Here is a 57,671-nt window from a genome sequence, read left to right on the forward strand (position 1 = left end):
GAGCGGCGTGCCGATGATGCCACCCGGGATGTGATGGCCTGGCTGAAATGCGAATATATGCAGGACTGTGTCGGTGATGAGTTCAGCGGTGTTATCTCCGCGGTGACCGGCTTTGGTGTGTTTGTTGAGCTGGAAGAGGTCTATGTTGAAGGTCTGATCCATATCTCTGCGCTGCCGGGTGACTATTACCACTACGATGCCGCGCTGCAACGCCTGTATGGTGAACGTAGCGGTAAGTCTTTCCGACTGGGTGACCGGGTGCAGGTGCAGGTTGCCAGAGTTGATCTGGATGACCGCAAAATCGATTTCGAACTGGTGAAAAAGCTCGATGCGGCGGACAAGCAGGGCGCCGGGACCGGTGAGTCAGGCGATAATACAAAGCCTGAACCAAAGAAGCTGAGTAAGCGCGAGTTGCTACGTTCTGGAAAGATTGCGATGGCTGAGCTGGAAAGTCGCCAGGGGCGCAGACCTTCGGGTAGCCGTCACTCAGACAGGTCGGGTTCCGGCCGTTCTGAGCCTGAAAGGACGGGGTCCGCCCGTCCTAAACGCTCCTCTTCGCGGAAAGGGGCGGAGAGCGAAACACACTGGGGTGGTGCGGCGGATCGAAAAACCTCGGCTAAGCCTGCCCGTAAACGCGCAACTGAACCGAAAGCGGATCAAGGCTCGCGGCAACAAGGTTCACGGCAAAAGTTAGAGGCGAAGCCTGATAATCCAGGCGGTTCACGTTTGAGCGAGTCTGAACTGGAAGTGATCCGGCTGTCGAGAAAGCCCTCTAAAGGTCTGAGCAACCGGGCTAAGAAACGTAAACTGAAAAAACTACGGGGTAAGACCTCAAACAAGTCCTAGTATCGGGGTTCTGTCTCGTTTGGCCGATTCTGTTAAAGCGGGCGTCATTGATCATGCGCCCGCTTTTTTGTGTCTGATCATTTTGCTACCACCGCTTTCTGTGGAAAGGCTACCGCTGGTTAATAAACGATCTCCGGACGATTGTCATCAGATAAGAACAGTCGTGTCTGTGTATGATTCGATTGTTTGGATTCACTTGAGGTAAGTTAAAAGCGCTTAATATTAGTTTTTCTTAATATATTGTTTTTACTGGTTTTTCTGTTAATGCTCTGTTTTATATCGCTTTATTCTGTGCCACAGAAATAGTGCGTCATACATCTGTTTTATTGTTTGAATTCTGTATATTTGTTGACCATAATGGATTATCACTGGAACTATTCTATGCTGCTGTTCAGGATAAATATAAATTAATTATAGATAGGGATGCCAGCTCTCCGCATGGTTGATGGTGAGAGAAACCTCAGGAAGAGGTTGTAGGGGGGATGACATGGTTAATCATAAATTAACCCGTATTCTAGTGAGTACGGGTTTCTGTTCGGTGTTGCTTTGTTCAGCTCAGGCACAGGCTGAAGATTTGATGGATGTTTGGAAAGTCGCTGAAAAGAATGATACTAAATACCTTTCCGCATATCACAAATTTCGCGCTGATCAGGAAATCATCAACCTAAGTCGCGCTGATTTACTCCCCACCATATCGCTGCAGTATGAGCATAAAGAGACCAGTAAAACCATCAATGAGTCAGATAACGCGGTCTTTTATGGCAACTCTGCTGACTACCCCACCGATAGCTACGGCCTGACACTTACCCAATCAATTTTTGATTACTCCCGCTGGCAGCGCTACGACCAGTCAAAAATCAGCGCTAATCGGGCAGAGGTAGAATATAACCTGTCCAAACAGCAGTTGTTATTAAGACTGTCAGAAAGCTACTTTTTGGTTTTGGAGCGGAGTGATCAGCTTCAGGCGATTGCAGCCGAAAAGAAAGCGATGTTTAAGCATTTTGAAGTATCTGAAAAGAAGCATAAAACAGGTCTGGTACGAACAGTGGACTTGCAGGATGCCTCGGCACGTTATCTGAATGCTTTGAGTAAAGAGATCGAATTAAAGAGTCGCTTAATGGATAGTCGCTATGCGCTGCGAGAATCTTTAGGTTCTATGCCGGGTGCATTATCCCGATTGCGCAGCGATATCAGCCTTGAAATGCCTGTGCCATCTGACCCTGAAGAGTGGGTCAGTCTTGCTGCAAAAAACAACCCTGAATTACATGCGCTTAACCTCTCTTTAAACGAAGCGGATAAAGAGATTAAAGCCTTACGCGGCGGCCATTATCCAACGCTTGATCTGGTTCTGACTCACGGTAATGAAGCCATTGAGGGGTCACCATTCGGTGGTACCAGCGATATCGATACCACAGAAATCACCGTTCAGTTGAATGTGCCGCTGTATTCTGGTGGTAAAACGTCCGCCAAACTGCGTCAGGCAATAGCGAAGCGTGATAGTGTGCTTGAAGATCGCAATGATAAAAAGCGCGCAGTTGAGCGTTCCGCTCATGATGCTTACTCCCGTATTAATGAAGCGATTGTGCAAATCGGCGCGCTTGAAAAGTCTCTCCAGTCTCAGGAAAGTCGTCTGAAATCTAAGTCAGCTGGTTACCGTAGTGGTCAAAATAGCCTGGTGGAAGTTCTGGATGTTGAACAGGATCTTTCCGATGCAAGACAGGCTTTGATCAAGGCGCGATACGATTATGTGTTGAACGTATTGCGTCTGAAATTTGCGGTTGGTGCGCTGCAGGAAGAAGACCTGTCTGCAATAAATAACTGGCTTACAAGCGATCAGTCTTAAGCTCTACGTAGTCTCCGCGCATTGATTATTTTCGTTATCTTGCGCAGAGAAACTTGCTTATCCCCGGTATTAACTGAAAAAAGCGTATTGGTTAGCTGCTTTTTTCAAATGAAAAAATCATTGGATAAAAATTATGTCATATATATTTAATCGTCTATTCAGAATGCGTTATGACAAATTTCGTAATTTAAGACAATTCATATGGAGCAGTCAGGGGATAACTGCTCGACGACGTAATACTTATCTGATGGAACAGATGGAAAACCGCTATCTGCTATCGGCAGATGCTGCACCACTAGCGTTAAGTGCTGAACTGCTTAACGAAAAAGTCATCGTGGAACAGCTTATTGATGCGGGTTTGGCTGAAGCGAGTAACTCACAAGAGCTGCAGTTGGTCCGTCAGCATGATTATGATCAGGATAGCGCTGCTAGTCTGCTTGACAGTAATGCCGAGATTAAAAATCTTCAGTTAGCAGAGCTTCAGTCAGAACAGCTTCCGCCAGACCAGCTTGAGCCCTCTGCCGACGGCGCTGTAGAGCTTCAGTCTGTTCAGCCTGAAGACGCTGCAGGTGAAGGCGATGTCGCGACTGATGCTGAAACTCCGGCGGTAAAATCTGCCGCTGCAATCCAGCACATTCAGCAACTGTCGGGTCATCAGTTTGTTGTCATCGACCGCTCTGTTGAAGATTACCGGTCGCTATTAAGTACCTTTATGGGCGATGCTGCTGACGGGCTTGAATGGCATGCAGAAACCACTCCCGCCGGTAATGTGCTGGTCGCGGACTGGTACCCGACTGAGGCAAATGCGGAAGAGACTTTAGTTGTTGATAGCGAATTATCCGATGCGTTAACCGATGTGTCAGTCGAGCGTAAGCAGGCGGATCGGGTTACAGTTGTTTTGTTGGATGCTGCAGGTGATGGTGTTGAACAGCTTGCTGATATTCTATCCGCGTATGAAGATATTGCTGCGTTGCACGTATTGTCCCACGGGGCGACCGGTTTGCTCCGTCTCGGTACGGCTTCGCTGGGCAGTTCTTCGTTAGAGCGTTATCGCCAGCAGCTGGAAGCCTGGGGCAAGGCGTTAAAGTCAGACGGCGATATTCTTATCTATGGCTGTAATGTTGCGCAAGGTGAGGTGGGTATAGCATTCGTTGACCGACTGGCGGGTGCGACACAGGCAGATATTGCCGCGTCTGATGATCTGACGGGTAATCGCTTTATCGGTGGTGACTGGATACTGGAAACTGAATCAGGGTATGTCACGCATACGCTGGATATGATGTCGACTGAACAGTTCTCTTTTGCCTCGAATGATCCTCTCTATGCCGGGCTTTTGGCTGCAGATAAATCAGTTAGTTTAGGTGAGTTAAACGGCACAGTAACACCGGTAATTCTTGCCGCGGGTACCGATACTATCAACTTTACCAGTGTGAACAGTGATATTCGCATCACCGTGACCGGTAAAACCGCCACCACACCGTTCAAAATCACGGCGCAAGCATTAGATGTAACGGGCGCTCTGGTGGCGAATACGCTACGAACCTTTCAGTTTGCCGACGGTGATGACGCCACTATCAAGACTATTAAAGTGGGTCGGCTAGGTTATAAAACTGAGCTTGAGTTGCAGACCAAAATAGATGTTTTAGATGCATCAGCTCTATCGGCCGCCCACATCGCTATCAGCAAAAAGGGCACTGCGCTATCGAGTGATGATGCGTTTAAATGGGTGAAAGACTATGCGGTAATGGGGGTCGATCCAGCCGCTGCCAATGCCGCTGCACAACTGGATGCTAAAAACGCGGTTGCGGTGGTGACCACCGGAACGGGAGAGATCGGCAAGTTATCGATTGGTAAGGCCCTGGATGCCGGAAATACCCGACTTATTATCGACGATGCTGGCGCGCAAATAGATATTAATAAAGCCAATACCAATTACGCTGGAAAAATTGATCTGCTGTATAACTCTGGCGGCTCAGGTACTGTGCTGACCAATTACGTCAACCTGTCAGCGGGTAATATCATCAAAGGTGTGGGCACCTTAACAGGCTTTACTACTGCATCCTTCGCATCATTCACCGCGGATAAGGGTGATCAGAAGTTTGATGTCACCGGTTTAACTGATGTTACTGTATCCGCAGGGGCTGGCGAAGATTATCTTGCGGGTGGCACGGGCACTCAAACCTTAGTGGGCGGTTCCGGAACCGACACTTATGTCTTTAAAGACAATTGGGGTGCTGATCAGGTTATCGAGAAAGCCGATACCAAAGATGGTTTAACGGTGATTAAGGGCGGCGATGCTGATGCGTTGGACTTCTCCGCGCTTACCCAGGCGATTACGGTTGAGTTTCATTCATCGGTTAAATCGACCAAACCGCTGTCAACTGCAACGGTACCGGGCGTTCCTGTGGTCTCTGAAGTGTCGGATACTGACCGGACATCCGCCGATAAATATGGTGTTCAGGTTTTCCAGGGCCAGAATGTAACCACCAGTACTCACTCAGTAAAAAATGCCATCAATGTTGAAAAAGTGATCGGTGGCCTGGGTGATAATACCTATAAATTCAATAATGACTGGGGGCAGTTTTATCAGGGCACGACGCCTGCGCTGGCAGAAACCGTTAACTTTTTTATTGACGACACTAAGTCAACCAGCAAAAAAGGCACGCTTGATTTCCGTGAGGTCACTCACGATCTGATCTTTGAATTGGATAGTGTCAGTACGACCTCTACCGGGACTCCGGCGGTCACGACGATAACGTCAAAAGTGAAAGTGACAGCGGTCGTAGAGAAACAGATCAATATTGGTACGACTGCGGCACCTATATTAAAAACAGTCACTTACACCTATGTTGTTAACGCGGATAACATTGCCAACATCATTGGTGGTCAGGGTAAGAATACCTACATCATCAAAGACCAGGACGCCTTGCAGGGCAAGATTCTGACCGCTAATACAACCGGCACCCTTGCTCAAGGTTTGGTGACCGGTAACGTCTATGTGGCTGGCGCTAATATTGCCAAAACCGATGGCGTTAATATTCTGGATTACTCGCAATATAAGTCTACTAACACGAACGATGTGATTGTGGATCTGGGTAAAGACTTAACTGGCGTGGTTAATAAAGCCGCCACCGGTATTCTTAATACAGCGGATGGTGTAGTAGCCCCCACCGCGACTAACGAAGTACAAAAGCTGACTGTTCCAAAAATTAAGGCCTCTCCCACGGTTGCTCAGGAGCTGAGTAACATCAAGAGCTTTAGATTATCTCTGGGTGGTGCAGAAACCATAGAGATTAGTAATTCGGGCACTGCCTCTGCTATTGCCGCAGAAATGGCGAAAGCCCTTAATGGTTTATTGTTGAAAGCGACCCCGGTTGTGTCGACGAATACGGCTCCGGCGACGCCTGCCGTCACGCCTGCTGCGATGGTCAGTGTGACCGGTACGGGCACTGCGACGGGTACCAGTCCTTACGTTTTCACTATCACATTCCAATCGTTAGCGGCTGGAATGGATATTCCAGAAATTAAACTGATAGCGGAAGCTCGTCAGGAGAAAAAAACCGCGGGGGGGACTACTCAGACAAACATTGTTTTAAGTGCTGAGACTGAAACGAACCCTGACCCTCTCACTATTATTAAAAAGTACACATCCAGCGGCCCAGCCCCTGAAGATCGTTACACGCTGACAACGACCATTAAGACCATCATCATTGATGCGGTAGAATTTACGGCCGCCAGTACGGGCCTAAAAGCGGGTGCTATCGATCGTATAGATGGTTTGCGAGGCACCAGTGATGCAGGTGCGGGTACGGTTAAGCGTATGACCGTATTAGGTGACTTTGGCTTGCTGGTTAATGGCACGGGTAGTGGTGACGACCTTATCTTCTCTGACAACTACACCCAGGCGGTCAGTGTTAAAACCGGGCGTGTCTGGGATGGTGGTGCTGGCCAGGATATTATTACCGGTACGGAACAGGGCGATATCCTGTATGGCGGTCTGGGTAATGATGCCATCGGTGGTGGCGAAGGCGATGATAACCTCAGTGGCGGTGCTGGCAATGACCGAATCAGTGGCGGCCTGGGTGATGATGTTATCAACGGTGGCGCTGGCAATGACCATCTCAGTGGTGGGTTGGGCGATGACAGTATTGTCGGTGGTACCGGTCATGATGTTCTCTATGGAGGCATCGGTGACGATATCCTTATTGGCGGCAAAGGTTACGATCATTATGTATTCATCAATGATTGGGGCCAGGACCAGGTTATCGAAAGCCAGAAAGGTAAAGATGACAAGACCACCGATGAGGGCCTCAAGGCCCGTGGTGATGTGCTTGATTTCTCCAACGTCACCCAGGAGATGACCTACCTGTTCAACAGTTCCAATTTATTGGCGGGTACCGGTACTTTCATTAAAGATAAAACCAGCTGGACTAAAACGCTCTCTGGATTTGGCGATGTGTCTGGCCATTTTGCGCTGACAGCCAATACTGTTCGTGTTAACAGTGAAGGTAACGCCAATGAAGTGCAGCGCATATTCCTGGGTGGCGCTACGTCAGGCACCTTCACGGTAAAATTGAATAAGTTTCCTAAACCGGATGGCACTGTTGAGCTGGAAAAAACGGTCTCGATAACGGTAGGGGCCACCTCTTCGGCAACAGTGACCAATATAAAAACGGCACTGGAAACAGAGCTGAGAACACTGCTAACAGATAACGGGGTAGCGCCAGTCGGTGATCTGGTATCGGTTAAATCTGCAGGCTCAGGGACCGGTGCTTTTGATGTTGAGTTCAAAAAACCGATCTATACCAACATTCCTTTAATGACGATTGGCAGTACGACCGGGTTAACCTATGCAGCGCCGGTGGTGGGTACAGTGGTTCCCGGTGTTAACACCCTTGATGCTACGACGGGTCTGATTACTAAACACACCAACGGCTCAATTAATATCGACCTTGGCCTGGCCGAGTCCGGCAGCTTCACCTTAGGTTTCAAATATACTAAAACGGTTGCTGGGGTAGACACGCCTAACCAGTCTGTATCGGTTACTGTGCCTATTGCATCCGGCTCTACCCCTAACGATATTGCTGCCCAGATTCAGCAAAAATTAAACGCACATAGTCCACAAATATTTGCCAATGTGGTCGTTTCCGGTGCAGGCAATAAATTTGAGATTACCGTCTTAAATCCTGAAATCAGTGGTCTTAATACGGCCACCATCACTAACGCTACAACGCTTAAAGGTAAGCCCGATATCTGGTCTACTGTTGAGGGTTCTTCGGTTCGTGAGATTAAACAACTGACACTCAATAATGTCACCGAAGGCAGCTTTGTTTTAACCATTGGTAAGTATTCCACCGGCCCTATAATGATTGATACAACGGCCACCACAGCTGAACTGAAAAAAGAAAATACGCGCTTAGCGATTCAGACGGAATTAAATAAACTTAACCGTAACTTTGTCCAGAAATACACGGTAGAAGTGCGCGCCGATAGTTTTACTGATGCATTGAAAGAGTGGCAAATTACCTTTAAAGCACCGGGTGAAAATGATGTGACAGATATGTCTGTCGACGTGACAGGCTTAAAAGGAACTAATAATTTACAGGGACGTGTTACAACCCTGGCCGATGGTAGTCTGCCTGGCAATATTCACGCGTTTGAGACTATTCTGGCTCCTAATGCGGACGCGACCTTTATCTTTGGTTCTGCATCAGCAGCAGACATGCTAGCGGCTATTGCGGTTCCTGAAGCCTTACGTAAAGCAAATACCGTTACCATAGACACCAGTACATTGACGGCTAATAACCATGTCCTGGATATCGATTTTAGTCAGGTTTCGGACGAACTGAACTTTAACTTTGAGCAGGTTGGGGCGGTTAAAGAGGTTCAGCCGCTCATTATCGATACCAATACAGCGGGTGAGTTTGCCCTTGATTATAAAGTTGAAGAGATTCAGCGGCTGGCGTTCACGGGTGCCGAGTTGCCCAGTGGAACCTTTAAGTTAAGTTTTACCGATCCTGGTGGTTCTAATGCCGTTAAAACCACCGCAACACCGATTGAAATTATTACCGATGCAGCGACCGGTAAAGTAGACGTTAAAGCCACCGCTTTAAAAATTCAAACAGAATTGAATAAGCTGAAATTCACATCTGCCACTGGTACTCAGGTGAGCCTCAATGTGAAGGTGACAGGTGTGACTGTTGATGGATCACCCATAACCGCTGAAACAACCAATGAAGGCTTTAAGGCCAATAGCTGGGATATCACCTTTACCAACAAAGAGTTGGTCAATGTCGATCTATTACAGGTTACGTCTGCATCGGTGACACCTACGGTTACCACGGTGAAAGACGGCGAGCACAAAATAACCGATAAGATTACCTTTGTGGCGGGCAATAAAGCGGCAAACATCACCGAACTGAAGAATAAACTTAACGAATTACTGGGCGCAGGCTCGGTTACCGTTAAGGAACCGCGTTTTGGCAGTACGGCGACTAACACTAAGCTGAACATTACCTTTAATGATCCGGGCAATGTGGTCTTAACCAAAGCGTTGAAGAACCTGGATGGTTCTGCTTTGGGTTACACCACGCCGGTGACTGGCAAGTTTGAGTTGGCGACAACCGCTGCTGCAGGCAAAGTAGAGGGTAACACAGGCCAGCTGTCACTGACCGTAGAACGTGTTGCGCCCAGACCTACTTCGCTGAGTACGGATGCTCAGGCATCCGGCTTTGTTGACACGTTACTGGGCGAGAGTGTTTTTGAGACGTTTGTCTTTACAGATGTCGGTGAAAATACCATTGTCCGTGGTGGCGTTAATGCTAATACGTTCTCTATCGCGGGTAAGACTACCTTTAATGGGACTATTATTGGCGGCACCGGTATCAAACCCTTATCGGCACAGCTGCTCAATGTTGACGGTCTGGTCGGTATGTTGTCGTTAACGCCCCCTGATTTTGCAGTCAAAAATACTGTAGATGTATCGGGTGGTAATTTTGCAGACCTGACTAAAATTTCGTTCGTAAATCTGGCGGAAACCTCTAAGTCATCAGTCGCTGTTGATACGGTGGTTGATGGCCATCGAGGCTCTGAAATCCAGCGTTTATCTATCCCCGAAGCTCAGCGTGGCAGCTTTACATTAACGGTGCAGGGTGACACTACATCAGTCACCACCGCCCCCATCTATCTGACCTCTCCGGTGCAGCAACAGCTGCTGGTCACCGATTCGACTGACTTCGATCTGACCTATGTCACCACCGCAGGCGTTCAAACCATTACCGGTTTAAGCACGGGCGCTGCAACGGACGATATATCGACAACCATTGCCAATACAATAAACACCAAACTGGCCACAGAATTTGGTCTGGCTTCGGGAACAAAGGTCGTCTCGGTGACGAAGAATGAGGCCGGATACCTCATCACTTATACCAACCAGAACAACATGGTTGAGTTTACCGGTGTCGTGACTTCTGCGTCTGGCAGTGCGGCGGTCTTTACTAAAGAAACGACGGCACCTCTTAACTATGCTGCCGTAGCGCAACGTATTGAAAACGCGATATACACCGCGATGGCACTGCCTGCCGGGACACCAAAAACCGTTTTAGTCACAGCAGGTGAAACCGCGGGAACCTTTGATCTGCGCTGGCGTGTAGTGGGCGATAAAGCCGTTACCACGCTGACTGATATTTCACTTTCTGCACCAGCAGTTGATCTGGTTTTAACGCCTTCAACTGCAACTGCGCCGCAGGTTCATACCTTAACTATTGATTATGGAGCTAATACTAACCCTGATCCTTATAACTTATATGTTGGTACCCATAAGACAGCAGATATAGCAAGAGATGCTGATAAAGACGCTATTGCGGCCGCCTTACAACAGCTTATTAATCAGCAACCGACCTTAACGGGTACCGTGACGGTTACGGGTACTGGCCCTTTCACTATTAGCATAGCGGGTGGCTCGGTTGAGTCCATCGTGGCTAAGAACAGTCTTTTTGCAAGCGTAGTATTGGGTACATCGACTATCACCAGCCAGTTAAAAAATGGTCAGGAGGTTCAAAGTCTCAATATTAACGGTGCTTCGCAGGGCATCGTGGGTTTGAAATATAACCTGAAGACTCTGGCGGATAACAGCGAAGTAACCAGTGCTGTCTATGTGGATGTTGCGCTGCAAACAGGCGAGACCGCCGATACTCTTCGCGGGCGTATAGAAACAGCACTCAATACTCAATTAGCCGGTAATGCGACGGCGACGGTTACCCTGGTTGGCAATAATTTCAGCATTGCACTGACATCTCTCACCCATATTGTCGAATCTATAGTGGGTACCGGTTACGGGTTATCATCGGCCACGACCGACCAATCCTTAACGCCGGTTAAGGTGGGGCGAATTGATGCCTACCTGGATCGCACCGATAGCAGTAATGCCACGCTGGTTGAGACTAACCGGATCTATAAATTTGCAATGCCTCCGGTGGTTGCCGGTGAAACGATTAGTGGCACATTTACACTCAGCTTTGGTGGTGTGACCACCGGCCCTATTGATTATGACGCTGACAGTAATACGCTGCTGGCAAGCATTAATACGGCCCTTACCACATCAACTATAAACACCTTGCCCGTCACTCTGGTTGGTAGTGAGTTTATGGTCGAAGTTGTGGTTGATCTCAGCGCGGCTGAGCAGGCGCTAATCGTTGATGGATCAAGCTTAGAAATTGTTAAAGATGCAGCGGTTGCTGCACCCGGTGTCGCAGCTAATATTGTCACCATTGCCAATGGTAGTGCAGTGAGTGTGGCTGAAAAACAACGTGTTACTCTGGTGGATCAGTCACTGCCCTCTTTCCGTCTGTCCGTTAATGGTGTCAGCACCCTGGATATTCCGGTAAATCAGAATGATGCGACTACCAGGGGCGCTATTCAGAGCGCCCTTGATGCGGCATTAGGTGCAAATAAAATTACAGTTACGGTCAATCCGGATAGCAGTAAAACCAAGTCCTGGATACTGGAAGTTACCGGTGCAACTCGCCTTAGCGATACCGATAATCTTGTAATTGGGGACAATGCGAATGCCATTACTGGCTACGCGAAAGACGATTTTACTCAAACGGTTTTAACCAGCTTATTGGGTAAAAAGGCTGGTTTTACCGGTCGCATCCAGAATATCGATAATGTTACTTACGGTGCTGGTTTAAACATCGTATTGAATACGACACTCAACCCTGTGGCTGCATTGGGCAATGCCTCTTTGGGCAGTAATGTGTTTGAGGTGGGCGGTAACTTAATTGAAAACTCAATCACTAACCCTGCCGCGCAATTTATTGCAAACGCGGTGGTTGCAACGGCGATTAACGGTGAGCCTTCACTGTTTTCAGATAATGTTGTCGCACCCGGTATTCATGTACTTGCGGGTGGCTGGGGCGCAGATACCTATAAATTTAGTGGCCTGTGGGGGGCCGCTGCGGTTATTGAGGCGCCTGACATCAAGATTGCAGGTGTCAGTGACTTCTTTGATACATTAGACCTTTCCGACGCAGGCTATGGTCTTAAAGGCCAGCTGGGTAGCGGTGAAGTTAAAAATACGCTGCACTACGATATTTGGGAAATCACCACCGATAATATCAGTGAGTTCACCGACCTTATCAGTGTTGGACGAGATGATGCTGAAGTGCCTCTGCTATCGATTGGTGCTAATTTTATTATGGTCCGTGATGAAATATTCGGATCAGCACTGAAGCGCTTTGGCATCCCGCTGTCGGACGATGTTTTATTAGGCAACTACGTTTTTGCCACCGGTATTGAGAATATCGTTGGCGGCGGTGGTGATAATATCTTCACCTTCCACGGTAATGCACGCTTGCGGGGGGTGATCTCTTCTGAGGGTGATATTACTCTCAATTATCAACACTACGACAATAACCTTGATGCTTCAGATACGGTTACCGGTGTAACCGTCGACGGCACAGCGGGTATCGCTTATACCTTATGGGAAGCTGTTGAGGTGCCTGTTTGGGGTGAGATTGCCGAGTCTAAAGTGTTATTTGGCAGTGCGACCTCGGTATTGGGCGAGCGCTGGAACTCGCTTTCCGGAGCCATTAATGCAGCGGTTGCTGCGGACTCACAGTACAACCTGTCGAATAACGCCGTGGCAGGCTTCACCAAAGTGATTGGCTCCGTGGGCGATGACACCTTTGTTGGTAACAGTAACGATAATATCTTTGTTATTGGTCAGGGGGGTGTCGATACGATTGATGGTGGCGAAACCGACAAAAATGGCAATACCCTTAGTTTGGAAGGTCAAAGCGCTGACTATTCTATCAATTTAACACTGGGCACAGCGTTGCGGGCTCAGGGAGACGAACATCAGTCTTTAGTGCTTAATGCTGTTGAGGGCGATCAGTTTACCCTTGAATTACCTTCAAGTATTTACTCTGCGATTGGCGGCTTTACCACAGCCGATATTGTTGTTGGAGCAAGCGCCATTGCGACCGCTGCGAATATTAAAACTGAGCTTGAGTTATTTCTTGGGGCTAATAATGTCGACGTGAGCCCCGATGGTGTTACGGCTGGTAACTTTAGAATCACTTTTTTCAATCTGGACCGGTTTGATAATCCAGAACAGCTGATTTTCACCCCGACCCATTTAACGGCTTCAGGTGATACTTCGGTTCAATCTGCGGTTGCCGCGCTGCCCATACCTGATGGTACTGAGAAAAATTATATCCATCAGATAACCCTGGGTAATCAGATAAGCGGCGGTGAGTTTGCGTTTACGTTTGATCACCCTGATGGCACGACGGGTGCCGTCACTGTTGGTATTCCGGCACTTGCTGATTATCAGGATATGATGCAGCAGATCGAAGATAAACTGAATGAGGTTGCTGGCCTGGCGGTAAACGTGACTCAGCCTGGTCCTGCAGCTGCAGAAGATCAGCGTAACTTTACCTTCAATATTGAATTTACTACCCCGGCTTATACCGCTGTAACAGGTATTAGCCTGGATACAGGGAATCTGGCAAGGGGCTCGAGCATTACCACGGTTCTCGATGGCTCTGTTATTGTCGCCAATTATAAAAATATTCAAAATCTGGAGAGCGGTGAAGGCAATGATGTTTTCAGAAGCGATAGCCGCGGCATCGTTGTTACCGATCTGGTGGATCGGGCAACAAACCCCACCGATCCTGCTTCGTTTGAACTGGATTTGACCAGCGGTTCATTTGATGAAGGTGAATTAATTACGCTGTCTTTTGCTAATTTTGAAGAGACTGCGGGTGTCACTCCTGATCCTGCGCGGTTGGAGGCTGCTTTTGCCATTGGTGCAAACAATGCTGAAACACTCACCAATATAGAAACGGCGCTGAATGAACTGGCGGGTATCACGGTATCGGTTAGCAGTGCGGTGGATGGTAAGTTTACCATTCTGTTTTCAACCTCGCCTGATCCTGTGGTTAACGACTTTAAGGTGGACATCGCGAAAAGCATTTTCACTTTTGGTCAAAATTTTGGTCATGATGAGGTCTTCTCGTCGGGGGCTGCAGATGTTCTCGACTTTTCATCTATCACGGAAGAAGTAACTCAGTCTGCTCCGCAAACAGATGCCCAAAACCGCATATATACTGAATATTCATACGGTGATAATAAGGTTAAAGCTTATGGGACCTTCGTCACCAAAGGTTTAGGTGAGGTTGCATCGGGAGAGGGGCTGTGGACGGCCTTTAAAACATCTCAGGGCTTCGGCGATTTTGTTACGACGGCGGCAGTGGGTACTGGCGCGACGATTGATGCGACAACGGATGCCGCAGCGGTAGATAAATTAAAAGCTGAAGCGATTGCCCGGTGGACGGCTGTGTTGCCTGCTGCAGCGGTGACCGACTTACAAAATATTACGGTTACCATCGGCGATATTGGTGGGACTGATGGTGTTGTCGGTAGAACCACAAGCACGGTTGGCACGAATGGTCTGGAGTACACCATCACGCTAGATGATAATGCCGCGGGTGCAACCTGGTATGTAGACGCCACAGAAACTGATGACACCGATGATGGTGTTTATGACAGTATCGATCTGCTGACCGTGTTGATTCACGAAATGGGTCATGTGCTGGGCATGAGTCACCCTGATTTCCCCACCACTGATTTGATGATGGAAGAGGTAGTTAAAGGTCAGCGCTTGCTGCCAACCTCAGATCATTTCAACAGTTTGTCAGATCAGACTAAGTTAAGTATCGGTTTGGCTGAACTGGCCAACTGGTCTTCCCATCTTGGCACCAAAATTGATAACTATCTGGACGACTCAACGGCTATTCCGTTTACCGATTTATCGTTGTCTGATCTGTTGGGTGACAAAGTTACTAATCTGGACGGAACCATTCAAACCAAAGTCCAGGCCTTTGTCGACGCGATCGATGCCTATCTTGATCTCAATAGTTCTGCCACCACCAAAGATCTGCTGGAGCATCTGCAAACCACCGGCTTGAATGATGGCTTTGCTATCAATGTCGCTTCATCTTCGAATTTAAAAGAGTACAGCGTTGCCCTGACCCTCGAGAGCTTCAGCGAACTGGTCAATCTGGATCTGAATGAACTGATCTCGTTTGGTGATTTTAACTTTGACCTGCCGATTGATATTACCCAGTCTCAGCCACTGGTGATCAGTGGTGGCATCGACTTCATGTTTAACTTTGGTGTTGACGATGACGGCGCCTTTTATGTGCGGGATCCAGGCCTGGATGCGCACTTCAATTTCGGCGAAGAATATATTGATATTACCGCTATTACTGCTGGCTCTGCTGATACCACACCTGCCACGATTACCATTGCCGGTAATCACATAGGTGCGATTAAAAGCACCAGTGCTGGTATGTTTATGGTCGGTGATGCTTTCTACCTGCAGGGGTCTGGCAATACCGATGAGCTCTACACGGTTGCGGCTATCGAATTAAGCGCAGATGGCTTCTCGACGATCATTACAGTGGCCGAGGAAATTTTAGCCTCCGATCTGGCTGATGATGTTGCCGGTAACCTTATAAAAGCCTTCGATTTCGGTGTCAATTTAGGGCCTGTTGGTTTTGAAGTGAACGATGCAGCCTTATCGCTGGGCGCCTCTATCGGTATGGGCTTCGATGGTGTGCTGAACTACCAGGATATGCTTAGCGACAGCACTGCATCTCTGATGGGCTTGCCTGACTTAGAGGGTGATGCTCACTTTGAAGTGTTATTGCCCGTGTCACTCTCCGGTGCGCTGGATGGCTTTAGTAATGAAGTTGGCTTTATCACCGCCAGTAGCAGTAGCTTGCCAGATAATGCTTCATTGACACAGTTCCTTGCCAGCATCCCAAGTTCTGTGCAGTTTGATAACTTAGAAGAGGTCTTCTCTCTGGGTGGTCTGTCTCTCGATATGATTATCGGTGGGGTCGATGAGCTTCTCAAAGACATTGTCGGTACCGATCGTGAAGTATTGGGTCAACAGAGCGGCAATATTGTCAATTTTTATGAAGAGCGTTGGGGCGCTGGCGCTGTTCTGGCGACGGACAGCTATGAAATTGCTCCGGTCGGCGGGCCTCAGGCAAGTCGTTATGAAATCCTTGAAGATGGTAAAGGCATCACGCTTTACGAGTGGAAAGATACAGCCACTAATGACACCTTCTGGGGCGTTGAACTGTTTAAAGACAACGTGCGGGTTGTGCAAACTTACGCTCATACCTCATGGGAGTTAATGGGTAGCTACGATGCTAACGATGTATTGATTGAACCCATTACCGACAATGAGATAACCGGCGCTACCTTTGTTGATACAACGGGTGTTAATCCGTCTACGACAGGAGAGACTCTGTCACGCTTCAATATCAAAGATGGCGTGCTGTATGACAAGATAGCCTTAATCGATGCCAGCCTGGCCGATATTCTCGGTGATGGCGGTGTCAGTTTTGCTGCAGGCCTGAGTAATGCGGTCAGCACCGTACGCGATGCCGCGCGTAACGTTCAGCAACTGGAAGATATGCTCAACGAAGAGCTGCGAATTTTGTTGGCACCACTGGGCATTGCCGCAGACGCCGATATGGTTGATATGAGCTATATCAATTCGGCGTTTGACTTCGATCTGAACCTCGATCTGATTGCTGAAAAACAGTTTGATCTGGCGCTGGATATTGATGCCCTGGGGATAGACACCTGGTTAGGCCTGCCAGATGGTGCATTAGACGCCATCAACGTTGAAGCGAATGGGAAAATAGATCTGCGAGCTGAGGCTGGCTTAGACCTCGGTTTCGGTTTTGATCTGAGTGACGTGCGCACCCCTGTTTTCTACATTGATGAAATGACAGGCATTCATGCCTCATTGCACGGCGGGGTGGACGATCTCGATATTGAGTTAGGCTTTGATGCTGGCCCATTGGGCACCATTGGGCTGCTGGGCAAACATGGTAGCGCTAATATTGATTTAGGCTTTTACGCCAATATGGGCAACCCGGGTGCCGATGCGAATAGCAACGGTTATTTAGATTTAACCGAAGTGAAGGACGGTTTCCAGGCCGCAGCGTTTGGTTCTGCCGGTCTGAACTTGCCGATGTTCTTCCCCATTGAAGCACTGCCCCTGGGCGGCACAGATAAAGACCTCAATGCGGATGGTGTTGCGGATAACGTTCTGTTCGCCAAAGCGGCGTTCAGTGTCGATCAAAGCCAGAACTTTGTCAGTACCTTCGATTACAACCTGCCGAAATTCAACATGAATTTCGACGTCATCGTGCTATTGCTAGACCTGTTGAATGATCCTAAGACGGTTCGGGAAGGTCTGGAGGGCGCATTCTCAGCTATCAACGAAGTGGCCAATGGTATCGATAATATCGAGCTGCCGCTGGTGGGTGGTGAACCGTTTGATGATCTGGCCAATAGCCTGCGTAGCATTGAAACCAGTGTGCTGGGTGAAAAGGATGCCAGCGGTTATATCAATGGACTGGGTAAAAAATTACAGGATCTCGAAGCCGTCGGTGGCAAGGTGTTTGAAGCGCTGCTGAACGAAATCCGTCAGGGACTTTATGACGGACTGAAAACGATCAATAGTCCACTGTTCTCCTTTGTGGTGCCATTATTAGATGCTTCTGGTGCAGTTCAATACGATGAAAACGGCAAGATAAAAACACGTCTGCCGACCAGTGCTGATGATATTGAATTAACTTTCTCGGCTAATGGCTTATTAAGTTTTGATATCAAGTTTGGCGGTGTGTTGGTCGATGGTGAGCTGCCGGTTGATTTTGCGGTGGGCATGCCCGGATTAGGTTTGGATGTTGATGCCTCCCTGATTGCTGAAATTGATTACCTGATGGGGTTAGGCATTGGGCTGGGCAATATGGCTCCGTTAGGTAGCGGCCCTGATTTTGGTTTGTTCCTCAATACCTCAGGTATCAACGCTAAGGGCGAAGAGATCGCTCTGGATGTCGACGCTCGTCTGAAAAACGGTTCCACCGCGCAGGGTACCCTGGGCTTCTTAAAGGTCGATGTGACTGATGAAACCGCCGGTAAGGTGCTACAATACGATGGTGCTGGTAATCTCATCAATGACAAAGGGGCGGGCATCAGCGGCCACTTTGGTTTTGATATTAAAGACATCGGTGGAAAAACCGGCACCGTTGCCGCTGATGGGCGTTTAGAGCTCGGCGAAAAAGTTGAGCTGGTCATCAATGCCAACGCTTACGCCGAGGCGAAGTTGTTTACCAAGGTCTCTACCTCGGCGGCAGATGTGTTGCCGTCTATCGATACCACCATCATTTATTATCAGGATTTAGCCAGCGGCTCCCTCTCGACAAAGAGTGGTGCGAGCATTTCGTTTGGCGACCCGAATATCATTTTACAAAATGTCCGCTTAGACGCAGGCTCGGTGTTTGAAAGCTTCCTGGGCGATACCTTCGACACCATTGCTGATATTATCCTGCCACTTAAGCCGGTTATTGATCTGCTTAATACTGATATTGATATGGGCGTTGCCAAGCTCAAAATCCTCGACATTGCCTATCTTCGTTTGCCTGCCACAACGGTTGATACTGCGAAGAAAGTTATCGCTGCTCTGGCGGCCACTATCGATTTCTTAGAGAAGGCACAGACGCTTAAGTCTGCTGGCTATATAGACTTTGGTGACTTTAATTTAACCGGTGGCTATGCCACGGATACGTCATCGGCGGTTACCTCTAAAAACACCGCCGGTGCAAAATCAGAGTCTGATCGTAATGCTCAGTTGGGCACTCACGCAACAACCATTGCCGGTCCGTCACAAGATGGCGTAGAAGGCGGTAAGTCCAGTGCGAATAAGCCGACCAATAATCGGGCAACCTTTGGTAACCCAGCCGGACAGAAAAACTTCAGAATTCCGATTCTGGAAGATCCGGCCAGCTTGCTGCAATTTATCACTGGCCGGGGTGAAGTTGATCTGTTCTGGTATGACCTGCCTGACCTTGATCTGTTCTTTGAATATCAGAAAACCTTCCCGGTCTATCCTGGTTTTAACGTCGGCTTCTTCGGTGAAATCGGGGCCAGTACCAACTTTGATTTTGGTTTTGATACCCGCGGCTTCCGTGAGTGGATGGAAACCGATTTTGACGTAGCTGAATCCTGGCGCCTGATTAATGGCTTCTATCTGGACGATCACGGTCTGGAAAATACCGTTGATGATAAAGCTGAAGTCACACTGCGCGCTGCGGTAGGTGTGATAGCCAGTCTGGGCCTTGGTGGCCTGGTTGAAGCGGGCGTTAAAGGCGGCATTGAAGCGATTATTGGCTTCGACCTCAACGATAAGGAAACGAACTTCCTCGATGATTTACCTGTGGGTGATGGCAAGCTGTACGGCTCAGAGCTGATTGAGCGGATTACCCATGGTCCTCAGTGTTTGTTCGATATGACGGGCTCACTGAATCTGTTCTTAGAAGCGTTCTTGTGGGTGGGTATTGATGCTGGCATCAGTAAGATCACCCTGTTTGAAGCGCGTAACCGTTTCGTCAATGAAGTGTTGGCAACGTTTGAGCTTGAGTGTATTCACCACGCGCCTGACCACATCGCTTCCTGGGAAAGTGATGACCCGAATACCGGGAACCTGATATTAAGTTATGACAAGGGGGCGGATGCCGATCCGCATAGCTACACCGTTGATGTCATTACGCCCGATATCGACTTAACACTGCAAAAATTGGCAGAAGAGGGTTATCTCGATACCGAGTATTACACTAAAGCGGAAGAAATCGCTCTGCGTGATCGTATCCGCGACCTGAGAAGCAACAACCCGGGTGAAGATATTATCGTTGTCAGTACCGGGCTTGTCGCTGAAGTCTACCTGGCTAAAAATGTAAACACTTTAACGATTTCGGGCACTTCAGGTAACGATCGCTACAGCTTGAAGCGGTTAAACGGTCGTGTTGATCACATTGATGTGCAGCTCGGCGGTGGCAGTGACTTTATTGAAATGATTGCCGACGCTGAAAATACTGAGATTCTGGCGGGGCTGTACATTAGTGGTGGTGCGAACACCGGAGCGTCACTGGTCGAAGGTATCGAGGATGATGTCATCTCCATAGATACGGCCTACCTCGGCGCAGGTAATGCGAACGACACCTATCTGATTGAAACCGGTGACGGCAACGACCAGGTGGTGGTAAAAGGTGAGAACTTCGCTTATGACGGTCTGACTGTTCATGGTAACGCGGGTGACGACATCATATTCACCGGTGACGGCCATGACCGCGTCTTTGGCGGCGAAGGTTTCGATACCATCGCGACTTACGGTGGTAACGACTACGTTGAAGGTGGTGATGAGGACATAACCACTGATATCGCGACCTTTATCGACCCGGATGGCAATCTACGGTTAACTCCAATTTACCAATTAGATGGCACCCCTTACGCGCATTACAACAATCAGGGTATGCCCACCAATGGTGCGGGTGGTCCTGCGTTAACCATTACCAAAGAAAACTCACAGTTCCGAACTCAGTTTGGTGATTACATCGACGGTGGTTTAGGCGATAACACCATCAGAGGTGGTGCCGGTAACGATGAGATATCTGTTGGTGGTGTGGACGAAGATGGCAACCCTATCCTGGGGGGCGTGAATGATATTCAGGGTAATGCCGGAGACGATATCATTAATGCCGGTACCGGCTCAGTCAATGTTGATGCCGGTGATGGTGATGATACCGTGGTCTGGCAGTACGCCCCGCTCGCCGCGGGAGCTAATCTGGTGATGTTGGGTGGCCTGGGTGCCGATACCTTTGATATCACCGTGAATGACGATGCCAGTCATGTTGATCTGCGCAAGCTCAATGCAGCGCTTTTCTTAGCCGATGGCGTGACAAAAGATACCCGGGCTAAATTAACCATCGATTTCGCGTCTGATTATATTGTCATGGACGATATCGAGTCTCTGAAACTCGATACGCAAAAAGAGAGTGACGATATCACTATCGGTGATTTGATGGACACTTCCCTGGTGAGTGTCGATATCACGTTAGGCCGGGACAAAGCCCGTGAATGGCAACCCGACCGTGATGTTGATGGTAATTATCAGGTGTATCCAGCTGATTACTCCGCCTTCCTGGCGCAAGCACCCAAGCTGGATGAAAACGGTGATGTGGTTAAAGATTCTAATGGCAACGTCATTTATGAACTGAAACAACCTCAGAGCTATATCACCAATGTGCGCCAGGGCGAGTACTTCTATCGTTATGACTTGCAGGAGGGTGGCAAGTATCTGACCACCGCTAACGGAGCTCCGATACTCGAGTCCATCGTTAATGTGGCAGATTATCAGGCGTCGTCACCGCAAAATAACCAGCAGGAACTGTGGTTAGCAGACGGACTGGATAACGTCACGGTATTTTACGGTTACGATGACACGAAAACCGATGATGGCCGCACAGCGGGTAACTCAGCAACCATTACTGCCGGTATGAGTGCGGCTGAGGTGCAGGCAGCGCTGGAGTCTATTACCGCTATTGGTGTGGGTAACGTCACTGTTACACCTGCTGCAGCGGCAACGCTGAGTACTCATGGTACTCAAGCTAATCCATGGGTAATTACCTTTGACGGCGCGACCACTGATCTGAACAGCAACTACCTGGTGCTGGCGCATCAGTATTATGTGCAGAAACATAGCGGCCCGATGACTGAGCGCAGCGATACCCGTGCTCAGCAGTATCTGTACCATCTGGATGTGTTGGGGGCTGACTATCTGTCTAACCCTGATCACACCCCGAATGTCACCACTATTACCGATACCATGAGCGAAGTCCCGCGCAATGGTGCTCAGTTGCTGGCGTTTGACGTACTGGATTACAACGAAGCCGAACCTGTCGAAGTGAATGGCATTGTCTGGTACAACAATGAAGGTGTTGCACTATCGTCACTGATGACAACCGCAGAGGTGCAGGCGGCACTTGAAAGCCTGACCGGTATTCCCGCCGGAAGTGTGGGAGTGAGTGGTCAGGGAACGACGAATAACCCATGGTTGATTCGCTTCTCTGATAACCCGTCCGGCCCTGCTGCTAATGAAGCCACAAAAGGTACCGATGGTAATTTCCATACCCTCGAGTTTGTTATCGGTGGAAGCGCCCTAGGTGCTGGAATCATCACCAAAGCAACGGTGCTGGGTGATGATATCAATCTTCCGACCAATCTGGAGCAGTCGTTTACCATTCCTGCCAATACTGAAATAGCCGCTATTGAGTACGCTGGCGGTACTGTAATCGTGGATGTGGACGGCACGCAAGCGTCGATTGAACAAGCACTGTTAGCGCATTTCGGTATTGATGATGTGGTTGTGACGGCGGGTGATACGGCGGGTAGCTGGGTTATCCAAATAGTGGATGCCATTACCGATGCCGACGGCAACTTCAGTGTCTTAAGCTTTGGCTTTGTCGATAGCGCCGCTACCCCTGTAGCCGTTCCTTCGCCGCCGTTTAGTGATGCGAACGGACAAACGAATGCTAACAATAATCCTCAGATAGAGTTTGCCAGCACATCCGCTATTTTGTCCTACGGTAATGCTGACGTCTTTATAGATAAGAGCATGTCCAGTGCAGACCTGAGTCTCGCGATTCAATCTTTGGGCTTAAGCTCAGCATTGGTAGTCGTTGTGGGTGGTGATGGAAATATAGGTACTCCCTGGGATATTACCCTCACACCTAAAGATGGCCAGTCGATCGATTACAGTCAGTTCAGCGTAGCGGAACTGACGATGCAAGCAGCCACCTCTTCGACGGTGACTGATCATGTGGTTTTCCCGGCGAATGACCGTCAGGCGCTTACCATTCCGGCGAATGCGTTTGCTGCTGAGTTCTCCTATAACGGTCAGACGGTTGACGTTTCGCTGGACCTGGCCGCGTATAGCTTTGTAAATGCCTCTGGTCAGACCGTGCAGGTGTCGCTGGCGCAGGCAACAGCTGCGGCTATAGAAGCGGCGCTGCTGAACCACCCGGATATCAATGCAGTAAAAGCCACCTGGGGCACTGAGCCAGGCCAGTGGATCATTCAGTTGCTGGATGCCACGACGAACGCCAGTGATGACTTCTTTGACGTGAACCTTACGGTTTTAGAAAGCATTTCAGATGCGCAGCTTATTCCTGCCAGCACTATTACGCTGGCTAACCCTGACTATGTTGACGGCGTTAGTGATCCTGCAGAGGCAGTGTTCATCTTTACTAATGGCGAGCAGAGTATCAACTTCAGTACCGACACCGCCATGGTTTGGTACGGTACTGAGAAAGTGCTACTGAACAGCACGATGAGCGAGGCCGATATCCTGGCCGCGTTTAATACCATTGATGCTTTGAGAGCCTCGGCTGTTGATGTTGTTGTCAATGGAGCGGGTGACTGGACCATCAGCTTCTCTCCACTTGATATGGCTGATACTTCCTATGAAGTGATGAAGTTGGCGGAGATTTCTGCGGTCGCTGCTACAGATCAGCAGGCTATTGAATCTCAGGTGATGGTTAATAACGGGCGGGTGCAAAACTTAACGCTCGCAGCGGGTCCTGTGTCACTCTGGTATGGCGATAAAGCGATTGATATCAGTGTTTTGAGTGCTGCATCGATAGCAGCAACCCTCGAAAAATTTGATGCTATTGATGATGTGTATGTCACCGGAACGGGCTCTGCCGCTGATCCTTGGCAGGTCACCTTCCTGCAAGCAGAGCAATCAGAGGATGGCGCTTATCTGCAGTTGCGCTCAGAGCAATACACACTGAACGGCACCGTCGTGCAGGCTTCTACAGCGTTCTCGCGCGACCTGAGTCATGGCGTTGTTGCCACGCAAGCGTTGTATCTGGAAGATTGGCAGGATCACGCTTACTTCTCTTACAACGGCGAATCGGTTGTCTTACAGCGAGATATGAGCGCGCTTGAAGTGGAACTGTATCTTGAAACGCTGGATACCATTACCGATGTTTGGGTGGGCGGTACGGGTATTGAAAATGATCCATGGACCGTCGCCATTCTTGACGCGGATCTTAACAACGATGCACCTTATGTGATGGACCGCTTCATCAACATCCAGAATATGGAAGTGAAAGCGGATGTTAATACGTCAGATAACAAACAGCAGCAATACATTAACAAGGCTGATGTTGTCGCAGGCACCTATCTTTATTACGGCGATTACAGTGTTGAGCTGACGGCTGCCGATCTGACGGCGGCGGGCTTACAGACTGCATTGATCAGCGGTGGCGTGAATGTCGCTGTGTATGATGAGACCGGTGTCTACCGAATTGAGTTCGTCAATACTGCCAGCCAGGCTATCGTGGTGAACCCTGCGGGTGGCGGCTCACTTGAGAGTTTAACCGTGGGTCTGGATATTAATGTCGATATGACACTGCCTTTAGGGGTTTCCAGTACAACATTCAGCCACCCGGATTATGCTTCAATAACGGTTGACTTAACCGCTTTGAATGCCGCTAAGATTGTTGCCGATGAAGCCGCGGATGCGGCAGCACTTTCTCCCAGCGATGTGGCTCTGGAGAATGCCGCTATTGCCGCAGCTACGGCCGCGAGTAATGCTGCCCTTGCCGTTGTGACTGAACTGCAAACAAAGTTTACCGCCTGGAGCGCTGTTGACTCACTGGGTAATGCGACTGTGGTAACGGTCGATGGTGATGGTTTAAGCCGCAATACGAACTTTACGATTGCTTTAGCCGGATTCTCATCTCAGGTACCGATTACCCAGACCTATGATTTCAGTGGTGCAGGCGTACAGGCGCTGATCGATAATATTTCATCCAGTTACAAGGTGATTGAGCGGGTAGACGCTGCGGGTAACTGGCATATCGAGCTCAACGGCGCAGGTGATTATGCGGTACTGCCGCTGAATTCACCGACAGGCACCGCTGAGGGCTATTTGTCATCGTTCCAGACCATTGAACAAAATGTGCCGCGCATGATTGAGAAGCCTACCTGGTCGATTCCTGACGGGGGCGGTGAAGCGGTACTTGATGGTGGCACCGATTGGTTTGAAGACCCTACCTACAATACCGATAATGCTAACGATAGCGTGTTAATTGAAGGGGGTGACGATGCCAGTATCCGGGATTACTTTACCGTAGGCCACGAGCTGCGGGAGACCGGCCTTGTTGATGCCAGCCTTAATCCTATCTTCTCGAAAGATACTGAAACGGTACAAGTTGTTCATCGACGTGTTGATTTAGCCGAAGCCGATAACTTAAGTGAACGTCAGGTGACGATCATTGTTCGTGGTATTGATCGTAAACCAAACGAGTCAGACACTACTGATAAGTTTGACACCATTAATATCAATGCCCTGGGCGGTGATGATTTCATCATTGCGGGCTTCAGCCCGAATGACGAACCTATTCTGGGCAACACCATTAATTCTGATGCGGTCATACTGTCACGGGCTGTGGATAACCTGGGTCTTAGCGGTGGAGATGGTGACGATCGTCTGATTGGTAGTAACTATAACGACCGCATCAATGGTGGTGAGGGTAATGATGTTATCACCGGTGGTCGTGGTACCGATATATTTGAAGATATTGATGTCGATAATAATGATATCGATACGTTGATAGAACAGCGTGATCTGAACTTCAGCTTGGCGGATGATTCATTCAAGGTGACAGGCCAGCAGCAATCATTGCTGGATCCTACAAAAGATGTCGCCATTAATGAAGATGAGACAACGGTTGGGGTGTTTGAGCAGTTTGAAATATACGGTGGCGCAAGCGGCAATGACTATGGTGTGAGAGATTTCACCAAAGGCGCTTATTTTGACGGCGGCTTTGGTTCTGATAATTACGTGATGACCCTCAGCGGCAATGTCGATGATCAGTCCAATATCCATATCATGGATAGCGGTACCGGCGCGACAGAGAGCGATGTGCTGGAAGTTTGGGGGGCTGATGATGCGGATGATCTGCTTCATCTGGATGTCGATACTCAGTATCAGCTGTTAGAAAGGCAGAGAAATTCAGTCACCCATGCGTTAAGTGACTTTGTCCTGAGCTATTACGATATCAACATCAATGTATCTGCATCTGATAACGCCGGTGATATACAGTCCAAACTGGCAGGTGCTGGTATTGTCGCCCGGGTCGCTTCTGTCGGTGGCGATGCGCTGATGATTGAACTGGTTGATGCCCCTCTAACCTCTGAAGATAAATTCATGCGCTTTGAGGTTGCTGATGCGACGGCGGCTTCGGTGTCTGTTATTCGCTCCTTTGTGGAACGTCTGGCTGAAGATGGTACCGGTGCGGCCCTGCTGGCGGGCAAACCTGATATCGACGCGATGTTTGAGCGTAAAGATAACGAGATTCAGGTTTACAGTATTTTGCCTGGCCAGACCGGTAGCTACACCTTAAGTTACGATGGGGTAGCGACCAGTCTGTTAAACAGCAGCGATGATGCGGCCACGATTAAAGCGGCGCTATTAGCGCTGACTGATCCAGTTACCGGCGAGAAGAAAATCACTGATGTTAACGTCAGGGGAACAGGAACTAACCGCGACCCCTGGTATGTAACGTTTAAGGGTGCAGTACAGGATGTCCAGGGCAACTTCCATCTATTACAGTCGAGCAACGCTGCACTGATCAATAAGCCGGTTGATATTGCCGATGCGATCGCCAGCACTACCCCGTCAATCTCAATGGCAGACCCTGAGTTCTATCAACGGGTTTATTACAACGAAGGCCTTGGCACTGTGTCTGTTCATGGTGGCGGTGGCAACGATACCTTCGTTGTCGATGGCAGCATGGCTTCGCTGAATGTCTCTGGTGATGCCGGTGATGATAACTTCCTGATCGGCCGTGTTATCGAAACCCACTTCGTGGATGATGGCCATGGTGAGCTGATCGAAGTGGTCAAAGGCCGCAACGGTATTACCGATGGTGTAAATAATAATAGTTTCTTCTATGGCGGAATCGGTGACGACTATTTTGAGGTCAACCATAACATTGGCCAGTTGTCTTTATATGGTGAGGCCGATGACGATACCTTCTTCCTGAAATCTCACTTACAAAGTGGAATAGCGTCTACCAGTACCGCCAGTGACACCGGTGGTGGCGGTATTGTGGCTGGCGCTGGCGATGAGAATAATCTTACCGCCGAAGATGAAAAAGACACCATGATTAACTACGTGCAAAATAATCGCGTATCTATTTTTGGTGGCTCAGGTTTCGATACCCTGATTCTGTCAGGCACCCGTCTTGGCGATGAGTTTAATATCTTCACCGATGAAAATGATAAACAGTACATTTACGGTGCAGGCCTTAAAGTCGAAGGTGTTAAGGGGATCGAACGTCTGGCCCTGCTGACCGGCGCAGGTGAAGATGTCATCAACCTGTATGGTTTGAATGCCGATATCACCCTGTTGCTGAGTCTGGGGTCCGGCAATGACCACATCAATTATGGAGGTGCAGCTGGAACGTTTAACGTTACTTATCCTGAATCCAATGCCACCTATACGGTTGAGCAGAATATCCTTGATGACGTGCTTGATGCGCAAAATATCACTAATAATAAGGTTGTCTTCACGAAGCTGGAAAACAGTTTTGACGCCGCCGCCTGGGAAGCCTTCTTCCAGAAATGGGTGAAGGCAGATGCCAATCCGGTGATTGACGAGGCCCACTGGCGTCTGTTTGAGGCGAACTTAACGGTTGCCTTAAAACTCTTCGCTCAGGGCGTTGAACGGGCACGCTACAACCCCGTGAATGGTGTCAGCCTGTCCAGTCTCGAAAGGAAAAACTACGGCAACTGGACGTTCAATGTTCGCCAGGACAATACCGCCGCAGTTGATGCTTACGTTCAAAATACCAACTTGCTGGAAGAGGCTTTGAACTTCGCAGGTCAGGAGTGGGGACAAAACTATCCTGATGGCGATTGGGAGGACTATTTCGCCACCGACGTTGCCCTGGAGGGTAAACCCGGTGGTCGCACTATCGTCGCGCCTAAATTGCCCGATGAGATTGATTTTGATCTGTTCAATAGTCTCGCTGATAGCGGATCTATCAATGCGGGCAAAATTGCGCTTGATGATGTTTTCTTCGGCACTTATTTAAACTGGGTAATAGGCCAGACGGTTACCGGCAGTATTATCCAAAGTGATGGGGTTCGTCTGGGCTCGTCTAATAGCGACCCTGAGATTGATAATTGGGGTTACGACCCGGATCTGTATTTGCTTGATGTCTATGTGCGCAGTGTGCCTGTTTATCATCAGGCGAGTTACTGGTTCTTTGGCACGCATCACTACACCTATACCACTCCCTGGGGGGGCGTGACTGGTGTAGGCGATGAAAAATACGCTTCATATGACCGCGTTGGTGTTGCCGGATCAACACCCGGTAAAGATATGTTCTGGGATATGATCTCGCTGTTCTACGATGTTGAGGCGAAGAAGGAAAGCGATACAACGATTAACGTCGTTCAGAATTATAGCGCCGATGAAATTACCGGCACTGCAGCGTATAAGTTTGACAATCTGCCTGAGCGTAGCGTGCTTAAAGTACTGCCCGAGAACTACGATATGTCGCGGATTGCCGGTTTAGTCCGTGTCGTGGGCGGAGCGGATACCGATACGGTTACCGTGAATGCCAGAGATACTTCAGGCCTGGACATTACTTTAGAGAAACAAGAACTAGAAACAGTTGATTTTGACTTTAATCTCACCAAATTAGCCGAGCTGACCGACGGCACCGGCTTTACGCCGGATGATTTGAAGAGCGCTTTAGTCCGGGCGCATAAAGATACCCAGGTGGGTGTTCTCGATGATCTGCTGAACGGTGATGTCGCTGAGGCCAGCGTAACGTTGTCTAAAGACCTGCTGGTCGAGGAATTTACAGCACTCCAGTACCTCAACCCATTGCAAACCGCTGTCACTGCGTTGGCTAATTCAAACCCAGTTGTCTCGGATACTACTTTTATCGAGCGCCTCGATGGTTTTGTGAAGCGTGGTTTGCAGTTGATGGGCGAAAACCTGATCAGCACCTATGATTTCGCTCTCGATGTATTGGATGCCTTGCTGATTGACCCCATGCTGGATGAAATACCTTCTTCTGGCCTGAAGACTGATGTTATTGCTCGACTTGAAGGTTTGAGAAGCTATCTGGATCTGTCCGGCGTACGTGAACAGCTTAAAGATGGCAGTTTGCCGGGCGGCAGAGTCTACGACATTGCCTCTGACTCCGCTCTTAGAGTGTATAAGCAGACGCAGCTGGATACATCGATTCGCTCAACGAGCTATGAGTACTCTCAGAACATCTGGGATGACGCTACCTGGGATGCGGCGTATGACTGGAATGCGTCTCTGGGCGACTATGTGGGTCGTTTAGACCCTGACGCCGATGATGTTCAGGCACTCACCCGTAATGACAATGGCTGGGGTGATGGCCCGCAGGCTGATAGTACGGCGGGTAAAACCAACTACAACGTTGTGCGTGAGATTGATACCCGTGAGATTCTGGCGATCAATTACACCGTGGGTGATACCTCGGGTGTACAGGGTGTTAATTGGGTCAGCGGTACTGTTGGTAATACCGATGCCACCCGTGGTAAAGAGATTCTTCTTAATAATATGTATTCAGAGATCGTTGATAACCTGGATCACTCTTACTACAGCTATTCCTACTATGGTGTCGGTGCCAGTCACGAAGTCATTCTGGAAGCGGTCGCGCTGCGTCGTTTTAATCAGGATAGCGGGGCCAATGATGTTGCGGCCAGTAATACCTTAGATGACGGTGTTTATCTGACGGCTGATAACTGGAAAGCTTATGCTGTTGCGGTGGGTCAGAGTGCCATAGGCGATCTTGAATTTAATGATGCTAACGTCACTCTCCTGATCGAAACCCTGGATGGTGGCCAGGCGCTGCGCACCGATGTCGAAGCCCCCTTGCTTGACGGCTTAATTATTACCCGTGATATCAATGGCCAGGCCGTGGATCACGAGATTAATATTAATGGCGTGCAGGACGACTATGGCTTCTATTTAGCTGAGTCGGTAGAAATTATCATGACGATCAACGAAACGTTGGTGGTCACCGATGAGTTCGTGACCGGTAAAGGCGTGGTAGAGAACGTTGTATCGTTCGATACGCTGCAAGGTTTAGGGCAATACGCTGTGCGTATGGTCGGTGTTGAAGATGTCGTTCTCAACCTGAATGCCAATGACTCTAATGACAACACTCAGGTTGTCGTTGATAACGTCGCGATCGAAAGCCTGCACCACGCAACCGACATTACGGTTAACACCGGTGCTGGTGGCGATAAACTCTTTGTTTCAGCCGCAGGCGCGGCGAACATTGAGTTAAATACGGGAGCGGGTAATGATTTCATCACTCTGTCGGATACCGGGGCCTACGCTGAAGTTAATGCGGGGGCTGACGATGACACGATTCGGGTTAATTACAACGCCCGCGATCTGCAAACCAACCTCGATGGAATAGGTGGTGAGCTGGTATTGCGTGGCGAAGCGGGTTCTGACTGGTATTACATTGGCCTGGCCAGTGAAGGTGAATCCGTTATCAGTATCGATGACGATGCCACTGATACCGGTTTTGACCGGGTTGCGATTCAGGGTACTGATCAGGCGGATAGCTTCCTGTTCCGTCCGGATAGTATTTTCGCCCTGCAGGTCGATGCCGAGGGGAATACCGTGGTCGGTGCGCCTGTCCAGCGTGTTAATTACAACATTGATAGCAATGACGAAATCAACGTCTATGGCCGTGCTGGGAATGACAGCTTCACTTTCGATGACACTACCGCGAAGATGTCAGTTTATGGTGATGCCGGTGACGATACTTTCCAGGTAGGGCAGGTATTCAATTCAGCCAGAAACAATGTTGAGTCTGGCCTGAAGCCGGAAGACTATTTTGATACGACCCTGGTGACGCAGGGATATATCAGTAACGGTATTAGCTACGATGCGTCGCTTAACGGTGGCATCGGTGAGGATAGTTTTGTTGTCTATCGCAACGTTGCGTCTGTTGATCTGAACGGTGATGAAGATAACGATACTTTCCTGGTTCGCAGTTTCGTTCTGGTAGATCCTGACGATGAAAACGCCCCGGTTACCAACATCAATGGTGGTCAGGGGGCTGACTTCATCAACTACGCGATGAATGCTCCGGTGAATATACGGGGTGGTGATGGCCTGGATACCGTGACGATTCTGGGTACCGAGTTCGGCGATGATTATGTGATTACCGAGGAGGGGGTTTACGGTGCCGGTCGCTTCATCGGCTTTGAAGGGATTGAACGATTAATTATTAATGGCATGGAAGGCAACGATAACTTCTATGTTTACAGTACCAGTGAAAACCTGGATCTGAACCTGATCGGTGGCTTAGGCAGTGACACCTTTAATACCGCGGGTGGTAATGATGGCAAACCGGTTACCGTGGTTGCGGATGATCTGCAGGGCCACAGTGGCTTGCTGGAGCACACCTTAACCACCGGTGATGCGCGCTTCCAGGCACTGACTAAAACCATCTCTGCCAATGTGATGGATGATGATGAAGCTGGCGTTATTGTTCGCCCGGTTGGTTCATCGATACGCACCTATGAAAAGGGCGCGGGCGTTGTCTTAGCCGATCGCAATAAAACCAATAATACCTATGAAGTGGTTTTAACCAGGGCACCGCAGGATGTTGTGCGGGTAACCGCGAGTGCGGTGCTGGCCACTGAACTGGAATTGAAACAGGGCGGCAAAGGTGTTGCGCTGAATGGCAGCGAAGACACCACCACGTTGCTATTTGATCGCACCAACTGGTTTATTCCGCAGTTGGTCACCGTTACCGCTCCGGATGATGATCTGGCTGAAGGTGTGCGTAATGTGGTGATCCGCCATGCGGTTCAGGAGGGTGATACCGATCAGGATGGCGATGGATATGATCGTATTCTGGTAAGCCAGGTTTCAGCAGAAGTCGTGGATGATGATCTGACGTCCCATAAAGTGATTGATGATAATCCTGATGTTACCGTGACCCTGATGAGCAATAATCGCTACCAGGTAGCGTTATCCCAGGCGCCAACGGCGGACGTTAAAATTGAAATTGATGCGCCTGATTCGATGGTGACGGATAAAACCGTTTTAACCTTCACTGCAGCGGACTGGGGGCCACAAATCGTCTCCTACAGTGACGCGAATGGTGGTGAGCCGGATGGTTTGATCTCCCACTTAGTGATCACCAATGATGCCTTCTATAGCGGGCAGGTGATGGGTAGCATTGATGTGCGTTCAGTGTCCCCGACGGTCCTGATTGCTAAGAGCAGCAGTGAGCCGCTGGTGGCTGAAGCGGTCGCCTCTCTGCGTAGTGATAGCTATGAACTGATGTTAAGTCATCAACCATCGGCTAACGTGACCATCACCATAGCGAGTGACGGGCAGTTATCAACGGGCGGTGTAACAGAGCTGACTTTCACGCCGAGCGATTGGTACAAAGCTCAGACTGTTACCTTCACCGCTATCGATGATACAGATGTTGAAGGTATTCATTATGGTCGTTTAAGCCATACAGTAACCAGTGCTGACCCGTATTACGATGGTCTGGCTATGGGTGTGGTCGACGTCACCATTGCCGATGATGAATCTCCAACCTTGCTAATACTTCAACAGGATGGTCGCGCACAGGTGACTGAAACCGGTGCTGAGGCGGTGTTAGGCGAAGGCATGGTGCTGGTGAACAGTACCGGCGGTTCGGCCCGGGCGAGCTTTGGGTTGGCTGAGGTGGAAGAGTTGCAAGGCAACGACACCGTTAAGTCGGCTCAGGATCTGAGTGCCGCGCGCTGGACTACTGCCACTGATCCAACTATTTCAAACTCTAAAGCCGCACCGCACATCACCGTTAATGGTCGTGGCGATGGCTCGAAAGATTACTTCAAATTCACTGTTACCCAGCCGATGATTGATGCTGCGGGGGCTGCCGGGATTGATTTCTGGGCGGATGTGGATTCGGATTATGCCTATGGTGACAGCGTCTATTGGCAGAGCAAAACCAATCTGTTGAAACTGGATCAGGGGAAAACGTCGGTTCTGCCCGCTACCTATTACAACAACAGCTACATTAATTACAAAATCACCGAAGCGGGCACCTACTTTGTTGAGGTTGAAGGCAATACCAATCGCGTCAGCCCGGTATGGGAAGGTGTGCCTGAAGGTACCGATTATAAGTTGCATCTCAGTTTGCCGCAGCAGGTTACCACGGAGTTTGATTTCACTCAGTCACCGCTGCTTGAAGTTGAAGATGAAACCGGCTTCGCTAACGGCACCGGTGGCCAGGTCATCAGTGACACTGATGGCGTCCTCGGTACGGGTGGTGACAATAAGGGCTGGTATTCGGAGCCTAACATCCTGATCGGCAACACCGAAGTGGGAGGGGCAATTAACGATTCTATGTCGCATATTACCATTGAAGGCGGTGGCTCAGATAAAACCGATAGCTACCTCTTTGAAGTTACCGATGAGATGCTGTTCAGCCCTGCCGGGTCTGTTAATACCGGTGACTCTGACGCCGGCAGTACAGGCGGTTGGTACACCTCCGCGGGTATTAATTTCCCTGCTGCCGTTACTGTGGGTGATCGCTGGCATGTCACTGTCTCCGGTGAAATCTATGACGTGGAGGCTGCGAGCACCAGTGGTGCTGATGTTGCTACGGCACTACTGAATAAGCTGAAAGCTGCCAATACCGGGCTGGATAGCTTCTTTAGTGCCGCTAAAGGTAGTTCACCCGACGATGTCGTGATCACCAATGCCGAGAACGGCTTTAAGTTGTCGATCACCCATGAAACGGCTTACTCTGCGGTGCAAACATCCACCGCGCTGAAGCAAACCAATCTGGTTCTGAAGGCACCTTCATTTGGCATTGCTAATGGGCAGGACTGGGTCGTCACCATCGATGGTCAGGATTACACCTTTGATAAGTCTTCCGGTGCTAATAACCTCAACACGGTGGGTGCTGGTATGGTTGGCGCTGTGAAAGCAGTGTTGGGACAGGACTATCGGATCAAGTATGACAATGCCAGTGAAACCCTGACCATTACTGACGATGCCAGTAAGGTGATCAGCGTTAGCGTGGTCGATGATCGTGCTGTTGATGCAGGTTCTACCCAGTTAATTGAGCGTGAGTTCACCATCAATACAGGCGTTGCAAACAATCGCACCTGGTCTGTGACGGTCGATGGTCAAACGGCTGAGTACACTAGTAGTTATACCGGTACCGATACTCCGCCAACATTGGCTGAGATCACTAATACCATCCAGGCTCAACTGGACACTAAGTTAAATGGTGACTACACCATTATCTATGCCGGTGGTACGAGTACTTCGTTTGTCGTGCAACGTACAGACGGCAACGGTATGACTACTTCGGACGCTCGTTTCTCAGATTCAAATGACGTCGTTCAGCAAAAACTGGTTCTGGATAGTTCGCTTACGGCTGAAAACTGGCGTGTTCTGGCAGGCTCAACAACCGTGGCCAGCAACGCCACTGCCCCAACGACCGATGCTGAACTGGATGTTGTTGGCGCAGATCTGGCCGCGCAGCTGACATCTGGCGCTTATACCGCTGATTATGTGGCAGCAGACAATACCCTGAGGATAACCCGTGATAGCGGTACCACCAGTCCGGGTCTGACCTTGAATGCCGTGGTGACTGAAAACACTGAAGCTTCTCGCAGCAGTGCCAATGTGACGGTTTACTCTCAGACTTTAACCATTGATGCCGGATACAGCCACAGCAGCAGCGATGTCTGGACCATAGCGGTTAAGGACTCTAATGATAATGACGTGGCCTACACCGGCAGTTCATTGTCGACGATTTATGGTACCGCCGGAGCAACCGGTGGATTAGCGGGTGTTGCCACAGCACTGACCAATGGACTGGCGGGCATTACGGTGACCGTCGATGCGGGCGCCTTAGTGTTTGTCGCTGATGACGAGACTAGTGTCTCAGCCAGCCTGACGATTGAAAACAATGAAGCTGTCAATCTGCCACAGGCAGATAGCCGGGATCGTTGGGATCTGTACGCACTGGATATTGATTCTGATGCCTCACCTGCCGTGGGGGATACGTGGTCGATTACAGTCAACGGCATCACTTACACCCATATCGTGAGTCAGAACGATATCGATGCCGCTGATCCGATCAATGACATCGTTGCCGACGGTTTGATGAGCCAGCTTTATGCGGCGGGGCTGAGTGACAGTGCTACCGCAACCGGTCATCAGGTGTTGGTTAATAACAACATCGATGATGCGCTTATTTCCAATGGGCGTAAGACTCAGGTCCAGGGCCTGTTCGATATCGATTATGGTCATGCCTATAGTGATGTCACTACGAACATCACCAGCAGTAAATCGTTGTCATCTTCAGGTAATATCCTGACGGGGGCCACCACGACCCTGCGTGTGGTGGAAACACAAGTGACTTCCACAGAGTCTTATGTGCCGTACATGAAAGTGTTTGACATGACATCCGGGGCCGTTAACGGCACCGAGATGACCTATGACAAAGACTTTAGCTGGTTGGCGGATAACGGCAGCAGCAGTAAGCAGGACCCTATGCTGGAATTCCTGTTTGCCAATAAAGGCACCTATCGTGTCGAAGTGGGCTATTCGGTTACCTACACCACCGATACTAACGTGCGCACGGAAGTGTCGACCTTAAAGCAATCTTTGTTTAGTAGCTCTACCAGCACGACGGTCACCTACGACAGTAAGACCTCTTCAATAAACTCTCTGGAGGGGATGACAGAGAACTATAAGCTGAATATCTCACTCGATGGCCATGCGACGGACAGCAACTATGTGAAAATGGATGGCATGTTACTGAAGGTAACCAGCGGAGCCAATGCCGGGAAAGTCGCGATTATTGAGAGTTATGATGCGCTGACCGATACCTATCGGTTTAAGGATGCTGCCGGTGTACTGGCTGATGCGAACTACGCTGAATATGCCCAGCGTCACGGGGCAAACCTGGTGTCGAGTCTGAGCCTGAGTGCAGGTGATCGGTTCGAGGTCAGTTATCTGATGACTGACGTGGATGGTTATGTCGATCAAACCTGGCAGGATGACTCCTATCAGGTGGTTCTGTCCGGTGCGCCAATGGTTCTTGACCCGGTCACCGGTTTGCTGGTGCCCGATCTGCTTACCGTTGATTTTGCCGGAATTGAAACCCGTACGTATCACAGTAACTTCGCTTTCGAGGACGGTAAAACCGCCGAGCACAACCTGGTTCAGGTTAATCCGGGTACCTCGAGCATCACCTTTGTGGCGGGTACGCCTGGTGCGGGGCAGGTGGCCTGGGATGACATTCAGACCATTACCCTGTCAGCCGTTGATGACAACATTATCGATGGTGGCGATGCGCAGGTATTTGCCCCCTTAGGTGAACGTCTCAATAGCATTCGCGGGCCGATCTCTATCGATGGTGGTTTGGTTGATAGTGCCGGGCAGACCCTTAATAACCCACTTTTATTACCAGAGGAGCATAACTGGTATAAAACCGAAGGAACGCTCACGTCGATTGCGAATGTGGGCGGCAAAATTGAGGTAACAGACAGCGCCGCTGAGTACTGGGATAAAGACACCTTTACCCACAAACCAGGTTTCAATCTGGACCTTGAGAACGGTCTGTTTGAACTGGTAGTGGTTGATAACGCCACCGGCGAAACCGTCACCATGGAGATTGAATCTCAAAATGGTCAGACGTTCACCTTAGTGGGGGATTGGCCAAGTGGTACTGTGCCAACGGCACGGGACTATTATATAAACCCGGTCAACATGAACACCCGGGTGACAGAAGAGACTCAGGTGGATGTGCTCAACCTGTATAACGGTGCCAGCCCTGCTGCTGAAAGCGGTACCTCAACGGCTGACAGTATTACCGGCTTTGGTATGGGTGACAGCATTAAGTTGGGTGATGAAGAGATCCCCGGTGGTATTCGTTATGCCAATATTGAAGCGCTTTCAATCGAGTTGGGTGAAGGTGTTGATGATCTGACAATAAAGTCTACTCATACAGGCAGTACGACGATTGATACCCATGGGGGAGATGACCTGATTGCCGTTGAAACCGTCGCGGGCGCTCTGACCCTGAAAACCGGTGATGACGACGATATTATTACCGTGGGAAGCGAGCAACAGTTAGCCGATGAGATCGCAGCATTGCTGGTGGTTGATGGTGGCGCTGGCAATAATCAGTTGATTGTGAATGATTCTGGTGATGCCGATAGTAATGAAATGTTCGTTACCTACGACAGTATTACGGGATTGGATATGCCGTCACTGGCAGAGGTGCAATCGCTCTACATTCGTGCAGTTTCGGGTAATTACATGCTCGATATCGATGGTGTGGCGATCGCCATTGCTGATCTTGAAGAAGCGACTCTGCTGACTGCACTGAAGGCTCACTTCAATGCGGGGCCTGGTCTGGTGGTGGAACGCCAGGAGATCGTTAATGGCTATACCTTCATCATCACCTTTGGTGGTGAATTGGCTGGCGAGTCTGTCCCACAGTTGCAAATTACCGATATAATGGGGCTCAACGCAGCTGTTGACGCCACCGTTGAGGTTAAAACCAGTACCCTCAGAGAGGGGGCTCTGACCGCGCAAACCGGCCGGATTCAAACACTGACTCCGGCATCAACCGGCGCTTATCAGTTAGAAATTCTGGGCCAGTTAACCGCGTCAATTCCGGTAACCGCAACCCGGGCGGAAATCATTGAAGCGTTGCGCCCAATATTGAACCCGAATAACAAGCCTGCTGCGTTTGTAAACGACGACTTGTCAGACCAGCAGGACTACCTGCCTTACACCGACAATATTTCGGTAACCCGGGTGGGTGATGAGTGGCTGATTCAGTTCCAGGGGGCATATGCTGATGTTGAAATTACCAATGTGATCGGTGATGCGGCCTTTGAAACCCGAATGGACGGTATCAACTATTACAACATTGGTCAGCTTGATATTAATCTGGGCAGCGGTAGCGATACCGTCAATGTGCTGTCGACGCATCAGGACACTGAAACCAGTATCAATACCTTTGCGGGTGAAGATTCAATCTACATCACCAGTGATGCTAACGGCGATTTGACCAACCAGGATACTGCTCACGGGACATTGGATGGTATTAACGGCCGATTGAATATCGATGCCGGCAGCGATGCTAACGCACTCTACATCAGTGACTTCGATGACACCGATGCGGATAACGCCACGTTAAGTGATGGCACTATCGTCGGTATGGCTGCAGGGGATATTACCTACACGGCCACTAACGGTAACTTCAATAACGATTTGGTTGTCTGGGCCGGTAAAGGTGCAGACCAGATAGCGATTGATAGTCTCTACCTTGAAGGCGTTAGCGTCACCACGCTGTATGCTAACGAAGGTAGCGACAGCATTACGGTAACGGCAACGGATGATCTGTTGAACCCGGCTCACGCGATATTGGCGCCACTGGGTGACAGTGAGGCCCGGCGTCTGGATATCTTCGGTAACACGGGTGAGGATGAGATTTATGCCGGCGCTGCGACGATGGCCATCCGCGTTCACGGAAATGAGGATAATGACCTTATCTTCGGTAGCCAGGGCGATGACATACTCTATGGTAATGAAGGCGATGACCGTATCTACGCCAACGAAGGCAATGACATTGTCTACGGTAATGTCGGTCGCGATACTTTAGAAGGTAACGAGGGTAGCGATACGTTAAGAGGCGGGTCTGAAGACGATATTATCAGAGGTAATGCCGGTGATGACTTTATCTTCGGTGAAACCGGTAATGACATCCTCTTCGGTGACGAAGGCTCGGCTCAGGACGCCGCAGGTAATGGCTTACTGGCCAGTGAGTTGGCTAACCTTGTATTGATCACCAGCACTGACATCTCTGCTGATGGCATTGACACCATTGAGGGTGGTGAAGGCAATGATCGCATTATTGCTGGTTTAGGCGGTGACTTTGTGATTGATATGAGGGGTGACAATGTTGTGCTGGGTGACCTGGGTTCAATCACTTATACCGGGGTTAGTGCAATAAGTGCGGGTGTGGTTACCCTGGTTAGCTCCAGCAACACGAATGGCGGCGATGACGATATTCAGGTCGGTAATACGTCGGGTAACAATATTGTGATAGGCGGCCAGGGTGGTGATGATATCACCAGCTATGGTGGCTCAGATGTTGTGCTTGGCGATAACGGTGAGCTGGTGTATACCAACAGCATCCTGACCCGCGCGAGCAGTACTGAAACCAGCTTAGGTGGATCTGACCTTATTAATGTTGGCGAAGGCGATAACACCGTCATCGCCGGACAGGGTTATGACACCGTTATAAGCGGAAGCGGTAATGACCGGGTTGTTGGGGATAACGGCGAGATAGTCATTGGTAACGATGGCGTGATTCAGACTATCCAGACGACTGACATTAGCAACGGTGGTGGCGACATTATTAGCATTACCGATGGTCATAATACTGTGCTGGCGGGTCAGGGCGATGACCAGGTTACGGTAGGTGCTGGTGATGATGATATCTTTGGTGATAATGGCCTGATTGAATACAGTAACGGCCTTGCGGTACGTCTGGTGTCTACCGATGTAGACGAAACCAGTACAGGGCTGGATATTATTAATGCAGGAGAGGGTGTCAACCGGGTAATCGCAGGCTTTAACCGAGACATAGTGACCTCAGGTAGTGGCGTTGATGTGATCCTGGGCGATACCGGTGAGCTGATCTATCAAAATAATGTTATCCAGAGTGCAACCACTGCTCAAACGCCTTTTGGTGGCGTTGACACGATCAGGAGCGGCGATGGCGATAATGTTATTCTGGCTGGCGCAGGATCGGATGTGGTGGAGACTGGAAGCGGTAAAGATGTCGTTCTGGGTGATACCGGTGAAGTCTTATTCGAATCAGGCTCACTGCAAAGTGTTATAACCAGTAATGAGGGCGCAGGTGATGACAACATCAGCACAGGCGCGGGTGATGATGTTGTCTTTGCAGGTTTGGGCAGCGATGTCATCAACTCCGGTGCAGATAATGACGTCGTCATTGCTGATACGGGTATCCTCAATTATAACTTCACCTCTGAGCCAGCAATATTCATCAGAAATGATGTTGATCCGAGTCTGGGTGGAGATGATATTGTAAATCTGGGTGCGGGCAACGATATTGGATTGGGTGGTGCAGGTTCCGACACGATTCGCGGGGAAGCAGGCGAGGATGCGATCTTTGGTGACTTTGTTGAAATTACGATTTCTGCTGCAGGACTGAGGGATTTCCAGTCTACCTTGCCTACCTTTGGTGCCAGTGATCTGCTGTCAGGCGGAGACGGGTTTGACATTATGGTCGGTGGTAGTGGCTTTGACTATTACGACGGCAGTTTAATAACCGATGTTATTCTTGGGAACTATGCCCGAATTCAGGATTCAGCTGACTTTACTTCTCTATTGATTGTGTCTGATCCGACTGGCCGGGAAGTTATCTCTTCAAGCCTGTTTGATATCTACGGTAATGGTTCGGGTTCAATAGGCGAACAGATGAATGGATTGTTTACGGATATAGAGCGTTCTGGCGTATCTCCGCTCCGTACCGATACCGCTTTGCGCTTAATGCCGCTTCTGAATGGCGAAGAACTTTCCCGCATGACAGACAGTGAACTGCAGGAATTTTTGCGCAATCTGCCATTACTGGGTGTTGAGCAAAGAAGAGGTTCGGCTCATCTGTCCGGCTCTTCACCTGCGGCAGAAGAATCTCAGGAGCCTGCTGTACCTGAGGCGGCAGAAGATGCCATAATCCCAGAGACTGCGGTTAATAATCCTGCAGGGCAGAATGGAGTATGGGGGCCAACGGACAACCATTCCGAAAGCGGGTATGTGGGCGATGCTGCTGATGTAGAGAGTGAATACACGCTACCTTCAGATGCATCCCTATCGGATTCGCTGGCTGTTGGACTGTTGTTAGCTGCCAATGTGGCAGGTCAGCGAGGCTGGAGACTGGGGCGCCTGAGTGATGAAGAGAGTGTCATCCAGGGCGACCTGCAAGACTTGCGAAAAACTCAGTCCAGCCGGAAGTACTCTATCTGGCAGAAATAGGACTTTTGATAAGATTTTTCAAACGGAAAACATTGGGGAATATAGATGTCTGGCGATACTGTAGAAAAGAAAAAAACAAGCGGACCGACTATTCGTTGGGACGACAGCAAAATGCGCAGCACTTACGCTAATGTATGCAATGTTTCTAGCACACGCGAGGAGGTGACTCTATTGTTTGGTACTAACCAGGCTTGGCGTGCAGGTCAAAAAGAAGTCGGTATTGAACTGACCGATCGCATGATCGTCAGCCCATTTGCCGCTAAGCGTTTATCTCTCCTGTTAAACAGCGTTGTGGCCGAATATGAGAATCGTTTTGGCACCCTCGATGATGCAGGCATCAATAAAGGTTAAATAGCCGAGAGTTGGCTGATTTCTAAAGGCTTCGGTATGTTTGACATACCGGGGCATTTTTATATTTGTACAGATAAAAAAAGAATTTATTTATGGGTGTGATAACTGCTTCGTTGCCGGATTCTGTTCAGCAGCTGAATGGGTTGCTGGATACCCATCATGAGAACTGGCACTTTACCTGGCTGGAATGGTTGTGCGGTCAGCTGCCGCAGGTACGTGTAGCATTAGTCGTCGCCGATGAATCGCACAGTGGACAGTTTCACTCCGTTGCTGTGTGGCCGGAAGAGGGTGTTCAGGATAAGTTATTACTGGACGCTACAGAAGAGACCCTGAAGAAAAAACAACCGCTTATCATGCCTTTAAATGATGGTAAACATCATATTGGCAGTTACCCTGTCTTTGTGGATGGCACCTTGCGAGCGGTTGTTACATTGATGCTCAGTGCCGTAGACGAAGCGGAACTGCACAAGTCATTGGCGGTTATTGAATATTGTGCAGGATGGCTTGAGTTACGCCTTTCGCGAAACCTGTTAAGTGTAGTTGCCAGGGATAATCAGCGTCAGCATATTGTTATCGATAGTATTGCTCATGTTCTCGGCGAGCGTGATTTTGAACATGCGGCGCTGCGTTTTGTTAACCTGATGGGGCAATATTTAGATGCGGAGCGCGTCGTACTGGGGTTCGTCAAAAATGCTGAGCTAGAGGTTCATTCTGAGTCAGATAGTAGCGGTCACAGTAAAAAGCATGAGTTGGTCAAATTAACCACCCAGGCTATGCAGGAAGCAACCGATCAGCAAGAATCCATTTTATGGCCCGCGTTGGACGACCATAATCGCGTTACACATGCCCACAGTATATTAGCGAGCGAAAAAGGCCAGCGAGCACTCATGAGTATTCCGCTGGTGGATAAGGAGTCTTGCTATGGCGCGGTGCTTTTCGACCGTCCGGCAGATCAGCCCTTCACGAAGGACGAACAACTGACGGCAGAAGCGCTGACTAATTTTGTCGGTGTTGTGCTTGAAGAAAAACGCCAGTCCTGTTTGCCTTTGTATGCCTATATTTTCCGTAGTTTTAAAAATCAACTGAGTCTCCTGGTCGGGCCCGGGCATTTAACCCGAAAGGTGACTCTGTTTTGCCTGCTCATCTTATCCCTCTTTTTGAGCCTGATGCCGGGTAGTTATAACATCAGCGCGGATGCAGTGATTGAGGGGGCTGAGTTACGTTCTATTGTTGTGCCCTACGATGGATATTTACAGAAAGCCACGCTCAGGGCGGGAGATACCCTCAAACAGGGTGAGTTGTTAGCAGAACTCGATACCCGTGAATTACGACTGCAGTTGATGAGCTGGGTAAACCAGGAAGCAACATCCCGGCGTAAGTATGAAGAGGCTCTGGCCAGAAGTGAACGCACACAAGTGCAGATCAACAATGCCCAGGGGCAGCGGGCACGGGCTGAAATAGAGCTGCTTGAATATCAGATCTCGCAGGCGGCCATGAAGGCTCCGTTTGATGCGTTGATTGTTTCGGGGGATTTGAGTCAGCGGATCGGCACCCTGGTACGGCAGGGGGATGTGTTATTTGAATTATCGCCGCGTAGTGATTTCCGCTTAGCTATGTATGTCGATGAGTTTCGTATCAACGATATCCGTCAGGGGCAAACCGGTCAGTTGGTGCTGTCTGCGCTGCCTGATCAGAAGTTCTCTTTCAACGTCACTCGCATAAATCCTATGGCTGAGGTGTTGGAGGGTTCAACGGTGTATCGTGTTGAAGCTAATTTTGAAAACCGGGATGAGATGTTGCGGGTTGGCCTTGAAGGTGTGGCGCGGATCTATGTTGATGAGCGCCTGTTGATTAGTATCTGGACGCGGGGCATGGTTGATTGGATGAAACTTCAATTGTGGCGTTTCTGGGGATAGTGCATTTGCATCGGCTGACTGACATGGGGTTATCATGAGTGCAAACTTGTTTTCCAGCGATTGGTATCAGATTGCCGAATTGAGACCTCGGTTACGTCATCATGTTACGGTCAACGCGCACCGCTATAGAGGGCGACGCTGGTATGTCCTTGAAGACCATGTTACCGGACAGGTGCGCCGCCTTTCGCCTCAGTCTTATCTGATTGTTGGCTTAATGAATGGCGAGCGGACGATTGACCGGCTATGGGAGTTATCATCGCAGCGGCTGGGTGAAGAGATGCCGACGCACGAAGAGATGCTGCAACTGCTGGCCAGTCTCTATCAAGCGAACCTGGTCGGTATGGATACCAGTGGTGATATCAGTGAACTGTTTGAACGTGGAAAGGAAGCAGAAAGAACCCGCTGGATGGCGAAGCTGAAGTCGCCGTTATCCATTAAAATCCCTCTGGTCGATCCGGAACGTTTTTTAGTGGCGACGCAAAAATATGTGAGGCCACTATTCTCCATCCCTGCATTACTTGTCTGGTGTGTATTGATTATTGGCATGCTGGTCATGGTGGGTCAGCATTGGGATGAGTTAACGTCTAACGTGACTGACAGGGTGTTAGCAGCGGATAACCTGGTGCTGTTATGGTTGGTCTATCCCATCATCAAGCTCGTGCATGAGCTGGGCCACGGTTATTGCGTCAAACGAGGCGGCGGTGAGGTTCACGAATTAGGCGTCATGCTGCTGGTGCTGCTACCTATGCCCTATGTGGATGCGTCGTCAACCAGTGCGTTTGCTGATAAGAAACAACGCGTCTTAGTCGGTTCAGCCGGTATTATTGTTGAACTGTTTATTGCTGCGGTGGCGATGTTTGTCTGGGTGAATGCTGAGCCCGGGATGATTAAATCGATTGCTTACAACATTATCTTTATCGCCGGATTATCCACCGTGATGGTGAACGGTAATCCGTTGCTCCGCTTTGATGGTTATTACATCTTCTCAGATTTCATTGAAATTCCTAACCTCGGTCAGCGCTCCAATCAATATTGGGGATGGCTGACTAAACGATTTATGTTTGGCGTCAGTGGCCTGGCGTCACCCGCTTATGATCGTCGCGAAGCCGCCTGGTTATTCTTTTACGGTTTGGCATCTTACATTTATCGTATGTTCCTGATGGTCACCATTGTTTTATTCGTTGCACAGCAATATTTCTTTATTGGTATTGTTCTGGCGATATGGGCCCTGGTTGGCACATTAATCGTGCCGAACTTCAAACTGCTGAAAAAAGCGTGGCAAGACTCTGATATTCGTACCGGGCGGCGCAGCCCCACCGTGATGATTCCAGTGACTGCGGGTATCGTATTGCTGCTTTTATGCGTGATGCCTTTGCCGTTGACCACCAGTGTTGAAGGTGTGGTGCAAATGGGCGAACAGCGTCGTGTACTGGCTGAGGAGAACTGTTTTGTTGAACAATTGCATCAACCGTCGGGTGCAACTGTCCATAAAGGCGATTTGCTGGTCAGTTGCGCAAACCCCCAGCTGCGTAAAGAACAATTAGTGTTGCAACAGCAATTCATCGAGGCAAGTGCCGAACGCCAAGGTGTCTGGAACGATCCTGTGCAGTTAAAAATATACGATGATCAATTGTCACGATTAAGTTTGGAGTTGAAAGAGAGCGAAACAAGACTCACATCATTAAACCTATACGCTCAGGCTGACGGTATCTGGTCTCTGCGAAACCCTACCGACTTGCCCGGTCTGTTTGTCAGGCGTGGGGATCTGATAGGACATGTTATTACAGATAATAATATTTCGATTCGTGGCATGGTGCCTGAAGCGGATATTGAGTTAGTTCGGGACAGATCTGAGGCTGTCTTTGCCCTGCAAACATCTGATCTTAATACTGAATTAGTACCGCAGAGCTGGTTTGTCTTTCCAGCAGCAACAAAAGAGCCTGTCAGCGGAGTACTGACTGAAGCTGCAGGTGGAACAATTATTATGGACCCTTCCTCCGCCTCTGATATACCCCAGGCACTGAGACGGTACTTTATCGTTGCGCTTGAGTTTGAACGCTTCCCCACCGTCTATGTCGACGAGCGTATTCATCTGAAGTTTGAGCATCCTCCTGAGGCCATCGTTTACAGGCTTTATCGCTTAGTTCGTCGTACTTTCCTGGAGTACTTCAGTGTCTGAATATGCGAGCAAACAACCTGTTATTGCAGGTTTACGTAACGAGTATAAATGGCAGGAGAGTAATCGTCTCGATACCTTTTTGAAGAAGTCGAAAGAGCTTTCTAATAAGTTGAGCAGCAAGCTGTTACGGCGCAATGAGCGTATCGTGAAATCAATATTTAAACGGTCTGCCGAGCTTGAAGTTTACACCGCTGATGAGCTGCAGCAGTCGCTGGATAGTATTCGTCAGAAGTTACGCCTGGAAGGGATCAGTACAGCCACTATTATTGAAGCTTTTTCCGTTATCCGGGAGATCAGTGGCCGCGTCCTGGGTATGCGTCATCACCATACGCAAATCAGAACCTCATTGGCGATGTTGCGTGGCGGTATTGCTGAGATGGCCACGGGCGAGGGTAAAACCCTGGCGGCTACTCTGGCGGCTGCCACGGCGGGACTCGCCGGTATTCCTGTCCATGTTGTCACTATTAATGATTACCTGGCGGAGCGGGATGGTGAAGAGATGTTGCCGCTGTATGAGGCATTAGGGTTATCGGTAGGGATTATTATTCATGAAAAGGAGTTGCAGGAACGGCGGGAGATCTATGCCTGCGATATATGCTATTGCAGCAATAAAGAACTGACGTTTGATTTCTTAAAGGATCGCCTGGTACTGGCCCATAGAAAAACGACGCGAATTCAACAGGCCGCGTTACTGACGGGTGATTCGTCCTGGTCTGATAATTTATTATTACGCGGTTTGCATTTTGCCATCGTTGACGAAGCGGATAGTGTTTTTATTGATGAAGCCAGAACGCCGTTGATTATTTCCGGGCAGGAAAAGTTTGGTCAGCGGGAAGAGCTTCTGTTGAAGACTGCCATGGATATTGCCTGCAAGTATGAAAAAGAGGTCCATTTTAAGCAGGATGAAAATTCTCAGGTGCATCTCACCCCGGCGGGCCATGCGTTATTAGTTGAGTGTTGCGAACCGCTTGATGGACTCTGGAATAGTAGCTTTTATCGTGAGCCGTTGGTGAAGCAGGCACTGGCTGCATTGCATGTCTACCATCTCGATAGGGACTACATTATTGATGACGAGGGCGCGGTGCAGATTGTAGACCTGTATACCGGTCGTGTAATGCCCGGACGCAGTTGGGGGCAAGGCCTGCAGCAAATGATCGAAATGAAAGAGAAGTGTGAGCTGACCAAACCCAGGGAAACCAATGCCGAGATCAGTTATCAGAACTTTTTCAGGAAATATCATCACTTATGCGGTATGACCGGCACCGTCCGCGAGGTTGCAGGCGAGTTGTTAGATGTTTATCGACTGCGCAGTGAAACGATACCCCTGCTGAAAAAAAGCCAACGGCGCAAAGGATTCTGTGAAGTGTATCTGACTGAACAGGAAAAGTGGCAGCGGGTTGCAGAGATTACCCATGAACTTGTGGCGCAGGGGCAAGCGGTACTGATTGGTACCAATTCAGTCGCATCATCGGAAGCGATCAGTAACGTACTGGTTAGCGAGTCTATTGAGCATAAGATATTGAACGCGCGACAGGATAAAGAGGAAGCTGAAATCGTTGCCGTCGCGGGTCACCCCGGAGCCGTGATGGTGTCTACCAGCATGGCTGGGCGTGGAACAGATATCAAGTTGACTGAAGAAACGCGAGCTTCTGGCGGCTTACATGTGGTCATTACTGAGCTGCAGGATGCGGCTCGAATTGACAGACAGCTGGCTGGTCGAAGTGCGCGCCAGGGGGACCCCGGGTCTGTCAGTGAAATTTTATCATTAGAGGATCAACTGGTTAAAAGGATGGCAGGGCCTCTGCTGAGAAAGCTCATCAAGGCTCTTAGCACAACGGGGATAATGCTGCCTCATCGGTTGGGTTATCGTATCCAGCTGAGTTGCCAGAATAAACTTTCACGCAGTCATTACAAGCAGCGTATGCAACTCATAAAAGTAGATACCCAACGTCAGCGGACGTTGGCATTTACCGGGGATAAAAAATGAAAAAACAACACGTCATGTTTATGCTTGCAGCAGGTCTTATGTTCACTCAGCCCGGCAGCCTCCATGCGGATGAGTTAACCTTATCCACGTTGGGTTGTATGTTAGAGCCGAGCGAGAAGGTGCAAATAAGCTCCCCGGTCACCGGTGTGCTTGATAAAGTGCAGGTGAAACGTGGAGACAGCACTAAAAAAGGTGAGTCGTTATTTCAGTTAAAAGCCGGTGTTGAAAGGGAAGCGGTTCAATTAGCAAGAGTAAGAGCTGAGTTCGCCACCAGAAAGCAACAGCGCAACAAGGACCTGTATGATGAAGATATTTTAACCGCGAATGAGCGCGATGAAATTGAAACTGAAGTACTCATCGCTAAGTCTGAGCTACGTTTAAAGCAGCAGGAACTTGAGTTGCGCAGAGTTTCCAGCCCCATTAACGGGGTAGTTGTTAATCGTTTCAACAACGAAGGCGAGTACGTTACGACCGATCCGATTTTGTCTCTCGCCACGTTAGACCCTCTGCATGTGGATCTGTTATTACCGGCTAGTTATTTCGGCAAAATTTCTCTTAAACAAGCGCTCTTGATTAAACCCGAATCAGACGAGATAGCAGCCATTACCGCTAAGGTTAATATTGTTGATCCTATCATCGACTCAGCCAGCGGCACCTTTCGTGTGCAGTTAGTGATGCCTAATCCCGGTAATAAAATTCCTGCGGGTATCCGCTGTACAGCGCAAGCGGTGAGTGGGCTTTAGAATAATCATGAGCAGGTTTAACTGTTTGCTTTACAGAGCAGACAGTAGCCGGGGTTAACCATCGTGGTGATTAAGCAGGGGGCAGAGACAAACCTACTGACGATCTGTTCTCTGTCGGTATAAAGTTCACTATCTGTTTCGATCTTTAACAGTATTAAATTATAGCGGTGGTATAATCCGCCCATCTTCAGCACGTATTGCGAATAGGTCATGAAAGAGATCATCCTGCTTAACATCTCCGGCCAGGATAAGCCGGGCGTTACCTCCTCAATTACCAGTATTCTGGCCCAGTTCGAGATCGATATTCTCGATATTGGTCAGGCGGTTATCCATAATACTTTGTCACTGGGTATTCTGATCGGTGTTCCGGCGAAGGCCGAGGCTTCCAGTCTGCTACGGGATGTGCTGTTCAAAGCTCATGAGATGGATATGCATATCCGTTTTGAACCGGTCACCGAAGCTGAATACAACAGTTGGGTCGGAGAGCAGGGCAAGTCCCGGCATATCATTACCCTGCTGGCGCGCAAGATTACCGCCGAGCATATCGGCAAGGTGACCCAGACTGCGGCTGATCATGGTTTGAATATCGATAATATCAGCCGCTTGTCCGGGCGGGTTTCTATCGGTGCTGCCGCGCTGGAAAAAAGCGGCGAGAAGACCCGCGCCTGTGTTGAGTTTTCTGTGCGTGGAGCGCCTGCCGACTCTGCCCAGTTACGCGAAGAGTTCTTGCGTATTGCTAGTGATCTGGATGTGGATATCGCCTTCCAGAAGGATGATATCTACCGTCGCAACCGCCGTCTGGTGGTGTTTGATATGGACTCAACCCTGATTGAAGCCGAAGTGATTGATGAGCTGGCTAAAGAAGCCGGTGTCGGCGAGCAGGTAGCGGAAATCACTGAAGCCGCGATGCGCGGTGAGATCGACTTCACCGAAAGCTTTACCCGGCGCATGGCGCTGCTGAAGGGGCTGGATGAATCGGTTCTGGAGCGTATTGCTCACAGTTTACCGCTCACCGAGGGTGTTGAAGAACTGGTGTCTAAGCTGAAAGCACTGGGCTTTAAAACCGCTATCCTCTCCGGTGGCTTTAATTACTTTGGTAACTACCTGCAGCAGAAGATGGGTTTCGACTACGTCTATGCCAACGAGCTTGAGATTGTTGATGGCAAGGTCACCGGCAACGTCACCGGCACCGTCGTCGACGGCAAACGCAAGGCAGAGTTGCTGCGTAAAATCGCCGAGAAAGAGGGCGTCAGCCTGGAACAGACCATCGCCGTCGGTGATGGCGCCAATGACCTGCCGATGCTCTCTATCGCCGGCCTGGGTATCGCTTTCCGGGCCAAACCGCTGGTGCGTCAAAGCGCCAAACAAGCGATCTCAACCCTGGGGCTGGATGGGATTCTCTACCTCATCGGCTTCCGGGATAGGGATACGCTTTAAGAGCCAAGAAGTGGCTAGACGCGGCTTCGCCGCTTGAAAAGTCAGAACGCTGCTGCGCAGCTCGCTAGCCGCTAGACGTCACTACGTGACTTGCTAGAAAAAGCAAGAGCTTAAAGCCTCGCCTTCTGACAAGCTATTCACTCGTTCCCACGCAGGAGCGTGGGAACGAGACATGCTTAACAATAACGCACAGACCTTGCTGATGACTACAAACGCTTTTTCGAGCAAGGAAACGAAGTTTCCGTCGAGCTACGAGCAAGATGCGAAGCATCGATCTAGCCACGGCTCTTTATGCTTTTTCTAGCAGTCGCGAAGCGACGTTCTAACCACTAGCCAGCGGCGAAGCCGCGATCTAGCCACTGCTTTTAATACTATTCAAAAAAATCGTAGGTCATCTCTTCTGATGGCGGTTGCAGGTAGTAGCCCTGAATATAGTCGACGCCCAGTTTCCAGAGTTTACCCATCAGGCGGGTGTCTTCAACAAGAGGGGCGATGCTGCCGATACCAGAGCCTTTCAGATCTTTAATCAGCGCGGCGAAGGCTTTGTCTGAATCGGATGAGCTGTTCAGGTCCTGGATGTAGAAACCGTCCAGTTTAACCAGATCCGGTTTCAGTTTGCTACGCAGTAGTTCACGGTTTTCAGAGACACCAAAATGTTTGATGCAGAACTTGCAGCCCAGTTTTTTCAGTCCAAAGCGGAACTGTTCGGCCTGCACCTGGCTGGTGCTTAGGTCTGACTCACTGGCCTGAAAGACGATCATCTCAGCCGGAATACGGTACTCCTTGAGTTGATCCGCAATCCAGTGCAGCATATCAGGGTCCTGATAAAAAGCGGCCGTCAGGTTGATAAATAAACGGCTACGCTGGTGCTTTTTAAGCTGTTCAGCAACATTGGCGAAGGCGTGTTGAATAACCCATTGATCGATCCGTACGCTGATGTCAGAGCTGTCCATCGTGGTCAGGAAGACGTTGGGCGATAATCCCTCCTCACCATCGTTCTCCTGCAATCTCAGGAACACTTCGTAGTTACCCCACCCATTGGCTGAAGCCAGCGCGACAATGGGCTGAAACAGAATGCGGAACTTATCATTATCCAGGGCATCGGTGATCATCTTGATCGATGAATCATCGTGATCATCATGATCATCATCTTCCAGTTGAAATAACTGTACCCCGTTGCCTCGTTGACCATCGTGCAGTACTGCATCCGCTGCAGTTCTGGCCCGGCCAATCAATTCGACATAGTGAGGCGAATTGTCATTGATAGAACAGATACCGATGCTGCAGGTAGTTTGTACGGTGGTCCCCGTTACATCAATGCTTAACTGAGCGATTGAGTGGCATAACAGATCGGCCAGTTTTAATGCTTTATCGGGACTCGGGTCATGAAACAGGATAGCAAAAACATCTTCCTCCAGCCGGGCGCAGATATGGGTCTTATTGATCTTCTGCTGCAACAGTTCGGCAACGTCAGCCAGAACGATATCGCTTCCGCTGGCACCCAACTCCGATTGCAGTGCACTGTAATTATCAAATTTAATATACAGAAGGCTGCAGTCAGAGCCGCCGATCAGTGCCCGGTGAGCCGCTTTTTCCAGTGCATTTATAAGGTAATTGCCGTCATACAGGCGGGTGGTTGCGTCGAGGTTTTCAAAACTCTCTTCATTGCCAATGATATCAGGGCTGATGATGACCTGAAGGCAGGTCTGATTCAGGTAGCGTGCGTGTTGGATTGAGAAGGTTGCCTGAAAGTTGGTGCCGTCAACACGGCGAGCTTTCAGCTCGGTTTTAACCCCGTGGCTGTCTTCCAGCAGGGCATCCTGCAGAGCCGTTTTTAACTGATCACGATCTTTTAGTACGGTAAATTTATCCAGCGGTTCGTACTGCCCCCCGTTACTCTCTTCCAGGCCAAACAACTCGGAAAACGCCGGGTTGCTATAGAGTGTTACCAGTTCAGAAGTGAGATACAGGATTGGGAGTTTTGACAGTTCAGCCAGTTGTTGACACTGTTTTTCTGATTCGGCAAGTTCCGCTTCAACAATACGCAGACGTCGGCGGTTTTCAAGGTGCTCCAGCTGTCTGCGTATCTGGATCAGCAGCAGTTCCTGCTCTTCTAACGAGATAACCGTCGCCATCCGGGCTTTCAGGCCCTGTAACAATGACTGGCTGGTGCTTTTGGGAACCAACTGAATAAGCGGAATGTCTTTGTTCAGCCGGTGAAGGATCTGCACCGCTTCTTTCGCGCCAAACTGCCCCTCTACCTGAGGGCTGAGAATCAGATCCCAGGAGCGTTCGCTAAGCGCCTGATTAAACTCTTCTGCTGACTGAACCTGCTGCCCTCTGGGAGCGAGTCGTGCTCCCCGCAACAGAGTAATAATCGGATCCGCTTCCTCTGCGGTCAGACCGAGAAACAGAATATGCACGTTCTTGCGCAGTCGCTGTCGCTTTTCAGAAATAATCCTTTTTAACAGGCCATCAGGCGCACCTGTTGCTGTTTGTCCGCTCATCGTTTTCTTCTGCAGTTAAAAACTTTATTGATCTCAGAGTGTATCCGCTTTGAGCCAATCTGTCAGCGGGCAAGTCTTTAAAAAACAGTAGCTCGTTGTTCGAACGCCGTAAGAGCCGTTGCTCGAACGTCACAAAAAAACGTGACTTGCTCGTTGCTCGATGAAAGCCTTCTTAACTGAGTATGTGATGATTTAAGGAGTGAGACAGCTATTCTATTGGTTAGGCAGGATCAATTTTTTGCTTTTTCTAGCAACTAACAACTAGCCACTTATCGTTTATGTACCAGGTTGTTGTGTGGACTTGGAGTTATTTTAAGAACTGAGTAGCTTGAAGCCAGAAAAGAATGGCTGGGGTAGGAGGATTGATCCTTATCGTCTGAAGACGATAAGTCCCCTGCGGGCTTCGCTGGCGCTCGTCTCAAATTGCTGCGCAATTTGTCGAACCTCGAGGTTCTCGTGCAAACTGGAAGTCAGGGAGTTTTGTTGAGCATTGCAGAGAAACAAAAGAATGGCTGGGGTAGGAGGATTCGAACCTCCGCATGACGAGATCAAAACCCGTTGCCTTACCGCTTGGCGATACCCCAGCATTGTTGATAAGTGAATGGTGGCAATAGCGGGACTCGAACCTGCGACCCTCGCATTATGAATGCGATGCTCTAACCAGCTGAGCTATATTGCCTTAGCACTTATCAAGGCCGCGAATTATTCTCTTTTTTACCAATCATGTCAACTGATTGGCGGGAAAAAACCAGTCATTTTCTCTGCCGGTTGTGAGGCAAAAAAATAGCCATCGTGAATGGCTTCAGAATGGCTATTTTTTGTACTGAAAAGGCGGTCATACACCCGCCCATTCGATAAGTTTGCGGTTTAAACGTTAAAGCGGAAGTGCACGACATCACCATCTTTGAGGATGTACTCTTTGCCTTCAAGACGCCACTTACCTGCATCTTTTGCGCCGGCTTCACCCTTGTACTGGATGAAGTCGTCGTAGCCGATCACTTCAGCGCGAATAAAGCCCTTCTGGAAGTCGGTGTGGATTACACCAGCGCCTTCAGGTGCGGTTGCACCTTGCTTGACGGTCCAGGCACGTACCTCTTTGACACCGGCAGTGAAGTAGGTATGCAGTCCCAGCAGGGAGTATCCGGCACGGATTACCCGGTCAAGGCCCGCTTCTTCCATGCCCATCTCCTGCAGGAATTCCAGTTTCTCTTCATCTTCCAGTTCAGAGATCTCGGCTTCCATCTTGTTGCAGATGACGACCACGATAGCGCCTTCCTCTTCGGCCAGTTTAACGACCTGGTCGAGATGAGGGTTGTTTTCAAAGCCGTCTTCGGCAACGTTGGCGATGTACATGGTCGGTTTAACAGTCAGCAGGTGGAACTGGCGGATCTCTGCTTGTTCTTCAGCGTTCATCTCAAGGGCGCGAACCGGTTTACCCTGTTCCAGTTGCGCCAGCACTTTTTCCAGAATCGCTTTGGATTTCAGTGCATCTTTATCGCCGCTTTTGGCAATGCGCATCACTTTATTCAGCTGCTTTTCAACCGATTCAAGGTCGGCCAGCGCCAGCTCGGTGTTGATGATTTCGATATCATCAATCGGGTCGATCTTATTCGCTACGTGGATGACGTTATCGTCTTCGAAGCAGCGGACAACGTGCGCGATCGCATCGGTTTCCCGGATGTTGGCGAGAAACTTATTGCCCAGACCTTCGCCCTTTGATGCGCCTGCGACCAGACCGGCGATATCAACAAACTCCATCGTCGTTGCCAGAACACGTTCAGGCTTAACGATCGCTGACAATGCATCCAGACGAAGGTCTGGCATAGGGACAACGCCTGCGTTGGGCTCAATCGTACAGAAGGGAAAGTTTTCTGCACCAATTCCCGCTTTGGTCAGTGCGTTAAACAGAGTAGATTTGCCTACGTTTGGCAAACCAACGATGCCGCATTTGAAACCCATGGCTGTGATCCTGTCGTCAGTTGTTCGGTTTAAAAGAGTGTAAGGTTGTCATCGCTTTGTGCCAGTCGCCGCTGGCTGCCTGTTCGAGCACACGCAGCGCTTCGTCGCAGGCCGCTTCCGTCAGGCTAAACTCGGATGTCGGTGCTTTTTTCAGGACAAAGCCGGTGACTTCGGCTGCGCTGCCCGGATGTCCGATGCCGATGCGCAGCCGATAAAAATTCTTGTTGTTGCCAAGTTTGCTGATGATGTCGCGTAAACCGTTATGTCCACCGTGACCTCCGCCAAGTTTAAAGCGGGCAACACCGGGGGGCAGATCGAGTTCGTCGTGGGCGACCAGTATCTGTTCAGCAGGAATCTTATAAAAATTAGCCAGTGAGGCAACTGCCTGGCCGCTGAGATTCATAAAGGTGGTTGGGATCAGCAGGTGAGCGGGGTTACCATTCAGCGTGATCTTGCCGTACAGGCCATGAAACTTTGTTTCTGGCTTGAGTTGGATAAGGTGTCGGGCAGCAAGCTGCCCGACAAAGTCGGCCCCGGCATTGTGACGGGTCTGGTCATACTTCTGGCCTGGATTACCCAGGCCGACGATCAGTTGTATCTGGTCTTGCATACCGGAGCCTGTGGTCAGCTATTACTTACCAGCTTTAGCTGCGCGTGGCGCGTAAGCCTGAGCAATACCCTGGTCACGGTCAGCACCGCGACGCAGTTGAACGATCTCAACGCCTTCTGGCAGAGTGATGTTAGACAGGTGGATAACCTGGTCCATATCAACTTTAGACAGATCAACTTCCAGAACTTCTGGCAGGTTTTCTGGCAAGCAGAGAACTTTCGCAGTGTTTTGCTGGATAGTGAACTTACCAGACGCCTTACCTGCTGGAGACTGGTTGAAGTTAACAAAGTTCAGCGGCACGATGATTTCGATTGGCGTAGATTTGTTGACGCGCTGGAAGTCAATGTGCATCACAGAGTTTTTAGCTGGATGACGTTGCATATCCTTAACGATAACTTTTTCTTCTTTGCCTTCCAGTGACAGCGTCAGGATAGAAGAGAAGAAGCTGGAGTCTTCGAGCTGTTTAACCAGCACGCGGTTTTCCAGGGAGATAGACACAGGCTTGTCATTTTCTTCACCACCGTAAACTACAGCAGGAACAAAACCAGTGTGACGCAGGCGGCGGCTCGCACCTTTCCCTTCGTCTGAGCGAGGCTGTGCATTCAATACAAAAGCGGTCATTTTAATACCTTCAATAAAAGCAAAACTGCAAACACCTTGCGACCAGGTCTTTGCAGTTATTTCAGTAAGCCCGTAATGGGCACGTTTTCCCGTGTGGGATGTTTATCAGCTACCGATAAGCTCGCGGGCTTAGCGGAACATAGCGCTGATAGATTCTTCATTGCAGACGCGGCGTACCGCTTCTGCCAGCATCGGCGCCAGGGTGAGCTGACGGATCTGGGGGCAATTCTGTGCTGCTTCACTCAGCGGGATGGTGTCAGTGACGACTAACTCATCCAGTTCAGAGCTGGTGATGTTGCTGATCGCGGCGCCCGACAGTACGGCATGGGTTGCATAGGCAACAACCTTCTCAGCACCATTGGCTTTCAGTGCGCCGGCAGCTTTACACAGGGTGCCAGCGGTATCACACATGTCGTCAACCAGGATGCAGGTACGGCCTCTGACATCACCGATCAGGTTCATAACCTGAGCTTCGTTGGCTTTTTCACGACGTTTGTCGATAATCGCCAGATCACAGCCCAGCTGTTTGGCCACCGCCCGTGCCCGGACTACACCGCCCACGTCAGGGGAGACAACGATAGGGTTGTCGTAGCTTTGACGGGCGATTTCATCCAGCAGTACCGGAGAGCCATAGACGTTATCAACAGGGATATCGAAGAAACCCTGAATCTGGTCAGCATGCAGATCGACGGTCAGTACCCGGTCGATACCGACACCGGCCAGCATGTCGGCGACAACCTTGGCGCTGATGGCAACCCGGGCAGAGCGCGGACGCCGGTCCTGACGGGCATAACCATAATAGGGAATGACCGCTGTGATGCGACTGGCTGATCCACGACGCAGTGCGTCAGCCATGACGATCAGTTCCATCAGGTTGTCATTGGTCGGAGCGCAGGTGGACTGCAGGATAAATACATCCTTGCCACGGGCGTTCTCAAGAATCTCAACGCTGATTTCACCATCGCTGAATTTAGTTACGGTGGCTTCGCCCATGGGAATGTCCAGGCGCTCTACAACTTTTTCAGCCAGCTGGCGATTTGCATTGCCAGTGAAGACCATCATTTTAGGCACAGTGTCTACCTTCTCGGATCTGCAGTCGTTTAATTGAGATTCGTTCATTGTTTGTGACGGGGCTTGCACTCTACTTAAACCTCATAAAAAGGGTTAGGAGCCGTTGCCCGGCCAAATTCTTTAATTCAGCGTTCTTAAATCAGGATGCCGGTTAAAGATGGCTGGGGTAGGAGGATTCGAACCTCCGCATGACGAGATCAAAACCCGTTGCCTTACCGCTTGGCGATACCCCAGTAATTCAAATCTACGGGTTTAGTCCGTAAAAGAGGCGCACATTTTCCCGGAACAGCGCGTTAAAGTCAAACATATGGCCGCGAAAAGCGGCAATTTCAGAGTTGTATCTGCCACTCTTTGGCGATGATGGTCAGGCGCAGATCGTTGCGGCTAATGGTGAGTTTTTCCGGGAGTCGATAGCCGTTGTGGGTGCTGAATCTTAAGTAGTTGATTTCCCAGTTGTTCTGGATCAGTTTTTTTGGCTGTTGCTGGTTCATACTGAGTTCAAAGGGGTGCCCGGGAGCGGGTATACCTTTAATCCAGTAGGGCAGATCCCGCACGGGAAATTGCCAGCCCAGAGTTTGTTGCATCAACAGTTCCGGTGTGGCTGCCCAGCGCGGCTCTTCGCCAGCAATATCGATGCTTACGCCATCTTCGTTACCGTCGATGCGGGCGCCACCCTGACCCAGCGGGCCGCTTAGTTCGATCTGATAATGCTGTTGCAGCTGTTCCCAGAACAGACTGGCATTATGGTTCTCACTGGCGGTGCGGATGCCGATTTTACCGCGCAGTTGCCAGTTGTCAGCGGCCAGCAGTGCCTGGTACTGCTCCTCCCAGGTGTGTTCCGTCACGGTGCTATCCTGCTGCGGGGTCAGGCCGGTACAGCCCGCCAGCAGTAGAATTGCAGATAATAGCAGAAAGCGGAACCGCATTATTTATTCCTGTGGCGCGTTAATTGAGGTTGCGGCTTCCTGCAAATATTCATTATCCGGATGTTTCAGCTGTTCTTTTTTTAACAGGTTCAGTGCTTGTTGCTGGTTGCCTGCGGCG

At 49.7% G+C, this 57,671-nt stretch carries 16 protein-coding genes and 3 tRNA genes (1 of these 19 running past the window's edge); 9 read left to right on the forward strand and 10 right to left on the reverse strand.

The genetic code is table 11. The features are described from left to right. From Q0499_RS03345 to serB, 9 genes are all read left to right on the forward strand, one after another. On the forward strand, nt 1-846 hold an 846-nt coding region (locus tag Q0499_RS03345; protein WP_299196026.1), incomplete at its 5' end, for a S1 RNA-binding domain-containing protein. 487 nt (nt 847-1,333) lie between these two features. Continuing rightward, entirely contained in the window at nt 1,334-2,689 is a 1,356-nt protein-coding gene (locus Q0499_RS03350) for a TolC family outer membrane protein (protein ID WP_299196027.1), read from the forward strand. A 247-nt stretch (nt 2,690-2,936) separates the two neighbouring features. Continuing rightward, a complete protein-coding gene (locus Q0499_RS03355) occupies nt 2,937-41,246 on the forward strand; it encodes a DUF4347 domain-containing protein (RefSeq protein WP_299196028.1) in 38,310 nt (12,769 codons plus the stop codon). Nucleotides 41,247-41,291: 45 nt separating this feature from the next. Beyond that, complete coding sequence (locus tag Q0499_RS03360) at nt 41,292-41,597, forward strand: DUF3467 domain-containing protein (protein ID WP_299196029.1); 306 nt, start codon at nt 41,292-41,294, stop codon at nt 41,595-41,597. A 92-nt stretch (nt 41,598-41,689) separates the two neighbouring features. Next, nucleotides 41,690-43,513 (forward strand): HlyD family efflux transporter periplasmic adaptor subunit, encoded by a 1,824-nt coding sequence (locus Q0499_RS03365; RefSeq protein WP_299196030.1) that lies wholly within the window; start codon nt 41,690-41,692, stop codon nt 43,511-43,513. Nucleotides 43,514-43,547: 34 nt separating this feature from the next. After that, complete coding sequence (locus Q0499_RS03370; protein ID WP_299196031.1) at nt 43,548-45,692, forward strand: peptidase M50; 2,145 nt, start codon at nt 43,548-43,550, stop codon at nt 45,690-45,692. Beyond that, nucleotides 45,685-47,679 carry a prepilin peptidase gene (locus Q0499_RS03375; RefSeq protein ID WP_299196032.1) on the forward strand — a complete coding sequence of 665 codons (1,995 nt, stop codon included), beginning with the start codon at nt 45,685-45,687 and terminating at the stop codon, nt 47,677-47,679. Before Q0499_RS03370 ends, Q0499_RS03375 begins: the two co-directional genes overlap by 8 nt. Continuing rightward, a complete protein-coding gene (locus tag Q0499_RS03380) occupies nt 47,676-48,422 on the forward strand; it encodes an efflux RND transporter periplasmic adaptor subunit (RefSeq protein ID WP_299196033.1) in 747 nt (248 codons plus the stop codon). Before Q0499_RS03375 ends, Q0499_RS03380 begins: the two co-directional genes overlap by 4 nt. A gap of 210 nt (nt 48,423-48,632) precedes the next feature. After that, a complete protein-coding gene (serB, locus tag Q0499_RS03385) occupies nt 48,633-49,859 on the forward strand; it encodes a phosphoserine phosphatase SerB (RefSeq protein ID WP_299196034.1) in 1,227 nt (408 codons plus the stop codon). Nucleotides 49,860-50,230: 371 nt separating this feature from the next. On the opposite strand, the gene Q0499_RS03390 is transcribed toward serB, so the two are convergent. From Q0499_RS03390 to Q0499_RS03435, 10 genes are all read right to left on the reverse strand, one after another. Further along, on the reverse strand, nt 50,231-52,366 hold the full coding sequence (locus tag Q0499_RS03390; RefSeq protein WP_299196035.1) for an EAL domain-containing protein: 2,136 nt from the start codon (nt 52,364-52,366) through the stop codon (nt 50,231-50,233). Between the two features lie 509 nt (nt 52,367-52,875). Next, nucleotides 52,876-52,950: transfer RNA gene (locus Q0499_RS03395), tRNA-Gln, on the reverse strand. An 18-nt stretch (nt 52,951-52,968) separates the two neighbouring features. Continuing rightward, a tRNA-Met gene (locus tag Q0499_RS03400) sits at nt 52,969-53,045 on the reverse strand. 188 nt (nt 53,046-53,233) lie between these two features. Continuing rightward, nucleotides 53,234-54,325, reverse strand: coding sequence for a redox-regulated ATPase YchF (gene ychF / locus Q0499_RS03405; protein WP_299196036.1), 1,092 nt, complete (start codon nt 54,323-54,325; stop codon nt 53,234-53,236). A gap of 16 nt (nt 54,326-54,341) precedes the next feature. After that, nucleotides 54,342-54,935: an aminoacyl-tRNA hydrolase gene (gene pth, locus Q0499_RS03410; RefSeq protein WP_299196037.1), complete on the reverse strand. Its 594-nt coding sequence runs from the start codon at nt 54,933-54,935 to the stop codon at nt 54,342-54,344. Nucleotides 54,936-54,956: 21 nt separating this feature from the next. Next, entirely contained in the window at nt 54,957-55,556 is a 600-nt protein-coding gene (locus tag Q0499_RS03415; RefSeq protein WP_299196038.1) for a 50S ribosomal protein L25/general stress protein Ctc, read from the reverse strand. Between the two features lie 129 nt (nt 55,557-55,685). Then, entirely contained in the window at nt 55,686-56,627 is a 942-nt protein-coding gene (locus tag Q0499_RS03420; protein WP_299196039.1) for a ribose-phosphate pyrophosphokinase, read from the reverse strand. 158 nt (nt 56,628-56,785) lie between these two features. Continuing rightward, nucleotides 56,786-56,860, reverse strand: a tRNA-Gln gene (locus tag Q0499_RS03425). Nucleotides 56,861-56,956: 96 nt separating this feature from the next. Next, nucleotides 56,957-57,553: a lipoprotein insertase outer membrane protein LolB gene (gene lolB, locus Q0499_RS03430; protein WP_299196041.1), complete on the reverse strand. Its 597-nt coding sequence runs from the start codon at nt 57,551-57,553 to the stop codon at nt 56,957-56,959. Nucleotides 57,554-57,556: 3 nt separating this feature from the next. Then, nucleotides 57,557-57,671, reverse strand: partial view of a tetratricopeptide repeat protein gene (locus Q0499_RS03435; protein ID WP_299196043.1) — the 3' end only. It continues 1,658 nt past the right edge of the window; the window shows 115 of its 1,773 coding nt (coding positions 1,659-1,773); its start codon lies beyond the right edge, outside the window; the stop codon is at nt 57,557-57,559.

It is taken from the genome of uncultured Amphritea sp., assembly GCF_937127095.1.
Taxonomy (GTDB): domain Bacteria; phylum Pseudomonadota; class Gammaproteobacteria; order Pseudomonadales; family Balneatricaceae; genus Amphritea.

Bases quoted from the DNA above. Each gene is read 5' to 3' on its own strand.
- Q0499_RS03350 (WP_299196027.1), top strand. From the start codon at position 1,334: ATGGTTAATCATAAATTAACCCGTATTCTAGTGAGTACGGGTTTCTGT.
- Q0499_RS03355 (WP_299196028.1), top strand. From the start codon at position 2,937: ATGGAACAGATGGAAAACCGCTATCTGCTATCGGCAGATGCTGCACCA.
- Q0499_RS03360 (WP_299196029.1), top strand. From the start codon at position 41,292: ATGTCTGGCGATACTGTAGAAAAGAAAAAAACAAGCGGACCGACTATT.
- Q0499_RS03365 (WP_299196030.1), top strand. From the start codon at position 41,690: ATGGGTGTGATAACTGCTTCGTTGCCGGATTCTGTTCAGCAGCTGAAT.
- Q0499_RS03370 (WP_299196031.1), top strand. From the start codon at position 43,548: ATGAGTGCAAACTTGTTTTCCAGCGATTGGTATCAGATTGCCGAATTG.
- Q0499_RS03380 (WP_299196033.1), top strand. From the start codon at position 47,676: ATGAAAAAACAACACGTCATGTTTATGCTTGCAGCAGGTCTTATGTTC.
- serB (WP_299196034.1), top strand. From the start codon at position 48,633: ATGAAAGAGATCATCCTGCTTAACATCTCCGGCCAGGATAAGCCGGGC.
- Q0499_RS03390 (WP_299196035.1), bottom strand. From the start codon at position 52,366: ATGAGCGGACAAACAGCAACAGGTGCGCCTGATGGCCTGTTAAAAAGG.
- ychF (WP_299196036.1), bottom strand. From the start codon at position 54,325: ATGGGTTTCAAATGCGGCATCGTTGGTTTGCCAAACGTAGGCAAATCT.
- pth (WP_299196037.1), bottom strand. From the start codon at position 54,935: ATGCAAGACCAGATACAACTGATCGTCGGCCTGGGTAATCCAGGCCAG.
- Q0499_RS03415 (WP_299196038.1), bottom strand. From the start codon at position 55,556: ATGACCGCTTTTGTATTGAATGCACAGCCTCGCTCAGACGAAGGGAAA.
- lolB (WP_299196041.1), bottom strand. From the start codon at position 57,553: ATGCGGTTCCGCTTTCTGCTATTATCTGCAATTCTACTGCTGGCGGGC.